Source organism: Promicromonospora umidemergens, assembly GCF_024171995.1.
Lineage (GTDB): Bacteria > Actinomycetota > Actinomycetes > Actinomycetales > Cellulomonadaceae > Promicromonospora > Promicromonospora umidemergens.
Window position 1 is genome coordinate 1 of sequence record NZ_JAMTCT010000021.1, and the last position, 55,234, is coordinate 55,234.

54 protein-coding genes and 1 pseudogene (1 of these 55 cut by a window edge) are annotated in these 55,234 nt (G+C 71.3%); 17 read left to right on the plus strand and 38 right to left on the minus strand.

What is annotated here, in order from left to right:
- Positions 1–114 precede the first annotated feature (114 nt).
- The 8 genes from APR04_RS24195 to APR04_RS24235 form a co-directional block, all read right to left on the minus strand.
- Complete coding sequence (locus APR04_RS24195) at positions 115–1,404, minus strand: resuscitation-promoting factor (RefSeq protein WP_253875336.1); 1,290 nt, start codon at positions 1,402–1,404, stop codon at positions 115–117.
- Positions 1,405–1,842: 438 nt separating this feature from the next.
- On the minus strand, positions 1,843–3,342 hold the full coding sequence (locus APR04_RS30715; RefSeq protein ID WP_308292393.1) for a resuscitation-promoting factor: 1,500 nt from the start codon (positions 3,340–3,342) through the stop codon (positions 1,843–1,845).
- Between the two features lie 213 nt (positions 3,343–3,555).
- Positions 3,556–4,725, minus strand: a complete 1,170-nt coding sequence (locus APR04_RS24210) for a resuscitation-promoting factor (protein WP_253875340.1) — start codon at positions 4,723–4,725, stop codon at positions 3,556–3,558.
- Positions 4,726–4,818: 93 nt separating this feature from the next.
- Entirely contained in the window at positions 4,819–5,811 is a 993-nt protein-coding gene (locus APR04_RS24215; protein WP_253875347.1) for a TatD family hydrolase, read from the minus strand.
- A 7-nt stretch (positions 5,812–5,818) separates the two neighbouring features.
- A complete protein-coding gene (gene metG, locus APR04_RS24220) occupies positions 5,819–7,552 on the minus strand; it encodes a methionine--tRNA ligase (protein ID WP_253875363.1) in 1,734 nt (577 codons plus the stop codon).
- A 45-nt stretch (positions 7,553–7,597) separates the two neighbouring features.
- Positions 7,598–8,329: a nucleotidyl transferase AbiEii/AbiGii toxin family protein gene (locus tag APR04_RS24225; protein WP_253875366.1), complete on the minus strand. Its 732-nt coding sequence runs from the start codon at positions 8,327–8,329 to the stop codon at positions 7,598–7,600.
- Positions 8,329–8,694, minus strand: a complete 366-nt coding sequence (locus APR04_RS24230; RefSeq protein ID WP_253875369.1) for a hypothetical protein — start codon at positions 8,692–8,694, stop codon at positions 8,329–8,331. The genes APR04_RS24225 and APR04_RS24230 overlap by 1 nt, the downstream gene beginning before the upstream one ends.
- Before the next feature lie 122 nt (positions 8,695–8,816).
- Complete coding sequence (locus APR04_RS24235) at positions 8,817–10,034, minus strand: PQQ-dependent sugar dehydrogenase (RefSeq protein WP_253875371.1); 1,218 nt, start codon at positions 10,032–10,034, stop codon at positions 8,817–8,819.
- 136 nt (positions 10,035–10,170) lie between these two features.
- Between APR04_RS24235 and APR04_RS24240 the strand changes: the two genes are divergently transcribed.
- On the plus strand, positions 10,171–10,767 hold the full coding sequence (locus APR04_RS24240) for an isochorismatase family protein (protein ID WP_253875374.1): 597 nt from the start codon (positions 10,171–10,173) through the stop codon (positions 10,765–10,767).
- Positions 10,768–10,777: 10 nt separating this feature from the next.
- On the opposite strand, the gene APR04_RS24245 is transcribed toward APR04_RS24240, so the two are convergent.
- Positions 10,778–12,559, minus strand: coding sequence for a dolichyl-phosphate-mannose--protein mannosyltransferase (locus tag APR04_RS24245; protein WP_253875389.1), 1,782 nt, complete (start codon positions 12,557–12,559; stop codon positions 10,778–10,780).
- A gap of 33 nt (positions 12,560–12,592) precedes the next feature.
- Between APR04_RS24245 and rsmI the strand changes: the two genes are divergently transcribed.
- On the plus strand, positions 12,593–13,468 hold the full coding sequence (rsmI, locus tag APR04_RS24250) for a 16S rRNA (cytidine(1402)-2'-O)-methyltransferase (protein WP_253875391.1): 876 nt from the start codon (positions 12,593–12,595) through the stop codon (positions 13,466–13,468).
- 19 nt (positions 13,469–13,487) lie between these two features.
- Here the strand turns inward: rsmI and APR04_RS24255 are convergent, their stop codons facing one another.
- The 3 genes from APR04_RS24255 to APR04_RS24265 all read right to left on the minus strand — a co-directional run bounded on the left by APR04_RS24255 (position 13,488) and on the right by APR04_RS24265 (position 18,852).
- On the minus strand, positions 13,488–15,191 hold the full coding sequence (locus tag APR04_RS24255) for a beta-N-acetylhexosaminidase (RefSeq protein ID WP_253875393.1): 1,704 nt from the start codon (positions 15,189–15,191) through the stop codon (positions 13,488–13,490).
- Between the two features lie 49 nt (positions 15,192–15,240).
- On the minus strand, positions 15,241–16,758 hold the full coding sequence (locus tag APR04_RS24260) for a hypothetical protein (RefSeq protein ID WP_253875396.1): 1,518 nt from the start codon (positions 16,756–16,758) through the stop codon (positions 15,241–15,243).
- Positions 16,759–16,908: 150 nt separating this feature from the next.
- Complete coding sequence (locus APR04_RS24265; protein WP_253875398.1) at positions 16,909–18,852, minus strand: serine/threonine-protein kinase; 1,944 nt, start codon at positions 18,850–18,852, stop codon at positions 16,909–16,911.
- Positions 18,853–19,028: 176 nt separating this feature from the next.
- On the opposite strand from APR04_RS24265, the gene APR04_RS24270 reads away from it, so the two are divergent.
- Both APR04_RS24270 and APR04_RS24275 read left to right on the plus strand, forming a co-directional pair.
- A complete protein-coding gene (locus APR04_RS24270; RefSeq protein WP_253875401.1) occupies positions 19,029–20,906 on the plus strand; it encodes a serine/threonine-protein kinase in 1,878 nt (625 codons plus the stop codon).
- A gap of 69 nt (positions 20,907–20,975) precedes the next feature.
- The gene (locus APR04_RS24275; RefSeq protein ID WP_253875404.1) at positions 20,976–21,770 is read left to right on the plus strand and encodes an FHA domain-containing protein; all 795 of its coding nucleotides are present in this window, start codon (positions 20,976–20,978) and stop codon (positions 21,768–21,770) included.
- Positions 21,771–21,848: 78 nt separating this feature from the next.
- On the opposite strand, the gene APR04_RS24280 is transcribed toward APR04_RS24275, so the two are convergent.
- Entirely contained in the window at positions 21,849–23,624 is a 1,776-nt protein-coding gene (locus APR04_RS24280; protein ID WP_253875406.1) for a cytochrome c biogenesis protein CcdA, read from the minus strand.
- A gap of 184 nt (positions 23,625–23,808) precedes the next feature.
- Between APR04_RS24280 and APR04_RS24285 the strand changes: the two genes are divergently transcribed.
- On the plus strand, positions 23,809–24,489 hold the full coding sequence (locus APR04_RS24285) for a fasciclin domain-containing protein (RefSeq protein WP_253875408.1): 681 nt from the start codon (positions 23,809–23,811) through the stop codon (positions 24,487–24,489).
- A 198-nt stretch (positions 24,490–24,687) separates the two neighbouring features.
- Here APR04_RS24285 and APR04_RS24290 read toward each other — a convergent pair whose 3' ends face one another.
- From APR04_RS24290 to APR04_RS24330, 9 genes are all read right to left on the minus strand, one after another.
- On the minus strand, positions 24,688–25,539 hold the full coding sequence (locus APR04_RS24290; RefSeq protein ID WP_253875411.1) for an anti-sigma factor domain-containing protein: 852 nt from the start codon (positions 25,537–25,539) through the stop codon (positions 24,688–24,690).
- A complete protein-coding gene (sigK, locus tag APR04_RS24295; protein ID WP_253875412.1) occupies positions 25,532–26,113 on the minus strand; it encodes an ECF RNA polymerase sigma factor SigK in 582 nt (193 codons plus the stop codon). Before sigK ends, APR04_RS24290 begins: the two co-directional genes overlap by 8 nt.
- An 84-nt stretch (positions 26,114–26,197) precedes the next feature.
- Entirely contained in the window at positions 26,198–27,412 is a 1,215-nt protein-coding gene (gene manD / locus APR04_RS24300; RefSeq protein WP_253875415.1) for a D-mannonate dehydratase ManD, read from the minus strand.
- Positions 27,413–27,466: 54 nt separating this feature from the next.
- Positions 27,467–28,357 carry a carbohydrate ABC transporter permease gene (locus APR04_RS24305; protein ID WP_253875418.1) on the minus strand — a complete coding sequence of 297 codons (891 nt, stop codon included), beginning with the start codon at positions 28,355–28,357 and terminating at the stop codon, positions 27,467–27,469.
- Entirely contained in the window at positions 28,354–29,316 is a 963-nt protein-coding gene (locus APR04_RS24310; protein WP_253875420.1) for a carbohydrate ABC transporter permease, read from the minus strand. Before APR04_RS24310 ends, APR04_RS24305 begins: the two co-directional genes overlap by 4 nt.
- Positions 29,316–30,629, minus strand: a complete 1,314-nt coding sequence (locus tag APR04_RS24315) for an ABC transporter substrate-binding protein (RefSeq protein WP_253875423.1) — start codon at positions 30,627–30,629, stop codon at positions 29,316–29,318. The genes APR04_RS24310 and APR04_RS24315 overlap by 1 nt, the downstream gene beginning before the upstream one ends.
- A 121-nt stretch (positions 30,630–30,750) precedes the next feature.
- Positions 30,751–31,527: a FadR/GntR family transcriptional regulator gene (locus APR04_RS24320; protein ID WP_253875426.1), complete on the minus strand. Its 777-nt coding sequence runs from the start codon at positions 31,525–31,527 to the stop codon at positions 30,751–30,753.
- Between the two features lie 69 nt (positions 31,528–31,596).
- The gene (locus tag APR04_RS24325; RefSeq protein ID WP_253875429.1) at positions 31,597–32,466 is read right to left on the minus strand and encodes an endo alpha-1,4 polygalactosaminidase; all 870 of its coding nucleotides are present in this window, start codon (positions 32,464–32,466) and stop codon (positions 31,597–31,599) included.
- An 88-nt stretch (positions 32,467–32,554) separates the two neighbouring features.
- Positions 32,555–33,208 (minus strand): NAD(P)H-binding protein, encoded by a 654-nt coding sequence (locus tag APR04_RS24330; protein ID WP_253875431.1) that lies wholly within the window; start codon positions 33,206–33,208, stop codon positions 32,555–32,557.
- A gap of 600 nt (positions 33,209–33,808) precedes the next feature.
- Here APR04_RS24330 and APR04_RS24335 point away from each other — a divergent pair.
- Positions 33,809–34,894, plus strand: a complete 1,086-nt coding sequence (locus tag APR04_RS24335) for a phosphotransferase family protein (protein ID WP_253875445.1) — start codon at positions 33,809–33,811, stop codon at positions 34,892–34,894.
- 38 nt (positions 34,895–34,932) lie between these two features.
- On the opposite strand, the gene APR04_RS24340 is transcribed toward APR04_RS24335, so the two are convergent.
- The gene (locus APR04_RS24340; RefSeq protein ID WP_253875448.1) at positions 34,933–36,057 is read right to left on the minus strand and encodes a TDT family transporter; all 1,125 of its coding nucleotides are present in this window, start codon (positions 36,055–36,057) and stop codon (positions 34,933–34,935) included.
- A gap of 86 nt (positions 36,058–36,143) precedes the next feature.
- Between APR04_RS24340 and APR04_RS24345 the strand changes: the two genes are divergently transcribed.
- A complete protein-coding gene (locus APR04_RS24345; RefSeq protein ID WP_253875450.1) occupies positions 36,144–37,034 on the plus strand; it encodes a LysR family transcriptional regulator in 891 nt (296 codons plus the stop codon).
- Positions 37,035–37,067: 33 nt separating this feature from the next.
- On the opposite strand, the gene APR04_RS24350 is transcribed toward APR04_RS24345, so the two are convergent.
- Entirely contained in the window at positions 37,068–37,439 is a 372-nt protein-coding gene (locus tag APR04_RS24350; protein WP_253875451.1) for a winged helix-turn-helix transcriptional regulator, read from the minus strand.
- A gap of 82 nt (positions 37,440–37,521) precedes the next feature.
- On the opposite strand from APR04_RS24350, the gene APR04_RS24355 reads away from it, so the two are divergent.
- From APR04_RS24355 to APR04_RS24375, 5 genes are all read left to right on the plus strand, one after another.
- Entirely contained in the window at positions 37,522–37,932 is a 411-nt protein-coding gene (locus APR04_RS24355; protein ID WP_253875463.1) for a RidA family protein, read from the plus strand.
- 123 nt (positions 37,933–38,055) lie between these two features.
- Positions 38,056–38,220 carry a hypothetical protein gene (locus tag APR04_RS24360; protein ID WP_253875466.1) on the plus strand — a complete coding sequence of 55 codons (165 nt, stop codon included), beginning with the start codon at positions 38,056–38,058 and terminating at the stop codon, positions 38,218–38,220.
- A complete protein-coding gene (locus tag APR04_RS24365) occupies positions 38,220–38,942 on the plus strand; it encodes a DsbA family oxidoreductase (RefSeq protein WP_253875469.1) in 723 nt (240 codons plus the stop codon). The genes APR04_RS24360 and APR04_RS24365 overlap by 1 nt, the downstream gene beginning before the upstream one ends.
- Entirely contained in the window at positions 38,939–39,517 is a 579-nt protein-coding gene (locus tag APR04_RS24370; protein WP_253875472.1) for a TetR/AcrR family transcriptional regulator, read from the plus strand. Before APR04_RS24365 ends, APR04_RS24370 begins: the two co-directional genes overlap by 4 nt.
- Before the next feature lie 131 nt (positions 39,518–39,648).
- The gene (locus APR04_RS24375) at positions 39,649–40,350 is read left to right on the plus strand and encodes a haloacid dehalogenase type II (RefSeq protein WP_253875474.1); all 702 of its coding nucleotides are present in this window, start codon (positions 39,649–39,651) and stop codon (positions 40,348–40,350) included.
- On the opposite strand, the gene APR04_RS24380 is transcribed toward APR04_RS24375, so the two are convergent.
- The 4 genes from APR04_RS24380 to APR04_RS24395 form a co-directional block, all read right to left on the minus strand.
- A complete protein-coding gene (locus tag APR04_RS24380) occupies positions 40,343–41,581 on the minus strand; it encodes a Dyp-type peroxidase (protein WP_253875477.1) in 1,239 nt (412 codons plus the stop codon). The genes APR04_RS24375 and APR04_RS24380 overlap by 8 nt on opposite strands.
- On the minus strand, positions 41,581–42,171 hold the full coding sequence (locus tag APR04_RS24385) for a copper chaperone PCu(A)C (protein ID WP_253875480.1): 591 nt from the start codon (positions 42,169–42,171) through the stop codon (positions 41,581–41,583). Before APR04_RS24385 ends, APR04_RS24380 begins: the two co-directional genes overlap by 1 nt.
- A gap of 11 nt (positions 42,172–42,182) precedes the next feature.
- On the minus strand, positions 42,183–42,839 hold the full coding sequence (locus APR04_RS24390; RefSeq protein WP_253875483.1) for a copper resistance CopC family protein: 657 nt from the start codon (positions 42,837–42,839) through the stop codon (positions 42,183–42,185).
- Positions 42,840–42,963: 124 nt separating this feature from the next.
- Complete coding sequence (locus APR04_RS24395) at positions 42,964–43,653, minus strand: hypothetical protein (RefSeq protein WP_253875486.1); 690 nt, start codon at positions 43,651–43,653, stop codon at positions 42,964–42,966.
- 214 nt (positions 43,654–43,867) lie between these two features.
- Between APR04_RS24395 and APR04_RS24400 the strand changes: the two genes are divergently transcribed.
- Both APR04_RS24400 and APR04_RS24405 read left to right on the plus strand, forming a co-directional pair.
- Positions 43,868–44,626, plus strand: coding sequence for a CHRD domain-containing protein (locus APR04_RS24400; protein ID WP_253875488.1), 759 nt, complete (start codon positions 43,868–43,870; stop codon positions 44,624–44,626).
- 5 nt (positions 44,627–44,631) lie between these two features.
- A complete protein-coding gene (locus APR04_RS24405) occupies positions 44,632–45,366 on the plus strand; it encodes a class F sortase (RefSeq protein WP_253875490.1) in 735 nt (244 codons plus the stop codon).
- A gap of 105 nt (positions 45,367–45,471) precedes the next feature.
- On the opposite strand, the gene APR04_RS24410 is transcribed toward APR04_RS24405, so the two are convergent.
- The 5 genes and pseudogenes from APR04_RS24410 to APR04_RS30730 all read right to left on the minus strand — a co-directional run.
- Positions 45,472–46,215 carry a dienelactone hydrolase family protein gene (locus APR04_RS24410; RefSeq protein WP_253875493.1) on the minus strand — a complete coding sequence of 248 codons (744 nt, stop codon included), beginning with the start codon at positions 46,213–46,215 and terminating at the stop codon, positions 45,472–45,474.
- Positions 46,216–46,423: 208 nt separating this feature from the next.
- Complete coding sequence (locus tag APR04_RS30725) at positions 46,424–47,257, minus strand: C40 family peptidase (RefSeq protein WP_301312943.1); 834 nt, start codon at positions 47,255–47,257, stop codon at positions 46,424–46,426.
- A gap of 109 nt (positions 47,258–47,366) precedes the next feature.
- Positions 47,367–47,846 carry a hypothetical protein gene (locus APR04_RS24420; protein WP_253875495.1) on the minus strand — a complete coding sequence of 160 codons (480 nt, stop codon included), beginning with the start codon at positions 47,844–47,846 and terminating at the stop codon, positions 47,367–47,369.
- 68 nt (positions 47,847–47,914) lie between these two features.
- Positions 47,915–48,676 carry a LysR family substrate-binding domain-containing protein gene (locus APR04_RS24425; RefSeq protein ID WP_308292394.1) on the minus strand — a complete coding sequence of 254 codons (762 nt, stop codon included), beginning with the start codon at positions 48,674–48,676 and terminating at the stop codon, positions 47,915–47,917.
- A pseudogene (locus tag APR04_RS30730) lies at positions 48,665–48,796 on the minus strand (LysR family transcriptional regulator); the annotation flags it as partial. The gene APR04_RS24425 and the pseudogene APR04_RS30730, both read right to left, overlap by 12 nt.
- Before the next feature lie 71 nt (positions 48,797–48,867).
- On the opposite strand from APR04_RS30730, the gene APR04_RS24430 reads away from it, so the two are divergent.
- Both APR04_RS24430 and APR04_RS24435 read left to right on the plus strand, forming a co-directional pair.
- Positions 48,868–49,209 (plus strand): GNAT family N-acetyltransferase, encoded by a 342-nt coding sequence (locus tag APR04_RS24430; protein WP_253875500.1) that lies wholly within the window; start codon positions 48,868–48,870, stop codon positions 49,207–49,209.
- Positions 49,210–49,238: 29 nt separating this feature from the next.
- Positions 49,239–50,471: a glutaminase gene (locus APR04_RS24435; RefSeq protein ID WP_253875503.1), complete on the plus strand. Its 1,233-nt coding sequence runs from the start codon at positions 49,239–49,241 to the stop codon at positions 50,469–50,471.
- 143 nt (positions 50,472–50,614) lie between these two features.
- On the opposite strand, the gene APR04_RS24440 is transcribed toward APR04_RS24435, so the two are convergent.
- From APR04_RS24440 to APR04_RS30735, 3 genes are read right to left on the minus strand one after another with little or no spacing between them, the layout of a single operon-like run.
- Positions 50,615–51,070 carry an HAAS signaling domain-containing protein gene (locus tag APR04_RS24440; RefSeq protein WP_253875506.1) on the minus strand — a complete coding sequence of 152 codons (456 nt, stop codon included), beginning with the start codon at positions 51,068–51,070 and terminating at the stop codon, positions 50,615–50,617.
- On the minus strand, positions 51,070–51,405 hold the full coding sequence (locus APR04_RS24445) for a PadR family transcriptional regulator (RefSeq protein ID WP_253875509.1): 336 nt from the start codon (positions 51,403–51,405) through the stop codon (positions 51,070–51,072). Before APR04_RS24445 ends, APR04_RS24440 begins: the two co-directional genes overlap by 1 nt.
- A gap of 53 nt (positions 51,406–51,458) precedes the next feature.
- Positions 51,459–52,313 (minus strand): helix-turn-helix domain-containing GNAT family N-acetyltransferase, encoded by an 855-nt coding sequence (locus APR04_RS30735; RefSeq protein ID WP_301312944.1) that lies wholly within the window; start codon positions 52,311–52,313, stop codon positions 51,459–51,461.
- 96 nt (positions 52,314–52,409) lie between these two features.
- Between APR04_RS30735 and APR04_RS24460 the strand changes: the two genes are divergently transcribed.
- Positions 52,410–53,453, plus strand: a complete 1,044-nt coding sequence (locus tag APR04_RS24460; protein WP_253875512.1) for a flavin-containing monooxygenase — start codon at positions 52,410–52,412, stop codon at positions 53,451–53,453.
- A 36-nt stretch (positions 53,454–53,489) separates the two neighbouring features.
- Here the strand turns inward: APR04_RS24460 and APR04_RS24465 are convergent, their stop codons facing one another.
- A complete protein-coding gene (locus tag APR04_RS24465; RefSeq protein WP_253875527.1) occupies positions 53,490–54,965 on the minus strand; it encodes a copper resistance CopC/CopD family protein in 1,476 nt (491 codons plus the stop codon).
- Positions 54,966–55,026: 61 nt separating this feature from the next.
- Positions 55,027–55,234 carry the 3' portion of a DUF305 domain-containing protein gene (locus APR04_RS24470; RefSeq protein ID WP_253875530.1) on the minus strand. The gene runs 365 nt beyond the window's last position, so only the last 208 of its 573 coding nucleotides appear in the window; the start codon falls outside the window, past its right edge — the gene reads right to left on this strand; it ends in the stop codon at positions 55,027–55,029.

Here is a 55,234-nt window from a genome sequence, read left to right on the forward strand (position 1 = left end):
AGCACGAGAGCGACCTTGAGTCAGGCGATCGCGGCGAGCGCACTCGGAGGTGGGACGCAGCGAAGCAAGTTCCGCCGGAGAGTGCGCTCCGCACGAGAGCGACCTATGGCTGGATCAGTACCAGCCCGCCGACTCCGAGTGGCCCCACGCGGCGCACGGCGTGCCGTAGCGGTCAGCGATGTAGCCGAGACCCCACTCGATCTGGGTAGCGGGGTTGGTGGCCCAGTCAGAACCCGCAGAGCCCATCTTGGAGCCCGGCAGCGCCTGCGGGATGCCGTAGGCGCTCGACGACGGGTTGGCCGCCTGGTGGTCCCAGCCGGACTCGCGCTCCCACAGGAGCTCGAGGCAGGTCCACTCCTGGCCGGTCCAGCCACGGGCGGCAGCCATCTCCTGGCCGATCTCCTTGGCAGAGCCCGACGGCGCCGGGGCGCTCGGCTCGGTGGACTCGGTGGACTCGGTGGTGGCTTCCGCCTCGACCGGGGCCTTCTTGACGACCGGGCGCTCCTTGGTGCCCTCGACGACGACGTGGTCGACCGGCTGCTTCGTGACCTTGTCGGAGAGCTCCTTGCGGAGCACGACCTCGCCGTCGACCGTGCGCAGGAGGATGACGCGGGTGCGCACACCCTTCTCGCCCTCGGTCCGGACCTGGTCGTCCGTGTCCGCGTAGCGGCCGGCGTCCTGCACGGTCTTCGTGTCGAAGTCCAGGCCGGTCTTCTTGGTGACCTTCTTGCTGTCGACGCGCTGCACCTGGACGGCGACGTCGGCACCGGCCTCCTTGGCAGACGTCGCGGCCTTGGTGTCGATCGCCTTGTCCTCGGCCAGGCTGGTCACCGGGACGATGCTCACGAGGTCGTTCTTGTCGACCTCGACCTCGACGTCCTCCAGCACGCTGTCGATGCTCGCGGCGTGGTCCTCGACCACGCGGGTCGAACCGTCCGCCACGACTGCGACAGGGCCGTCGTCGTTCAGGCGGAGCGGGAGCGAGACCCGGTCGCCGGAGCGGGACGCCACCAGGGCGACGTCACCGCCGCGCTCGGCGAGGGTTGTCAGCGCCTCGCCGGCGTCGGTGACGGTGACCCAGACGTCGCGCTCCGCATCGCCGTTGGTCATGGTGACCTGGCGGGCGTAGCGGACCACGATCTGGTCGCCGTCGGAAAGCTCGGTATCGGTTCCGGGGGCTACGACGTCGCGCTCGCCCAGGCGGACGCCTTGCGACTCGAGCATGCCCTCGACGGAACCGGCATAGGTGGTGAGGGTCTTGGAGGTACCGTCGACGTCGAGCGTGACGGTCTTGCGGGCCTCGGCGAAGGCCACCGATCCGGACGCGACGACCGCGACGGCCGTGAGACCGGCGACGAGCGGCCAGCGACGGCGGTGCTTCGCGGGGGCGTCCTGAGGTGTCACGGCCTCGGACTCTGAGTTGATGCTGGGGATGGAGCCAGAACTCTGCTGCTCAAAACGGGGGTTCACTCGTGTCCAGTCGTCGGACGTCCCGGGCACGGGCGACGAGACGGGCCTCCCGTTTGGGGCGGGAGTCCCTGCCACGATTCGGCCTGGGGGCCTGGCGGCTCTTGCGAGCCGTCGCGGTCTCGACCTGCCGATCCGGCGGTCTCGCACTACCCGCGAGGTGCCGCGGCCAGTGCCGCCCCGCCGCCGTTGAGATGCTTGTGGCCTACACCACGTCGCACCCCCGCGCCAGCGAGGACAACCGAACGTAACTGATCTGTTACCGCCCGGCCAAGTATCTTTGGGACGTTCCCCCTGTGGTCTCGGTCACTCGTCCAGGACAAGCGTCCAACTCTGCGGAGGATCCGTGTTCGGTCGGTGGCGGGTCGGCGGCGGTCAGCGGAGGCCGAGCGACGTGGCGCATGTGGGCCACTGGCCCCAGCCGGACTGCTGCTGGAGCGCTCGGGCCCGCATGGTCTGCTCGGCGGCGGAGGCATCGGAGGGAAGGCCGGAACCACCCATCGCCTCCCAGGTGGGCTGCGAGAACTGGTAGAGGCCGTAGTACCCGTTGCCGGTGTTGGCACCGGGGTCACCGCCCGACTCGCACTCGGCGAGCCTCGCCAAGGCATCGCCCGTCGAGGCCGACATGCTCGTCGGCTCGGGTCCCTGCTCCGATTCGTCGGCGGGCTTCTCACCCTGCTCGGGCCTGGACTTCGCGCCGGGCTCGGACTCCGACTCGGGTTGCGGCTTCGGCTCGGGTTCCGGCTCGGGCGCGGGGCGCTCCTTGGTGCCGTACATGATCACCTTGTCGACGGGTGCCTGCTCGACCCAGCTGTTCAGCTTCTCCCTGTCCACGACCTTGCCGTCGATCCTGGTCACGTCCCACGAGCTGACGCGCCTGCCGACGACGCCGTCGGTCGCCAGGTACGGGGCGAGGTCCTCGTAGTGGTCCGGGTCCGTCGCCGTCACCGTGTCGAACGGCAGCTCGCGCGCGGTCTCCTCGATCGAGCTCCGCACCTCCTTGACGACGACGGTGAGCGTGGGTCCGTCCGGGCCGTCCGCCTGCCCTCGTTCGACGACCACCCTGTCGTCCCCGTCGACCGAGACGCCCGCTTCGGCGAGCAGCTCGTGGAGCGCCGCGTCGCCGTCGGCCACCCGCAGCGTCTCCCCGCCGACCACCAGGTTCACCGGGCCGTCCGCGTCGAGCCGCATGGGGAGCGTCACGTTCCCTCCGGCACGGGTCGGGATCAGGACCACGTCACCGGCGTCCTGGGAGAGCTCGGCCAGGGCCTGGTCGGCGTCGAGCGCGGTGACCCAGGCGGTCCGCCGCTCGCCGTCGGCCCGCAGCGTGACCTCGTGGCCGTACCGGACCACCACCGTGCCGCCCTCGCGCAGCTCATCGTCGAGCCCTGGTGTCACGGCGTCCCTGCTGCCGACCTCGACGCCCTCGTCGGCCAGAAGGTCGTCGACGCCGCGATGGAAGGTCTCGACGGTGGTGACCTTGCCGTCCACGTCGAGCGTGACGGTCTTGTGGGCCGCGCCGTATGCCGCGGCGCCACCGGTACCGGCCGCCGCGACCGCCGCGAAGCTCACGAGGAGCGCCAGCCTGCGTCGGCGCCTCGGCGGTTCCGGCTCGGGTGGCGGTGCCGGCATGACGCCGCCGTCGCCGACCGCCACGACCGGCATCGGTCCGGAGGGATGGCCAGGCGGAAGGCTGGCCATCACCTCGGACAGAGTACCGGCGTCCGTGCCGGCGGCGGCGAACATCGCCGCTGGGAAGACCTCGCCCACCGGTGGTGGCGGGCCGAAGAGCTCGGTGATGCCGACGTCGCCGTCGACCTCAGGATTGAGAAGTGAATCACTGGGAATGCCCTGAGCCGGATGCGGAAGTGTCACGCGGGTCCAGTCCTCGAGCGGTCCGGGCACGGGAGCCGGGGCGGCACGAGTCGCACGCGCCTCCCACGCGGGGCGCGGGCCCGACCGGCCGATCCGGCGGTCCCTGAGACCGTAACCCCACCGTTATCAAACGCAAGCGCTGGTCAGCGATTCGACCGCCGCGGAGCCCGGATCGCCGGGCAATATCCCAAATGTCTAGGAGCGAGAGGCGGTTCAGTACCAGCCGATCTCGACCGAGTGCGCCCACGCGCCGCACGGCGTCCCGTAGCGCCCGGAGATGTACCCGAGGCCCCACTCGATCTGGGTGGCCGGGTTGGTCAGCCAGTCGCTGCCGACGGTAGCCATCTTGGAACCGGGGTTCGCCTGCGCGATGCCGTACGCGCTGCTGGAGGGGTTGTCGGCGTTCCAGCTCCAGCCGCTCTCCTTCTCCCAGAGCTGGTCCAGGCAGGAGAACTCGTCGGCGCCCCAGCCGCGCTCCGCGGCCATCGCCTGCCCGAGTGCTCGCGCGGAACCAGGGTCCGCCGGCGCCGTCGCGACGTCCATGGTCCCCACCACGAGGACCTCGTCCACGGGTTCCCGGGTGACCTTGCGCTCCACCTCGGTGCGCTCGACGACGGCGCCACCGACCGTCTTGACCGCGTAGGTCACCTTGACCTCGCCGGGTACGCCCGCCGTGCGGATCGACTCGTGCCCCTCCGGGAGGCTCGCGTCCTCGACCGTCTCGGTCTTGAACGGCAGCACCTCCGTCACCGTGCGCGACGACGACGCGTCGCGGCTGACCATGACGACCATCCCGTCGACGGCCGCCGCGTCGAGCGGCACGGACGTGACGTCACGCTTCGCCAGGGAGATGCCCGCCTCCTTGAACACCCCGCGCACGGTCGACCGGGTGGTGTGGAACTCGAGCACCGAGCCGTCCACGGCGATGCTGACCTGCTTGACCGTGGAGAACCGGACCGGGTCGCGGTCCAGCCGCGTGTTGCGAGACGCGGTAGCGAGCGCACCGTCGCCGCGCGGCCCGAGTGCCGCGAGCAGCTCACCGACCGTGCCGGCGGTGGTGCGGAGCGTGATGATCTGACCGTCGAGCTCCACCGTGACCTCGCGGCTGGTGCGGACCACCACGGTGTCGGCGAACCCGACGTCGGAGCTCGCGGCGGGCTGGACGACGTCGTCCCGCCCCATCTCGATGTTCTGCGACGCGAGGGCGTCGGCCACGGTGTCGCCGTAGACGCCGACCGTGCGGACGTCGCCGTTGTAGTCGATCGTCAGGGTGTTCGCGTTGGCGACGTACAGCCCGCTCACGCCGGCGAGCGTGGCGACGACGACACCACGGACCAACCATCGGGCCGCTCGGCTCGCGAGCCACGGCCGTGCGTACCTCACCACGAGCACCAGACCGTAACGGAACAAACGGTGCAGGAAAAGCCATTCGGACAAGAAATGAAATGCCGCATTCTTCTCGTCAACGGGCTGTTCTCACCAGCTGCCGTAGACGCGCTCCGAGCTCGCGGCGATGTCGGCGCAGAGCGTCTCGAGGTCTTCTTCCAGGTGACCTGCCATGAAGCGGGCTGTATGGGCCGCGGCGAACGGGGCGTTCGGCTGCCCCCGGAACGGGTGCGGTGTGAGGTAGGGAGCATCGGTCTCCAGCAGGATCAGCTCCCGCGGCGCAGCCATCAGAGCCGCGCGCAGGTCCTCGTTGGCCTTGAACGTGACCGGCCCGGCGAACGACAGGTACCAGCCGTTCTCGGCGCAGACGCGCGCCATCTCGGCGTCACCGCTGAAGCAGTGGAACACGGTGCGCTCGGGAGCGCCGTCGGCCAGCAGCACCTCGATGACCTGAGCGTGCGCGTCCCGGTCGTGGATCTGCAGGGCCAGGCCGAGCTCCTTGGCCAGGGCGATGTGCGCACGGAAGCTCTCCCGCTGGGCCAGCTCGCCGCGCGGGCCCGTACGGAACAGGTCCATGCCCGTCTCACCGATCGCGCGGATGCGGTCGTTGCCCTTGGCGAGGTCCGCTATCTCGGCGATCGCGTCGCCCAGCCCCACGGCGTGGTGCGGCTCGACCTGAGGCGCCAGCCCGTCCGGCCCCACCTCGCGGACCCCGGCATGCAGCACAGCTTCGTTGGGATGAACGGCAACGGCCCCCACCACCCGCGCCCCTTGTTGTGGACGTGATCGTTGCGGTGTCGCGCCCGTCATAGGCGCAACGGTCGCGCTCACAAGATTGGCGGTCCAGCGTGCTGAGGGGAGGTCGCAGCCCACCTGGACCATCCGGTCCACGCCGGCACGCGCCGCGCGGTCCAGGTGGTCCGCGACCGACGGCGGCCAGGCCTGCCCGGCCGGCTCGCCGTCCGGCGCCACGGCAGGGAGCACCGGGGCGATGTGGTCGAGGTGGGTGTGGTTGTCCACGACCGGTACGGGCAACGGCTCCGGGTCGGCCGGGAAACCGCGCTCACGCGTGCGCTTTGCCATCGCCCGGTCAGTCCACCGACCCGGCGCCGAAACGCTCGCGGAAGCCTTCCAGGTCCTCGTCGCTGATCTTGGCGAACAGCACGGGCGGCACGGAGAAGCTCGCCCCGGCGGGCACCGCGTCGAGCGACGTCGCCGCCTCGGGCGTGATCCAGGTGGCGGTGTCGGCGTCGAGGGCGAACACCCCGCGCAGGGTCGCCGCGCTCGCCGGGATGAACGGCTCGGACACCACCGCGTACAGGTGGATCAGGTTCATCGCGGTGCGCAGCGTCACGGCGGCGGCGTCCTGGTCCGTCTTGACCTGCTTCCAGGGCTCCTTCTCGACCAGGTAGGCGTTGCCCGCCGACCAGAGCGCCCGCAGGGCGTTCGTCGCCTTGCGGTACTGGAGGGTCTCCATGTGCTCCTCGAGCTCGACCAGGAGACGCGCGACCTCGGCACCCAGCTTCTCCTCCGCCTCACCGGGCTCGCCACCGGCGGGGACGGTCTCCCCGAACCGCTTGGCCGAGAACGTCAGCACCCGGTTCACGAAGTTGCCGAGCGTGTCGGCGAGATCCTTGTTCACCGTGCCGGCGAAGTGCTCCCAGGTGAACGACGAGTCGTCGGACTCCGGCGCGTTCGCGATCAGGAAGTACCGCCAGTAGTCGGCCGGCAGGATCTCCAGCGCGGCGTCGGTGAAGACGCCACGCTGCTGGGACGTCGAGAACTTGCCGCCGTAGTAGGTGAGCCAGCTGAAGCCCTTGACGTAGTCGACCATGGTCCACGGCTCGCGGACGCCGAGCTGCGTGGCCGGGAACATCACCGTGTGGAACGGGACGTTGTCCTTGGCCATGAACTGCGTGTAGCGGACGTCGACGGCCTCGTACCACCAGGACTTCCAGTCCCGCGTCTCGCCGTCGGCGCCCTGTGCGGGTGCGGCGTCCGCCCACTCCTTGGTGGCGCCGATGTACTCGATCGGAGCGTCGAACCAGACGTAGAAGACCTTGCCGGCGGCCGCGAGCTCCGGCCACGTGTCGGCAGGGACCGGGACGCCCCACTCGAGGTCACGCGTGATCGCACGGTCGTGCAGCCCCTCGGCGAGCCACTTGCGCGCGATCGACGTCGACAGCAGCGGCCACTCCTTGCTGTTCTCGTCGATCCACGCCTCGACCTCGCCCTGCAGCTTCGACTGGAGCAGGAACAGGTGCGTCGTCTCGCGCACCTCGATCTCGGTGGAGCCGCTGATCGCCGAGCGCGGGTTGATCAGGTCCGTCGGGTCCAGCACGCGGGTGCAGTTCTCGCACTGGTCGCCGCGCGCCTTGTCGTAGCCGCAGTGGGGGCAGGTGCCCTCGACGTAGCGGTCGGGCAGGAACCGCCCGTCGACCGGCGAGTACACCTGCCGGACGTCGCGCTCCTCGATGAATCCGTTCTCCTGCAGGCGCCGCGCGAAGTGCTGCGTGATCTCCGCGTTCTGCGGCGACGAGCTCCGGCCGAAGTAGTCGAACGTCAGGCCGAACCCGTCGTAGATCTCCTTCTGCGTCTCGTACGCCTGGGCGCAGAACTCCGCGACGGGCTGCCCTGCCTTGGCCGCGGCGAGCTCCGCCGGCGTGCCGTGCTCGTCGGTAGCGCAGATGTACAGCACCTCGTGGCCCCGCTGACGCAGGTACCGGGCATAGACATCGGCCGGGAGCATCGACCCGACCATGTTCCCCAGGTGCTTGATGCCGTTGATGTACGGAAGCGCACTGGTGACAAGGTGGCGAGCCATCGCTGGATGCTCCAATTCGTGAGACGGGAAAACCTTCGTCCAATCCTAGGGGCAGGGCACCCGCGCATTACGCCGGTGGCTGTGGTTGCTGCGCCACGCCGCCGGTCCGGTGTCGCAGGTCTCAGCTGCCGACTGCGGGATCGATCTCGTCGGCCCAGTCGAGGAAGCGGTCGATGATCTCGCGTCGCCAGTCCGCGCCCACCTCGTACGCCTCGAAGGACTCGGTGCTCTTGGCTGGACCGACCGGAACCGGTCGGCCAACATGTCCCGGTCGAACGGCAGTGCTTCCTGCCTGTCCCCGATCGCGAGCACCTCGTCCCGCGAGAAGCGTCCCGAACGCACCACGGCGTCGATGTCGATGAAGTCACGGGTCTCGCCACGCGACCAGAGCGCGCTCATCTTCCCCGCCACGGCATCCCGGACGTCGAGCACAGGGCCGATCTCGAACGTCGCGGGCGCGAACTCGCGGTAGTTCACCCCGATCTGGATCGAGCTCGTCTCCTGGATAGCGTCGTCGGTCACACTGAAGTCCGCGAAGGTCCGGCCGATCCGGTTGTCATGCACGGACATGCCCGCGTCCAGGAACGCCGCACGCAGCTTGGCGACGGAGATCTCGAAGAGGCTGGGCTCGTAGACATTGGTGAACAGATCCACATCGGCAGACGGCCGGTCACCGATGCCGTTGGTCGAGATCGCATAACCACCGGCGAGCACGAAGCCATAACTTTCCAGCGCCTCGAGCCCGATCCGGGCGAGACGCTCATGGAACGGCAGCATCAGGCGGCCCGCGCCGCTCTGGACCGCGCAGCGAGCTCGGGGAACTTCTGCTCCCAGATCGCCCGGCATCTGGTGGGTAGGTTCAGCTGGGGCCACAGTCGCAACAAGAGGCGTCGATCCAGGATCTCCACCTGGTCCACGACGGACCCGTCACGAACGGTCGCGCCGTACAGCTCACGCGCCCGCCTCGGGTCCGAGACCTCGTACACAGGGTTCATGCTCGTGTCGATGTGCGGCCCCACGGTGACCACTCCCGACGTCGGCCCCCGCAGGTCGCTCAACGAGTCCGGGGTGACATACGGGATGTGGTCGGCGTAGACGTAGCCGCGTGGCACCGTCCGGTGCGCACGAGGTTCTGCGGGCATCCTGTTCACCCCTCCCGGGCTCGAGATGACGATGTGTCGAGCCTACGACGAGGCTCGCTCTCGCCGACCAGGTTATGCACAGGCCTAGTCGTCTGCAACTGTGCACGGGGTGGGGCCGGGGGTCACTCCCCCGGCGTCAGCGTGACCCGCAGCAGCCGGTCGTCGACCGGCCGACCGCCCTCCGTCATCGGCTCGCCCCGCCCGTCGGTGTTGTTCGTCAGCACGTAGAGCTCGCCGTCGGGCCCCGCGTGGACCGCGCGCAGCCGCCCGTACTCCCCCTCCAGCAGCGCCTGCGGCTCGCCGAACCCGGAGCTCTCCCCGTCCGCCACGGCCGACGGCTCCCCGAGCAGCGGCACGCGCCACAGCCGCTCCCCGCGGAGCGACGCGAGATACACGGCTTCCTCCGTGACGGCGATGCCCGACGGCGAGGCCTCCGACGTCGGCCACCAGGCGACCGGGTCCGTGAACCCGGCCTGGTCACCGCCCTCGCCGGGGCCCTCGACGTCCGGCCAGCCGTAGTTGCCGCCTGGCTCGATCACGTTGAGCTCGTCGAACTGGTCCTGGCCGAACTCGCTGGCGAACATCCGCCCGCTCGGGTCCCAGCCCAGGCCTTGGACGTTGCGGTGCCCCGTCGACCACACCGGCGAGCCCGCGTCCGGGTTGCCGGGCGCCGGCTCGCCGTCGGGCGTGACCCGCAGGATCTTGCCGCCCAGCGAGTCCGGGTCCTGCGCGTTGGCGGTATCACCGGCGTCGCCGGTGGCGACGTACAGGTACCCGTCCGGCCCGAGCGCGAGCCGGCCGCCGTTGTGGTTCGACGACTTCGGGATGCCGTCAAGGACGGTCGTGAGGTCGCTCAGCGTCATGGTGCCGAGGTCCAGCTCCGCGCGCAGCACGGCGTTGTCCTGCTCCCCCGTGCGGTACAGGAAGACGGTGAACAGCGGCCCGGCGTCCTCCGGGTCCACGGCCACTCCCAGGAGCCCGCCCTCGCCGTCGGCCACCGTCTGCTCGGCGAGCTGTTGCGCTCCTCCGGACCCGGCCACCGGCTCGACCTCGCCGCTCGGGTGCACCACGGCGAGCGTCACGTCGTCGCGCATGGTGACGAGAAACCGCTCGCCCGGCAGCGGTGCCATGCCCCACGGGGCCGGAAGCTCCTCGGCGACCACCTCGACGTCGGCCGTCACCGGACCGTCCAAGGGATCCGCGCCCGACGCCGCAGCGCTCGCCGAGGTAGCAGCGCTCGGCGACACGACGCCGGGTCCGGGCGATCCGGTGCACCCGGCGACCAGCAGCACCACCCCGGCCACAACTCCCGCAACACTCCGCCCATAGATGTCGTCCACGCCCCCATCCAAGCACCGCACGGCCCCGAATGGTCGGTAGATGGTCAGGAGATCGGCATTCCGAGATGCCGATCATGTGACGAACTACCGACCACACACGGCTGCCTCGCGCGCGGCGCGTGGCAGAGTGGGGGGCATGAGTACTCGGGAGGCCGATGGCGGGCGGCGGGCCCTCGTCGTCGTCGACGTGCAGCCGACGTTCTGCGAGGGAGGCGAGCTCGCCACCCTCGGCGCCAACGAGATAGCGCACCGCGTGGCCGCGTACTCGGCGGCCCACCGCGACCGGTACGCGACGGTGCTGACCACCCAGGACTGGCACATCGACCCGGGTGACCACTTCAGCGAGAACCCGGACTTCGTCGACTCCTGGCCGCCGCACGGCATCGCAGGCACGCCCAACGCCGACCTGCACCCCGCGCTCGCCGACCTCGCCCCCGACGCCCGGCTCAAGAAGGGCCAGTACGCACACGGGTACTCCGGCTTCGACGGCGCGGACGAGCACGGCCGCAGCCTCGCGACCATCCTGGCGGACGCCGGGGTCACGGAGGTCGACGTCGTCGGGCTCGTCGAGTCCCACTGCGTGAAGCACACGGCGCTCGACGCCCGCCGCGCCGGCCTGTCCGCCCGCGTGCTGACCGACCTGACGATCCCCGTCTCACCGGAGCAGGGCGTGGCCGCCGAGCAGGAGCTCGCCGCGGCGGGCGTGGAGCTCCGCGACTCCTCCGCCCTCTGAGACGGCGCTGCTAGATCCAGCTCGGGAGCAGCATCAGCCGCTGCCAGTACTCGTACGGCACCGGCATAGCGGTCCAGACCGGGTAGTAGAGCACGCTCACGCCCACGATCAGCAGCACCAGCACGCCCGCCAGCCAGCACACGATGCGCCGGTCCCCGCTCCTGCGCGACGTGCGTTCGATCCCGACCGCCAGCAGGTAGACGAGCGTCAGGATCACGAACGGCGTGAACACGATCGTGTAGAACGTGAAGATGGTCCGGTCCGCCAGAGGCCAGGAGTACTGGAACCAGGGCAGCCAGCCGGCGGCGATCCCCGTCAGGGCGGCGGCGCCCCGCCAGTCGCGGAACCGGATCGCGAGCACCAGCACCACGGGGATCGCCAGCGCACCCAGCCACCACAGCAGCGGGTTGCCGAGCGACGTCACCGCGGTCGCACAGTCACCGGCGGCGTCTGCGGGACACGGCCCCTGACCGGGGGCGTACTTGTCCCAGTAGAACGACGTCGGCCGCCACTGCACGATCCACCCCAGCGGGTGCGACGCGTAGTTGTGGTCCGAGTCCAGACCGGTGTGGAAGTCCCACATCATGCGGTGGTACTCCCACAGCGACCGCCCGGCCTCCCACGCTCCTTGCGCCCAGCCCCAGTCCGGCCACCAGCCCGGGGGCGCGACGCCGTTCACGACCGCCCAGTCCCGCAGGTACGACTTGGGATGCGCGAACCAGGCCGACCACGACGCGACGTACACAGCGGCCACCGTCGGCAGCATGACCAGGGCGGCCGGGACGGCGTCGACCACCAGGGCGTCCTCCCACCAGCGCCCGACGCCGGCGGTGCGGCGCGCCGTCATGTCCCACACGACCGTGAGCAGGCAGAACGCCGCGACGAAGTACAGGCCCGACCACTTGACGCCGCACGCGAGGCCCAGCGAGACCGCCGCCGCGAGCCGCCACCCACGGAAGCCGAGGCGCGGACCGTACTTCCCGATCGCGCCGCCCGCCTCGACGATCTGCGCCACGCGGTCCGCGAGCCGCCGTCGGGCCCACTCGCGGTCCAGCACCAGGCAGCCGAACGCCACGAGCACCCAGAACATGAGGAACTGGTCCAGCAACCCGGTGCGCGAGTGCACGATCGCCTCACCGTCGACCGCGAGCAGCAGTCCCGCGACCAGCCCCAGCAGGGTGGACGAGAACAGCCGGCGCGCGATCCGCACCAGGAGCAGCACCGCGAGAACACCGACCACCGCGCTCGCTATGCGCCACGCCATCGGGTTCTCGGCCCCGCCCATGAGGCGCATCCCTGCGGCGATCATCCACTTGCCGACCGGCGGGTGGACCACGTACTCGGCCTCGTCGGTCTTGTACGAGCTGACGTCGCCGGACTCGAACGCCGCGTTGGGGTCGTCGGGCCAGGCCGCCTCGAAGCCGAGGCTGGCCAGTGACCAGCCCTCCTTGACGTAGTACGTCTCGTCGAAGACCAGCTTGCCCGGGCGACCGAGCTCCCACAGCCGCGCGCCCGCGGCGATCGCCGTCACGAGGAGCGCGCCGAACAGGCCCCAGAACCGGTCCGAGGTCCTCCGCCCGAGCGCGAGACGGCGCTCGCCCAGCAGGTCACGCAGGAGGCGGTCGCGCACGGGAGGCTCAGGCCGCTGAGGCCGTCCGACGGCGGGGAACGACCCGGTGGGCGTCATCTGACCACCCACCGCCTCCCGGCGCATGTGCGCGCCGTACGTCCCGGGTAGAGCCTGCCGCGCTGCGGCGGTATGCGCTCCTGTGGCGTCAGGCTGCTCAGACACCGGGCCAGCATAGAGCGTGGGACCCTGTGGTTCATGACCGATCCGTCCCCGGTTCCCGGGCCAGCGCCCGAGGCCGGCTCCCTCGTCCTGGCCGCCACCCCGATCGGCAACGCGGAGGACGCCTCACCTCGGCTGATCCGCCTGCTGGCCGACGCCGACGTCGTGGCCGCGGAGGACACGCGCCGTCTCCACGGTCTGGCCGGGCGGCTGGGGGTCGAGGTGCGCGGCAAGGTCACCAGCTATCACGAGCACAACGAGACGGCTCGGGCGGACGAGCTGCTCGACGTCGTCGCCGGCGGCGGCACCGTCGTGGTCGTGACCGACGCCGGGATGCCGTCCGTGTCCGACCCGGGGTACCGGATCGTGGAGCGCGCCATCGAACGCGACCTGCGGGTCACCGTCGCACCCGGGCCGAGCGCGGTACTGACCGCGCTGGCACTCTCCGGCCTGCCGACCGACCGGTTCACGTTCGAGGGCTTCGTGCCCCGCAAGGCCGGTGACCGCGCCCGGACCCTCGGGACCCTGGCCGCCGAGCCGCGCACGATGGTGTTCTTCGAGGCACCGCACCGGATCGCGGAGACGCTCGGCGCCATGGCCACCGCGTTCGGGGAGACCCGGCCGGCCGCCGTCGCACGCGAGCTCACCAAGACCTATGAGGAGGTGCTGCGCGGTCCGCTCGCCGACCTCGCGGAGCGGGCGGCCGCGGAGCAGCTCCGCGGCGAGATCTGCGTCGTCGTGAGCGGGGCGCCCGCGGTGCAGGCCAGCGTGGACGACGTCGTAGGCGAGGTCCTGGACCGGGTGGCCCAGGGCGAGCGGCTCAAGACGGCGGTCGCGGACGTGGCGGAGACCGCAGGCGTCCCGAAGCGGGACCTCTACGCGGCGGCCCTGGCGGCCCGCCCTCCGAAGTAGCTTGGTCGAGGGCGTGCGGTCACCAGCTGATCTGGGGGGTGGGGTGGTATCGGGCGCCGTCGCGGCGCCAAGTGGCCGCCTCGATCGCTACCCGGGCTCGGAACGACTCCCAGTCCTTGTCCCCCGGCCGCGACCAGGCGGTCTCCGCCACCGCGGCGAGCCGGGGCAGCAGCATCGAGAAGAGGTCGTCGCGGCTGGCCAGGGTCTCGGTCCAGACCGCTGCCGAGACACCCTCGATCGCTGACTCGGGCAGCCCCTCGATGAGGGTCGCCGGGTCCCAGTCGTAGGAGTCGTGCAGCTCGACGAACGCCGCCCACTGCTGGCCCAGCGGGTGGTCGGGCGTGTACTTCATGTCGAGGTAGGCCCGGGTGGCCGGCGACATCACGAACTTCGCACCCGCCTGTGCGGCACGCAGGAACGGTGCCGGGTCCGGCCGGGTGTCCCAGTACTGCAGGACGGTGCCGGGCCGGACGCGCACGGGCGCCTCACCGTCCACAGCCCCGGCGGCCCCGCCGTGCGGCGACCCGTCCGCCACCCCGTCGGACGCCGCGGCCTCGCCCGCCAGCGCCGCAACCGCCGACTGGTCGCCGTGGGCCGAGCCGGCGGCCTCCTGCCATGCGACAGGGGTCTTGCCTGCACCCGTGACGATCTCCTGGCACAGCGTGATGAACCGGCCGAACTCGTCGGGCCGCATGGTGAGCACCTCGTCGGCGCCGAAGTGCACCCACGGCCCGAGCGTCATGCGCGCGACGTCGGTGAACACGTCCCGCAGGAACGGCTCGGTGCCGGGCAGGTCGATGTGCAGCTTCGAGAAGCCGACCTCGATGCCGTCGTACGTGTCGGTGGCCTCGCCCGACGGCATGAGCTCGCCGTAGGCGTGGGTCGCCGCGTTGACGTGCCCGGGGACGTCGATCTCCGGCACGATCACGATCTCGCGCTCGGCCGCGTACTCCTGCAGCTCGCGGTACTCGTCGGCGGTGAGGAACCCGCCGGTCGCCCCGGACACCGCACCCTGCGACGACTTCTCTGTCAGCGCGGGCCTGGAGGGGATCTCCAGCCGCCACCCCTGGTCGTCCGACAGGTGCAGGTGCAGGCGGTTCATCTTGTACGAGCCGACGAGGTCGACGACGGCCCGCAGGTCCGCCGGCCCGAACCAGTGGCGCACCACGTCCAGCGAGAGCCCTCGCCACGGGTACCGCGGCTCGTCCCGCACGACGACGGCGCCCACCTCGAGCGGTCCGCTCGTCTCCCCGCGGCCCGCCTGCTCGTCGTCCCCGCCCGGCTCGCCCAGGTCCAGCGGGACCGCACCACGGCGGCCCGCGTTGACCAGCTGCCGCAGCGTCCGCACGCCGTGCAGCAGCCCGGCCCGCTCGGGTGCCGCGACGGTCGCTCGGTCAGGCGCCACGGTGAGCGTGTAGCGCTCGAGGCTCTGGGAGCCGGCGGGGCCGGCAGCGGGATCCAGGGTCAGGACGACCGCCACTGCGCGGCCGCCCCCGGAAGCGTGCTCGGTGTGCCGAGCGCCGGCGTCGGGGCCGGGCGACGCAGGCACCACGGCCGCTCCGGCGGTGGCGAGCAGCTCGCCGGCGAGGCGCGCGAGCACACCGTCGGGCGCGTCGACGGTGACGGTTCTGAGGTCCAGCACCCCCTCGGCCCGGTCGAGCTCGACAGGTGCTGGGATGACGGCGTCGGCGACGACGGCCGCGCCGGTGCTCACGGTGCTCACGATTGTTAGGACCCCTTCGCTCGCGATGGATGTCCGCAGTTTGGCAGGTTCAGCCTGCGGAGACCAGGCCGAGGAGCGGATCGGTCGGCATGATGCTCGTGGGGTCGGCGGGAACCTCGCTCGGAGCGGACCAGCCAAGGAACGTGTGCGCAGGGATGTCGCCGGCGACGTCGGCCCAGACGCCGTCCGCCGTGGCCTGGCCCGCACCCGGGCCCGCCGCCGTGAAGATCACCGCCACCTGTGGCGGAACCTGGAGTGCTTCCCTGTCGACGACGGACGCCGACGTGGACTGGTGCACCTCCAGCATGACCTGGGGCAGGCCCCGCTTCGTCGCGATCTCGGCGAGCCGGTCGACCACCGCCTGCAGCTCCGCCACGGGGACGGCGCCCGAGTCCGCGCCGTTGCCGGCGATCCGGAACTCCGGGTGCACCGACAGGCCGACGCCCGGCTGCGAGAGCAGCGGCTCGAGGTCGTCGAGCTGGGCGACCAGCGGCTGGTTGCCTGGAGCGACGTCGAGCAGCACGAGCTGCCCGGCCTCGCGGATCGCCTCGACCGCCGGCGTGATCGTCTCGAGCGGCTGCTCGGCGACGTGGTCGCCGTCCTCGCCTGCCGCCGTGGACCGCAGGCTCGCCGTCACCGTGACCAGCGGCGTGCCGCCCAGCACCTCACCGTTGATCGAGGCGGCGTCGACGGCCCCTGCGGCATCGGCGGCCGGGTCGGCCACGCCGGCAGGCACCGTGTACGACGTCGACACGTACCGGCCGGGGAACAGCCGCAGCGAGCCGTCCGGCAGGGTCGCGCCAGACGTCGCCACCCCCACCTGCCAGCCAAGGGCTTCGGCCGAGCCGAAGCTGTCGCCGATCCCCACCACGCCGAGCGGCTTGAGGGTGCGGATCGTCTCGACGGTCTCCGGGCTGGCGGCGACGCTGCCGCCCGGCACCTCGACCGGGACGGCGCCTGCGGCGAGGGCCGTGCCGATCGCCGCCTCCTGCCCCAGCTTCGGGTCCACCGCGACGAGGACCTCCTGCAGCAGGCTCGGGTCGGCGACGTCGGGGATCTCCGCGCGCAGCCCGTCGACGTCGGCGTCGTCGAGGCGGTCGGCGGCCGGCATCTCGACCTTGACCTCGCCGCGCTTCTTGTCGCCGCCGCGGCCGGTGGAGGCCGCTGCCTCCGCGGCCGCGCTCAGCGCGCCCGGGTCGAAGCCGACCACGGCCGCCTCGCCCGTAGCGGCCCCTGCCTCTGCGACCGTCTCGTCGTCGCCGATGACGACGACGCTGCCCGCGCCGAGGCGGCCGAGCTCTGCGACGATGTTGACGTCCGAGACGCCACCATCGGTGAGCAGCACGGGAGCGGTGACGGCGGCTCCTGTGGCCGCGGCCGTCGAGCGCGCGTCGTCGTCGTCGGCCGAGGCGAGCACGACGACCGGGGAGGCATGGAAGAACGCCTGGCTCGCCGTGAGGGCGAGCTCAGCGGGGTCGGTCGAGTCGAGCACCAGCGCCGGCCCGGACGGTTCACGGACCTGGAACTTCTCACCCGTCTTGCCGTCGACGCCCTCGGCGGTCGGCACGGTGCAACCCGCGAGGACAAGGGCAGCCGCCGCGAGAACAGCCGCGGCGGAAGCAGAACGAAGTTGTGGGACTAATCGGACGTTCCGGATGACCACGAGCGACATTGTCTCCCACTCGGGGACGAAGTGGAAACCCCGGGCCGCCGTCGATCAGCGCGCGGGCAGCGCGGCCGCCACGGAACGCGCCACCTCCTCCGTGGCCTCGCACAGCTCGTCGGTGCTGGACTCGCCGCCCGTGACGTGTACCCGGACGAGCTCCGCGACCTGGCCGTCGCCGTCCGGGCTCTTTCCCTGGTTCCCGACCACGCTGGCCAGGCAACCCTCCTCCCAGCGGTCGCCCTGGAGGAACACCGGGTGCCCGGAGTAGGTCACGCGCTCGCCCTCGTCGGACCCGAGCGGCTCCTCACGCTGGAAGAAGAGGCGCACCTCGCGGCTGTCGTCACCGTCCCATACGCAGTCCCACGCGCCGTACGCCGACCTGCTGGACGGCAGGTCGTCCACGCTGAGCGCCGCGCGGAGCGCGTCCGCCCCCGGCAGGGCGCACGCGTCGAGGCCGAGGAACGTGCCGGCCCGTGCGGCGGCACGGCTGGGGATCTTCTCGGCGCTGATCAGTGCGGCGGCACGCCGCGCGGCTGTCTCCGCCATGCCGCACAGGTCGGACTCGCCGTCCCGCTGCATGGCGTCGATCGCCACCCGGTAGTCGTCGACGACGAGGTCCCTGTCGCACGACTCCGGCAGCTCGTGGTCGTCCCGGTAGACAGGAAGGCCGTTCAGCGTGCCCTGGTCGCCCGAGAGGTCCTCGACGCCGCGGTAGAGGGTGAGCTTGACCGCCGACTCCGTGCCGCTGCCCGTGACGACCGCCTCGCACTGGTTGAAGACGTCGTTGTCGGTGTCGAGGCGGGTGCCGCCGAACGCACCGAGCGCCCGCGTACCGAGCAGCCCACAGGGATCCGCGGACTTCTCCCCGCCCGCGAACGCCCGCTGGGTCAGCGCGGCCCGCGCCTCCGCCTCCGGGGCCGGCTCCGTCTTCTCGGCCGGCTCCTGCTCGGTTGCCCGCGGCTCGGGAGCGGGGGTCGCCTTCGCTTCCGAGGCGTCCTCAGCGGACGGCTTCGGGGACGGCTTCGGCGCTCTGGTCCGGGACCCGGCCTCCGACGGTGACGTGCTGGGCGACGACGCGGCGTCGGGCTGCCCGTCGGCGAGGAGAGGTGCGGTCACGACCCCCGCGACGACCAGCACCAGCGCGATCGCCCCGGCGACCAGGATGCGGAGCCGGTGCTGGGACGCCGGCGCGGGGCTCGGGCCGTGCCCGTCGGCGATCAGGCGCAGCTCGTCCCGCGCGGCGGTCAGCCCCGGCCGATCCTTCGGGTTCCTGCTCAGCATCCGGGCGAGCACGGCGGTCATGTCCCCGGCCCGCCTGGACGACCGCACCTCCTCGGTACTGGTCCGCACGATGAGCTCCGTGACGCTGCCCGCGCCCCACGGCGTGGTGCCCTCGGTGGCGTGGAACAGCGTGGCGCCGAGCGCGAAGACCTCGCTGGCTGCCGTATAGGGCCGGCCCGGGTCCAGCGCCTCCGGTGCGACGAAGCCCGGCGTGCCCGCTATCGCGTCCGCGCTCGTCAGGGTGGTGGCACTGTGCTTGCTGCGGGCAAGGCCGAAGTCGACGAGCTTGGCGACCCCGTCCTCGGTGATCAGCACGTTGGAGGGCTTGACGTCGCGGTGCAGGATCCCCTCGGCGTGCGCCGCCGCGAGCCCGTCGGCCAGCTGCGCGCCGTACCGCGCCGCGTCCAGGGCGGACACCCTGCCGCAGTCGGCCAGGGCGGTCCCGGAGAGCAGCTCCATGACGATCCAGCGGGAGTCGCCGTCGCGCACGACGTCGTGCACCCGCACCACGTTCGGGTGCCTGATCCGGGCCAGCTTCTCCGCCTCTGCCTCCAGGCGCCGGTCACCCTCCACGTCGATCGCATGGGCCCGTTTGAGGGCGACCCGTTGCTCGAAGACGTTGAGGTCGGAGGCTTCCCAGACCTCGCCCTGGCCGCCCGCACCGAGCCGGCGTTCCAGCCGGTAACGCTCCCCGACGACGTCCCCTGCGTTCACGGACCAGCTCCGCTCGTCGTTGCCGGACAGATGTCAGCGACAGGTATACCGGAGATCCTGACCGGGAGGGGTCCCGCGCCGGATGTGCTTCCCCTGTCCTCCCCGATCACGGTGCACTAGCGTCGTCCAAGCACAACGCTTTGACGGGCAAGACGTCGACAGGGAGAGAGCGACAGGTGCACACCGGGCAGATCGTCGGCGGCCGTTACCGCTTGGAAGAACCTCTGGGGTCCGGCGGGCACGGCGAGGTCTGGCGCGCCGCCGACCTGAACCTGCACGACCGCCCGGTGGCGGTCAAGCGCACGCGGTACGACGGCGACGAGGACGGCGCCGAACGGGTCCGCCGCGAAGCCAAGTATCTCGCGCGCATCAACCACCCCCACGTGGTCGCCGTGCACGACGTGGTCGACGACGGCGGTGACGTCTGGGTGGTCATGGAGTACGTTGCCGGCCAGCCGCTCTCCCGGTCCGAGCGGGTGCCGGTCGAGGAGGCCGCCCGCTACGGCGCCCAGCTCGCGGGCGGGCTCGAGGCGGTGCACGCGCACCGGATCCTGCACCGGGACGTCAAGCCGGCCAACGTGCTCGTGACCCACGACGGGTTCGCGAAGATCGCCGACTTCGGCATCTCCCGGCCGGTGCACGACGACGAGACCGTCACGGCCACCGGAGCGCTCACCGGTACACCGGGCTATCTGGCGCCCGAGGTGGCCAAGGGTGGGCGGTTCACCGAGGCCGCCGACATCTGGTCGCTCGGTGCCACCCTCTACTACCTGCTCGAGGGCACCACGCCGTTCGGCGACGACAACCCGCACGCCCTGCTGTGGAAGACCGTCTCCGAGGAGGTCAGACCGCCCACGAGGGCAGGTGGCATGGCGCCGGTCGTGCTGCGCATGCTGGCCAAGAAGCCGGCCGACCGGCCGCGCCTGAAGCAGGTGCGGCAGGAGCTGGCCGCCCTGGCCGGCGACCCGGCGGCCGGCGTCGGACCCGAGCCGACCAGGTCGCTCGGATCCCTGCGGTCGATCGGCCGTCCGGGGCGTGTCCTCACGACGGCCGGTGTCGCCGTCGTGCTGGTGGTCGTCCTCTCCCTGGTCGCCTGGTCCGCCCAGAACCGCGGGCAGGCGCAGGGCGACGAGCTGCCCGTCGCCGGAGCGAGCACGGACGGCGACGGCTCCACCACCCGGCGCGCGGACGACGGCAAGGTCGGCATCATCGGCGACCCAGCAACCGCCGACCCGTGCGCGCTCCTCGACGAGGAGGCGCTCGGCGCCTTCGGCCTGACCCGGCTCGACACCGACAACGGCGAGCTCAACCGCTGCGACATCTACGTGACGCACGACGACGGCGGGGTCGCCGAGGTCAGCGTCAAGATCTGGCAGAACACGGAGGAACCCACCGAGCCGAACCGCCAGGTCGGCAAGGTCACCGTGGTGAACGACGAGAGCGAGCTGCCCGACGAGTGCTCTCGTGAGCTGTTCCTGCCCGGCGGGGACTACAACCTCTCGCTCGACGCCGAGCTGCAGAGCGGCGAGGTCGACGACCTGTGCGCGCTCGCGGACTCGACCCTCAACCACGCCACCGGAGTGCTCAACGACGGCCAGATCCCCCGCCGCGAGCGCACGCCCGACCCGAGCTCGCTCTACACGCAGAGCGCCTGCGACCTGCTGGCGGGGGAACCGCTGGAGCGCCTGCCCGGCGTCGACGCGACCCATCCCCTGGTCGGGTTCGCCGAGTGGGACTGCAGGTGGTACGCGGAGGACGGCAAGGAGCTACGGGCGCTGTTCCAGCACCGGGAGCCGCTCACAGCGGACGACGGCGAGCACTTCCTCTTCAGCGGGCACGAGACGGTCGACGAGGGTGACTCGTGGTCCAGCACGTCGTGCCTGGTCTCCGTCGTCAACCGGGAGGCGCTCAGCGTCCATGGGGACGGTACGACCGTCGCGGAGCTGGTCCGGCTCGAGCTCAGGGCCGGTGGCGACGAGTCGGTCGACGAGCTCTGCGACCTCCTCGTCGACATCGCCGAGCCGGTGGCCGCCGCGCTCCCTGCGGCGTCCTGACCGGACGGCGTCGGGAGGGGTCCCCCAGGTGGCGTGCCACGCTCGCGGTCTGAACTCTTGGAGGTCGCCATGACGGTTGTCCCACAGACGGAGGGCACGGAACCGCTCTCCGCCAACCATGCGAGCCTGGCCTTCGGCGTGCCGACGTCGGAGCCGGGCATGATCTACGCGTTGTCCGTGTCGGGTGGGATCCGGCTCACGGCACGCGAGCAGCGCTCGGTCGTGTTCGGGCGCAACCGGCCGGACGTCCACGTGTGCCTCGGCGAGGACGACCTGCGGATCAGCCGCAACCAGGGGAGCGTCACGTTCCGGGACGGCCAGTGGTGGCTCGCCAACACCGGCCACCGAGCGCTGGAGCTTCCCCGGTCGATGACGCTCTTCCCCGAGGACGAGCCGTTCCCGGTCGAAGAGGGCTACACGCCGGTCTTCGTGAACGGCACGGCACGGCGCAGGCACCTGCTCGAGCTGTATGTCGCGGGCGCGGACGGACAGCTGCCCCGCCCCGCACCCGACGCCGCGACGCTGCGGGACAAGCCGTGGAAGCTCCGGGCCGACGAGCGGCTGGCCCTCATCTCGCTCGCGCAGAAGTACCTGCTGCACGACGTCCACCCCCAGCCGTGCACCTGGCTGCAGACGGCCACCGATCTCAACGCGCTGCAGACCGACGAGTCGTGGGGCGCCAAGCGCGTGGAGCGCCTGATCTCCGGCGTGCGGCGCCGGCTCTCGCGGGCGGGCGTGGCCGGGCTGACCCGCGAGGAGGTGGGTGAGCCCGTTGGCAACGCGCTCAACCACAACCTCATCACGGAGCTGCTGCGGACCCGCACCCTGGTGCCGCCGGACGTGCTGCTGCTCGACGAGCTCTGACCGGCCCGACAGGGCCGGCGAGGTGGACGGGGTGGACGAGGTGGACGGCCGGGCCTGACCGGACGCCGTCCCTCGGTGTCAGCCGAACGTCATGGTGTAGACCTGCACGCCCTCTGGAACCTCGAGCTCCACGAGTCCCTCGGTCGGTTCGTCGCCCTCGAGGAGGGGGTAGAGCCGCGGGTTGCCCGTGACGTCGATGCTCCTGGTGGTCGGCTCTCCGTCGGTGGTCACCGTCGCTTCGACGGTCCCCTCACCACCGAGGACCACGAAGACGTCCGCCGACTGGTACGCGAGGCGCACCCGTGCGTCGTCGGACAGCGCCCGCGCGCCCTGGAAGTCGATCTCCCAGGTCCCGCCGAGCGAGAACGTGTCCTGCTGCTGCTCGTCCTCGAGGACGAAATCCTTGCGGCCGGCCGCGTACTCCGGTTCGCCCCCGTAGTTGATGACGCGCTTGATGGAGAAGTACGTCTCCGGCGTGATCGCGTCGTTCGGCGTCGTGTCCTGCACGGTGGTCGGTTCAGGCAGGTCCACCCCGGGGTCGGCGTCGGTGAGGAGCTCCCGGATGAGCTTCTCGGTCTCCTCGTAGCCACCCTCACCCAGGCGGATGTGCCGGACGGTGCCCTCGGCGTCGATCAGGTACTGCGCGGGCCAGTACCGGTTCCGGTACGCCGTCCACGTGGCGTAGGAGTTGTCCTGCGCGATCGGGTAGGTCACGTCGAGGTTCTCGGCGCCGGCGATGACGTTGCGCGTCTCGCGCTCGAAGGCGAACTCAGGCGTGTGCACGCCGATCACCTCGAACCCCTCGCCGACGTCGCCGTACCGGTCGTACCAGGCGTTGACGTGCGGGATCGCACGCTGGCAGTTGATGCACGAGTAGGTCCAGAAGTCGACGAGGACCACCTCGCCGCGCAGCGCCTCGAGCGTCAGCGCCTCACCCTGTGGTGTGTTGAGCCAGGTCTCGATGCCGCGGATCTCCGGCGCCGTGCCACAGTCCTCGAGCACGGGCGCACCGTTGGAGCAGTTGGACAGCTCACGGTTCTCGTCGGTGACGAGGCCGCCGAGGTCGAGCGCCTCGCGCACCACCTCCGAGGAGTCGACACGCTCCTGGAGCGCACCGGTGTAGTCGGGGAGCTGCCGCTGGATCGCGGCGGGAAGGTTGAACGCGAGGGCGATGGCCAGCAGGATGACGATCACGCCGCCACCGGTGCGGATGGCCTTCGTGTGGCGCTGGAAGGCCTGGACCCGCTCGGCGATGCGCCGTCCGGCCAGGGCGAACAGCAGGAGCGGCAGGGCGGCGCCGACGGCGAACGACACCGTCAGCGCGACCGTCCCCGAACCGATGTTGCCCGTGGCGCCCGCGACCGTGATCGCGGCGAGGACAGGTCCGGCGCACGGCACGTAGAGCACACCGAGGCCAAGACCGAGGACGAAGGCGCCGCGGTCCTGCCGCGCCGCGCCGCGCTTCGCCCCGAAGGCGGCGATGCGCTGGAAGGGCCGTTCAAGGATGGTCTCGAACCGGGGCACGATCATGCCGATGCCCAGCAGCACGAGGAGCGTGATGCCCGCCCAGCGCAGCAGGTCCTGTGGCAGGCCCAGGAGGGTGAGCAGCAGGGAGCCGAGCAGCGTGAAGACGCTGAAGCTGAGAACCAGCCCCACGATGACGATGTAGGGGCGGAGCGAGCGCCGGGTGCGCACCGCGGTCGCCGTACCACCGGTGCCCGAGCCTGCGGAGCCCGGCGTCCGGGCGCCCTGCACACCGCCCGCGAAGAAGATCACCGGCAGCATCGGCAGGATGCACGGCGATATCCCGGTGATGAGGCCTCCCAGGAGGCCGATGACGATGAGGGTTCCCATGTGAAGAGTTCGGCACACGGGCCGTCTCGGATGGGTACGGCGGCCGTCCGTGGCGGGTACGGCAGGCGATCCGGGCGGTCGGAAAACTCGTGCCGTCCGACCCCCATCCGGGCAGCGGTCGGCTCCGAACCACGGTCAAGACGGCCCGTAAGACGCGGGGCGACGACATACCGAGGAGAGACCGATGAACGTTCGAACCCGCAAGTCCTACGCAGCCGCCGGCATCGCCGCCCTGACCGTGTTCGGCCTCGCTGCCTGCAGCTCGGGGGACGAGCCGACTGGTGCGAGCGAGACCGCGGCGACCGAGGAAGCCCCGGCGCCCGAGGAGGAGCCGTCGGATGAGATGTCCGAGGACATGGCTATGGACCCGGCCGCGAACCTGGTCGGCCCCGGCTGCGCGGCCTACGCCGAGCAGGTGCCGGACGGCCCCGGCTCGGTCACCGGAATGTCCACCGACCCGGTGGCGGTCGCGGCGTCCAACAACCCGCTGCTCACGACGCTGGTCTCGGCCGTGAGCGGCGAGGTCAACCCCGACGTCAACCTCGTCGACACGCTGAACGGTGACGAGTTCACCGTGTTCGCCCCGGTGGACGACGCCTTCAAGGCGATCGACGCCGAGACGATGGAGACGCTGTCCACGGACGCCGACATGCTGACCGAGATCCTCACCTACCACGTGGTGCCCGGCCAGCTCACCCCCGACCAGGTCATGGGCGAGCAGACCACGGTCCAGGGCGAGACCCTCGAGGTCACCGGCAGCGGTGACGAGCTCATGGTGAACGACGCGAACATCATCTGTGGTGGCGTGATGACCCAGAACGCGACCGTCTACCTCGTCGACTCGGTCCTCATGCCCAAGATGTGACCGTGCCGCACCCCGGCGTCATCAGCCGGCGCTGGACCTCAACGGCCCGTCCCGACCTCTCCGGTCGGGACGGGCCGTTGGTCATGGGTCCTGCCGGGCACGATGACCGGTCGCGAACCTGACCTGAGGTACCGATCCGGAGTGAATTCAGAGTGGATTCGGTACCTCAGGTCAGGTTCAGCCGGAGCGTGGGCGAGGTCAGGCGCCCAGGACGACTATCGGGTCGGTGGTCGGCTGCTCCGAGCCGGACTCCGGCTCGACCGACACGGCCATGCCGACGCCGTCGACGCCCTGGACCAGCGAGGACGTCTCGCCGTCCCGGAGCGACAGGACGCCGGCAGAGGAGACGCTGCCGTCTGCCGCCACGACCCAGAGCTGGTAGGCCTTGCCGTCGGCGGGCTCGGGCAGGTCATCGGCGCGGAAGAGCATGTCGCCGTCGGCGACCAGCACCGACGCCGCGCCACCGCCCTCGACCGAGCCGCGCAGGATGGACGCGTCGGGGTCGACGAGCATCTCGGACACGATCTCGCTCTGCTCACGCAGCTGGTCGCGCTCGGCCGACACCTGCACGGCTATCGTCGTCGGGACGGCGATAGCGGCTGCTGCCGCCACCGCGGTGGCCGCGACACCCCAGCGGCGCGCTCGACGACGGGCCGAGAGGTCGACGACGTCGGCGTGGCCCGCCGTCGGACCGGGATCCGAGGGCGCCGCCGTGCCTGACCCGTCGTCGCCGGCCGCGGGCACGGTTGTCGGGACGGCTGCCGGCCGTGCGGCAGCCGGGACGCTCGGGGCGGCGACCTGCGGCGTGCGCTGCACGCGGTCAAGGACGCTCGCGCGCAGGTGGGCCGGGGGCGCGGTCTCGACGGCGAACGCCGCGACGACGTCGCGGTACTCGTCGACCGCCCTGCGCGCGTCGGCGTCGGACTCGAGGAGGTGGTCGACAGCGCGTCGATCCGCGTCGTCGAGAGCGTCCAGCGCGTACCCGGGCAGCAGGTCCCACACGTCGGCGCGCCCGTCGCGCTGTTCACTGTCGTTCGTGGTGTCAGCCATGACGCACCCCCAGGCACTCGCGAAGCCGGTTGAGCCCGTCGCGGATCCTACTCTTGACGGTCGGGAGCGCGGCGCCGAGCTGCTCGGCGACCTCGCGGTAGGTCAGGCCGCCGTAGTACGCGATGACCACCGACTCACGCTGGGTCGGGGTGAGCCCTTCGATGCAGCGCCGCACGGCTGAGCCCTCGAGGCTCCGCTCGACGTCCTCGACGACGACGTCGCGTGTCGCCTCGCCCGTGCGCAGGTCGGTGTCCCGCTGGTCACGGTCCCGACGAGACTGTTCGGAGCGCACGCGGTCGACCGCACGCCGGCGCGCGAGCGTCGCGACCCAGGTTCGGGCGGAACCGCGCGTCGCGTCGAATCGTGCTGCTGTCTGCCACACCTCCACCATCACCTCCTGAGTCACTTCTGCCGCATGGTCGGGGTCGCGCAGCACACCGAGGGCAGCGCCGTAAGCCACCGGCCCCAGCGCGTCGTAGACAGGCGTGAACGACGACGGGTCGGCCCCCGCGCACGCCGTGAGGAGTGCGTCGACAGCGTCGCGCGACGAGGTTCGGACGGGTGGTGAGGCCACCGCCCCAGTCTGCCCCACGAAAACCTCCGATCATGTCTGCACACGTGGTTCGGCGCCGGAGCGATCCCGGATGGGTGACAGTTGTCACCAGTCGTGGACGGAGCCGTCCTGGAGGCGGTTGACCGGCAGGTAGCCCGGCTCGTACGGGTGCGCGGCAGCGAGCTCGTCGTCCAGCTCGACGCCGATGCCCGGCGCCTCGCCCGGGTGCAGGTAGCCGTCGTCGAACGTGTATGCGTGGCGGAAGACCTCGTTGGTGAGGTCGGTGTGCCCCGAGTACTCCTGGATGCCGAAGTTGTGGACCGCCAGGTCGAGGTGCAGCGCCGCGGCCATACCGACCGGCGAGATGTCCTCCGGCCCGTGGATGGCGCTCTTGATACCGCGCTGGCCCGCGTAGTCGAACAGCTTCTTCATGGGGCTGACGCCGCCGAAATGGGTGACGGCGGACCGCACGTAGTCGATGAGCCGGTCGTCGATCAGTGTCTGGTAGTCGAACACGGTGTTGAACACCTCACCGATCGCCAGCGGCGTCGTCGTGTGCTGTCGCACCAGGCGCAGCGCCTCCTGGTCCTCGGCGGGCGTGCAGTCCTCCAGCCAGAACAGGTCGTACGGCTCCAGGTCCTTGCCGAGCCGGGCCGCCTCGATCGGGGACAGCCGGTGGTGCGCGTCGTGGAGCAGCGGCAGGTCCGGACCGAACTCGTTGCGCACCGCCTCGAACACCCGCGGGATGTACCGCAGGTAGGCGGCGGTGTCCCAGTCCTCCACGACGGGCCGGGCGAGCACGTCGGGCGCGGACCCGTCGACCGACGTCGTCGTGTGGACGCCGTAGACCGACTTGAGGCCCGGGACCCCGCTCTGGATGCGGATGGCCTGGTAGCCGCGCTCCTGCAGCGCCCGCACGGAGTCGAAGATCTCGGGCAGGCTGGAGCCGTTGGCGTGGCCGTAGGCCCGGATCCGGTCCCGGCTGGCGCCGCCGAGCAGCTGGTACAGCGGCAGGCCCGCGACCTTCGCCTTGATGTCCCACAGGGCGACGTCGACCGCCGCGATGGCCGCCATGGTCACCGGGCCGCGCCGCCAGTAGGCGCCCCGGTACAGGTACTGCCAGGCGTCCTCGATCCGGTGCGGGTCGCGCCCGATCAGCAGCGGGGCCACGTGGTCCCGCAGGTAGCTGACGACGGCGAGCTCGCGGCCGTTGAGGGTGGCGTCGCCGAGCCCGGTCACACCGTCGTCGGTGGTGACCTGGAGCGTGACGAAGTTACGGCCGGGCGAGGTGACGACGACCTTCGCGTCGACGATCTTCATGCGGAGACCTTCTGTCGGTGGTGCGGGAAAGGAGGAGGTGGGCGAAGACCCGGGTCAGCCCTTGGTGGCGCCGGCGGTGAGGCCCGCCACGAGGTAGCGCTGCCCGAAGACGGCGGCGAGGAGCACCGGCACGGTCATGAGGGTCGCGGCTGCCATCAGCCCGCCCCAGTCCGTGCTCGCGTAGGACATGAAGTTGAACAGCAGCACCGGCATGGTCATGGTCCGCTCGTCCGCGAGGATCAGGGCGAAGATGAAGTTGTTCCAGCTGAAGATGAACGCCAGCACCGCGGCGGACGCCGTGCCCGGCGCCGCGAGCGGCAGGGCGATCCGCAGGAACGCCCCGAAGGCGGAGAGCCCGTCGGTCCGTGCGGCGTCCTCGAGCTCGACCGGCAGGCCCTCGAAGAACCCGATCATGATCCACAGGATCAGCGGTACGGAGACGAACATGTGGCTCAGGATCAGCACCAGGTGGCTGCCGACCAGGCCGAGCTGCGCGAACATGTAGTACCAGGGCACCAGCAGCGAGATGGCCGGGACGATACGGGCCACGAGCACGACGGAGCCGGTGCGGCGCATCCGGAACCGGCCGACCGCCCAGGCGGCGGGCACGGCGATGACCACGCTCAGCGCCGTCGAGACGACGCCGATGATCAGCGAGTTGGCCAGCGACTGCACGAGCACGCCGTCGGCGAGGACGTTGCGGAAGTTGTCCCAGGTGGGAGTGAAGGCTAGGCCCACGGTGGGGTCGGTGACCTGGACGTTCGTCTTGAGGGCGGCCGCGATCATCCAGATGATCGGCAGTGAGATGACCGCGCACACGATGACGATCAGGACGGCGCGCAGGGCGCCGAACACCCGCTGGGGGCCGGACCTCCGTCGGGCGACGATGCGCTGCGGGACACGCGCTGGGGTGCCGCTCGGGGCGGGGGTGGTCACGGCGCTCACGAGGCGCTCCTCTCGGTCCGGCGCCGCAGCACCACCACTATCGCGACGATGAACAGCGTGAACAGGACCAGGACGGCCGAGGCGAGGCCGTACTCCTGGTAGTCGAAGGTGAGGCCGTAGGCGTAGACGTTCAGTGTCTCGGCCTCGAAGTCCGAGCCGCCGCCCGGCCCCTTGGTCGCGTAGATCAGGTCGAACGTCTTGAGCGCGTCGACGCCGCGGAGCACCAGGGCGGTGAGGATCGTGGTGCGCAGCATCGGCAGGATGATGTGGACGAACCGCTGCCACACGTTGGCGCCGTCGACCCGGGCCGCCTCCTCCGGTTCCTCGGGGAGCGTGGTGAGGCCGGCCAGCAGCAGCACCGTCATCATCGGCGTCCACTGCCAGACGTCGATCAGCATCAGGGTCGGCAGCGACTGCGAGACCGACCCGAGGAACTCCTGCGGCGGGATACCGACGAACCCGAGCAGGTGGTTCGCGATGCCGTTGGTGGGGTCGAGGATGAGCATCCAGAGGATGCCGATGGCGACCGGCGTAGCCAGCAGCGGGACCATGAGGATGGTGCGGACGATCTCCATGCCCCGGAACGCCTTGCGCAGGAGCATCGCGAGCGCCAGCCCGAGCACCGTCTCCAGGACGACGGCGCCGAGCGTGAAGGTGACGGTCCGTCCCACCGCGGGCCAGAACCGGCGGGTGTCCGTGAGCGCGTCGGCGAAGTTCTGCAGGCCCACGTAGGCGTTGCCTGCGTTCACGGCGCCGAACGCGTCGGTGAGGCTGAGGTTGATGGTGAACGCCAGGGGGAACACGATCATCAGCCCGACGAACCCGAGAGCCGGGGCCAGCAGGGCCCACTTGAGGCGGCGGTTCGCCTGCTCGAAGGTGACCAGGGGCTTCTCGCCCGCCGGAGGACGGCTTCTGGGTGCGGCGCCGACGGCGGCGCGTGGGGTGGTCGTCGTCGTCATCAGAACTCCCGCTGTCGGTTGTCACGGACGAGGAAGTCGTTGAACTCGGCGTCCGCGTCGGCAGCGACGGCCGGCACGTCCTCGCCGAGGATGCCCGACACGAGCGGGCGGCCGACGATGTCGCGGGCGCGGCCCACCTGCATGACGTCGGGGCGGTCGTGCCCGATGCCGTTGGCGGCGTTGACACGCATGGTCTCCGCGAGCTCCGCAGGGAAGGACGCCAGCGTCTCCGGGTCGTCCCAGACGGACTGCCTTGCGCCGGGGATGCCCTCGGACTGCAGCCGGGCGACCATCTGCGGGCTGGAGGCCCAGCGCAGGAACTCCCAGGAGTCGTCGCGCAGCAGCGAGAACTCGTTGATGGCCAGGCTCCAGGACGGGATGTTGTGCGGGACGGAGCCGGCCGGGCCGGCCGGGAACGGCGCGAACCCCACGGTGTCGGTCACGGTGGAGATCTTCTCGTCGAGGAAGTTGCTGTAGATCGCGTCCGCGTCGATGTACATCGCGGCCTTGCCCTGCGCGAAGATCGGCATGGCCTGCTCGAGGCTCATGTTCGTGACCCCGGGCGGGCCCGCCTCGTGCAGCAGACGGCCGTAGTACTGGTAGGCGGCGATCGCCTCGGGGGTGCCGATGCCCGACCTGCCGTCGTGCGTGAAGTCGCCGCCGAAGGAGTAGAGGAAGCTGGACCACTGCGAGACGGCGCCGTTGCGCTGTCCCCGGCCGACGTACCCGAAGAAGCCTTCGTCGCGCCGCTCGAGCTCGAGGGCGACGTCGAGCATGTCGTCGAGGGTCTGTGGCGCGCCACCGAAGTCCTCGAGCAGGTCCTTGCGGTAGTAGAGCGCCGGACGCTCGGTCACCACGGGCACGCTGACGGCCGCGCCGCCGACGGTCGACCGCTCCCGCGGGGCCTCCTGGAAGTCGGTCCAGCGGAAGCCGGTGTCACCCTCGACCCGGTCGGTGAGGTCGGCGATCCACCCGTTGCGGGCGAACATCAGCTGGTCCTGGAGCGGCCGGATCGTCATGACGTCGATGTCGGTGGCCGACGCGTTGAGCTTGACGTTGAAGCTCGACGTGAGCTGGTCGGCGGTGAGCATCCGCATGACGACCCTGCGGCCGATCCGCTCCTCGAACTCCGGGAGATAGCGTCCGATCGCCTGGGTCCAGACGTGGTTGATCGCGAGGACCCGTAGCGGAGCGCCGGGGTCGGCTGTCTGCGGCCCGCGCGAGCAGGCCGCCAGCACGGACGCGGCGGCGAGCACGCCGAACGACCGTCGGCTCAGCTCGCCGGCGCGCCGAGGGCTGATGGGCAGTGTCATGCGTACGTCACACCTCCGTGTGTGGCCAGGTTCGCAACTGGTCCAACTGGTAGGACCAGTTGGACGCTAACACGGTGGCGGGGGCGGGTCCAAAGTCATCCCTCGGCAGCCCAGTGGTGCGCTACCGCTCCAGCAGGGTCTCGATGTGCCGGGACGCCATCAGGTCGAGGCCGACGTCGAGGTCCGCGCCATAGGTGCGCAGGCCGAGCGCGAGGTGCTCGCGCATGCGCTCCCTGGCGAGCTCGACGTCGCGCGCCTGGATGGCCTCGACGATCTCGGGGTGGTGCGGCACCCCCGGCTCCCCGATCCGCGGGTCCGAGTTCGAGCGCAGCATCATCTCGAACATCATGCCGCCGATCGACGACAGCATGGTCCGCAGCACCGGGTTGCCGCAGGCGGCCGCGATGGTGTCGTGGAACCGGAGGTCCTCACGCGCCTTGTCGACCACGTCGCCCGCCGACTCGACCCGGTCGAGCGCCCGGACTATCGCCTCGACCTGTTCGTCGGAGGCCCGTTCCGTGGCCAGACCGGCGATCTCCACCTCCAGCGGGATGCGCGCCTCGATGAGCTGCCGGACGGTCGGCCGCTCGGTGCGGTAGAGCGCGTCGTACCCCCTGGCGTGCGCGGAGGACTGCTCGGTCACGAACGATCCACGTCCCGGCGCCACCTCGATGAGGTCGGTCGCCTCCAGCCGGCGCAGCACCTCCCGGATCACGTTCCGGCTCGCGCCGAACTGCACGGCAAGCTCACGCTCCGAGGGCAGCTTGGTGCCCACCGCCCACTCGCCCGTGCGGATCTGCTGCTCCAGCTGCCGCGCGATGTGCTCGGTGAGCAGGCCCCTTCGCCCGGTCGTGCCCGTGTCACGTGGGTCCGACGGCGGCGCGAGGGGGGAAGTCATGCGTCGAGGATAAGCACCGACGAGGCCCACACCGCCCTGGCGCCTCCCGGCGAGGTCACCCCACCGACGCTACGCGCACTGCTCGTAGGCGTGCTCCGCGTCGTCAGGTCCCACCAGGTCCCGGTCACGCAGGATCGTCAGCGGCGCGCGGTCCGGGTCCGCGCAGACGACGTCGAAGCTCTCCGGCAGGTTGTCGGTGTACTCGATCTGGAGCACGTGCTCCCCGTAGACCCCCGTGTAGGCGGCGCACTCGCCGTAGGCCGCGCACTCCTCGGTGACCGCGAAGTCGAACCCGAGCCCCCGCGCCGTCGACGTGACCTCGGCCGCGTTCTTCTGCCCGATGGCGAGACCCGACGCGTGCGCGAGGTCGATGTAGGCGCTCGCGAGCGCCAGCGCGTCGTCCTGCTCGATCAGGCCGGTGCCCGGGGCGGTGAACCGGGTCCAGGTGTCGAGGTTGTCGATCTCGACCGCGTCGAAGCCCGCGCCCGCGCACCCGGTGACGACCGGACCCAGCACGTCGAGGATGCGGTCGCGCTTCGCCTGGGTGGACGGGTCCGCCACGTACTCGTCCGGCCACTCCGGGTCGATGACGAGGTTCCCCGCCGCGTCGTGCAGCAGCAGGTCCTCGTTGTCGCCGAGCCAGAGGTCCGCCTCGCCCGGCTGGGTCTGGAACCCGTTGACGTAGCAGATGTTGTAGGCCCCGGCGGCCGGGGCTGCGGTCGCGTCCCGTACCACGACGTCGAGCCCGCCGGCGAGCTCGTAGGCGGCGCCGAGCTGGCAGTCGAGCTGCCCGCTGACAGGCGGGAGCGTCACGTCGGCGACGTCCACCGACGCCGCGTCCTGGTCTGCGCCATGCTCCGCCTCCGACCCGGCGCTCGGGCCGCCCTGGCAGGCGGTCAGCATGAGAGCGACGAGTGCGGTGACGATCAGCTGAGGCATCTGCCGATCGTAGGTGGAACATCGTGGAGGCGACGCGCGTCGCCGACAGCCGCTCGGTCGGAGTGAGCGCTCCCGCCCGGCCGACTGATCAGGCCTGCGTGACGGCGACTGCCTGCGCGATCGGCGTCCGGCCGTTGCCGAACGGGATGGTGCGCCCCACGGTGCTGTCGTCGGCAAGGACAGCGGCGGCCACCGCCGCGACGTCGGCCCGCGAGACCCGGCCGTCGCCGGGGTTGACGACCTCGATCAGTCCGGTCGGGTCGTCCATCGTGAGCGGTCCGGGCTGCAGGATCGTGTAGTCGAGGGCCGAGGCACGCAGGTGCTCGTCGGCAGCGGCCTTCGCCTCCGCGTAGGCGAAGAACGAGTTGTCCTCCGGCACCCCGTGGTCGGGCTGGGCGCCGAGGTACGACACCATGACGTAGCGCGCCACGCCCGCTGTCCGCGCGGCCTCCATCGAGCGGATCGCGGCGTCGCGGTCGACGGCGTAGGTCCGCTCCGGGCTCCCGCCTCCGGCGCCGGCCGACCAGACCACCGCGTCCTGGCCCTCCACGACCGTGGCGAGCCCGTCGGTGTCGAGGTGCTCGACGTCGGCGATCAGCGGGATCGCCCCCGTGGCCGCTACCTCGTCCTGGTGGTCCGGATTGCGGATGACGCTCGTGACGACGTCACCTCGCTCGACGAGCAGAGGGGCGAGCCGGAGCGCGATCTTGCCGTGGCCACCGATGATCAGAACACGGGACATGGTGCTTCCTTCCGTCGGGTTCGGCTCCAGGCTATGCCGGGTTGGCGTGTCGGTCGGCTCGGGTCGGGTCGGGTCGACTCGGGTCGGTGTCGAGCCGCACGTTGCGAGTCCGCCGGTGCTCAGGACCGGCGCCGAACCGCAAGTTAGTCACTGTGGGGCCGCCGAACCGCAAGATCAACGTCGCGGCAGACGCCGAACCGCAAGATGAACGTCGCGGCAGACGCCGAGCCGCAAGATGAACGTCGCGGGAGGCGCCGAGCCGCAACCTTCGTGTCAATGCGGAGGCCGGTGGACGTGTTCGCTTCGGTTCGGCACGCCGGACCACGTTCAACCTGCGGCTCGGCACCGAAGATCGGTCCGATCAACTCGGAACTTGCGGCTCGGCACGCCGGGCTGTCGTCGAGCGCTCGGAGCCAGGCGTACCGCGCCATGTCGATCCCGAGAGGTCGCAGCACCTCGTCCGTGTGCTGGCGCAGCACGGGCCGGAGCGGGGGCCAGGCTCTCGACATCCGCATCAAGAACGGAATTTCATTGTTCTCGCGGTCGTGGTCGGATGTCCTTCGTCCGAGACTCCACAGCACCGTTGCCGTGAGGAACCTGATGACCGAGCGTGTCCTGCCCGACGCCGACACGGTCGAGGCCGCACTGGCCTCGTACGACGGCCCCTGGGGCGCCGGCGCGCGGGTGCTCTCCGTGCGGGACCTGTCGACCGGTCTCGGCCAGGCGGCGGTCCTCCGGGCGAGCGTAGCGCCGCCGCACGCCTCCGCCTCCCCGTGGATCGTCAAGATCCTCGGCTGGGGTCGCCAGACGCTGCTGGACTCGTGCGACCGCCTGCTGGACCGCCGTGAGGCGCACTTCTACGCCAGTGGCATCTCCGACCTGCTCCCAAGCGGGCTGACGACGCCACCGGCCGCGACGGTGTTCAGGCACCACGACCTCACCTGGCTCGTCATGCGCGACATCGGCGCCGTCCTGCAGCAGAGCTGGACGCCCGGCTCCGCAACGACCGCCGCCCGGCGCACCGCGCTGCTGTACGTCCCGGGATCCGTGCGGCCCGGCCTGCTCGACGCTCCCTGGCTGGAGCTGGCGGGCTACGCCGCCTATGCCCATCACGTTCCGGCAGGCCACGGCAACCTCGATGCGCTGGCCGACGACGCGCGGCTCCGGGCGCTGTTCAGCCCCGAGCAGGTGCACAGCCTGCACGCCTGCCTGGACGCGGCCGAGGACCTGGGCGCACGTGCCGCGGAGCTGCCCATGACGCTGGTGCACGGTGACCTCACGCCCCGCAACGCCGGCCTGGACCCGTACGGTGCCCTCGCCCTCATCGACTGGGAGCACGTCGGCGTCGGCCCGGTGGGCTTCGACCTGGGCACCTTCGTGTCGCTCTACCGCGCCTTCGGCGGCAACGGTGAGCTGGACGAGCCCGCCCTGCTGGAGGCCTACGGCCGGGCGGTCAGGGACCTTGCCGGTACCGACCTCGGCCCCGCCGCGGCCCTCGGGTTCGCCACCGCGCACCTGACCTGGGGCCTGCACCTCCGCCTGGGCCCCGGCCTGACGGCGGTGCGCCAGGGCCTCAACCGTGATGCCCCGGCGAAGCTCGCCGCGCACCTCGACGACATCCGGTCGGGCTGCCTCCGTGCCCTGTCCTGGGCTCCCGCGGCCGGGGTCGACGCCCTGCACCGCTGACCGCGGCCACCCGGCCGAGCAGCGGTCCGCACGGACCCTCAACCCACGGTGGTCATGGCGCGCGCTGCGCCGAGCGCCTCGGCCGGCTCCGGCACCGCCGTCAGCACGGCCCGCCGACCCCCGAGGCTGTCCCAGGCGGTCCGGACGGCGACGGTCACCCACGCCGCCACCAGACCCACGAAGAGCAGCACGGACAGCACCACCAGCGCCGTCAGCCCAGTGTGGACGGCCAGCCCTGCGGTCGCGGTGACACAGGTGCCGACGGGGAAGGTGAACGACCACCAGGTCAACGAGAACGGCAGTCCCCGGACGGCGGCGCGTACCGTGATCGCGGTGGCGATGGCGGCCCACATCAGGGCGAAGCCCAGCACCGAGACCCCGAAGACGATGGCGAAGTACATCAGCCCGCGTTCGAAGCTCGCCCCGAACGTACCGGCGGCGTTGGCCGCCAGCAGGTTCGCGGCGGTGACCGACTGGCCGAGCGGGCCGAGCGTTATCCACAGGGTGGGGACCATCCTGCTCGCGCCCACCTGATGGTGCATCAGGCGGCTCCAGAGCTGGGGAATGATCACCAGCGACGCGATCAGGCTCAGCCCGAACATCGCGTAGCACGCCAGGAGCATCGTCTCGCGTGCCTCCCCCGGTGGGAGGTACGGCAGCAGGAGCGCCCCCGTGGCGGCGGACACCATGGGCGGCACGACCGGCATGAGCCATCCGGAGAACGCGGCGTCGGCCGGGTTCTGGTGGCGTGTGAACGCGAGGTACGGCACCGCGACCGCGCTGACCAGCCCGCCGATGGTCCCGGCGGACCAGAGCACCGTGTCGATCACGACGGCGGCCTCGAGCCCCACCACGTCGCGCCCGACGAGGAGCGTCCCGGCGCCCACCGTGAGCAGCGCCATCGGCGGCGCGCCGTAGAAGTGCGCCATCACCGGGTCGGAGTGATGTGCGCGCGCGGCCACGGGGTGCCGCACCCAGTGCAGCAGCGTGGCGACAAGGAAGAAGACGAGCATCGCCGACGCGAGCAGCCAGACTCCGAGCGCGCCCTGGCGCAGGCCCGGGAACTGCACCGGCAGCGTCACGGCGGAGGTGGCGACGATCCCCGTACCCATCACGGAGGCGAACCAGTTCGGGGTCACGTGGGCGATGCTGAAGCGGGCCATACGCCTCAGTCTCCCCACGGTCCTGCTCGCCCGGTATCCTCAATCTCATTGTGGAACCACAACCTCACGTTGTAGCTGGGAGCGGGGTGGACCTACCGTCGCTCCGGCTCCTCTCGGCGATCGCGGAGGTCGGGTCGATCACCGCAGCCAGCCGGACGCTCGGGATCACCCAGCAGGCGGCCTCGACCCGGATGCGCCGGCTCGAGCGGCAGCTGGGGGTCACACTCCTGGTCCGCGGGCCACGCGGCAGCTCGCTCACGCTCGACGGCACCATGGCGGCGCAGTGGGCCGCCGAGACCGTGGAGGCCGCCGACCGGTTCGACGCCGGCGTCGCCGCACTGCGCGTGGCAGAGCACGCCAAGCCCCTGGCCATCGCCGCGAGCCTCACGGTCGCCGAGTACCTGCTCCCCCGCTGGCTCATGACGCTCCGAGGACGGGACCACGCCGAGCACGCCGTCTCCGTGACCGCCACGAACAGCACGCACGCCATCGAGCTGGTCACCGACCGCAGCCACCAGCTCGGCTTCGTCGAGACGCCGACGGAGATTCCCGGCCTCCTCACCACCACGGTCGCCAAGGACGAGCTGGTCGTCGTCGTCGCACCACAGCACCCCTGGGCCCGACGCCGCGGCGTGAGCGCCGCCGAGCTCGCGCGCACGCCGCTCGTCACACGCGAGAAGGGCTCCGGCACCCGGCTCAGCGCGGAGCAGATCCTGGCCGACGCCGGGCACGAGATCCCGGACCCGCTGGCCGAGCTGCCGACGACCGCCGCCGTCCGCACGGCCGTCGCCTCCGGTGCGGCACCGGCCGTGCTCAGCATCCTGGCGGTCCGGGACGACCTGACGGCAGGGCGGCTGGTCCGCGTCCCCGTCAAGGGGCTGCGCTTCGTCCGCGAGCTGCGCGCCATCCGCTCGCCGGGTGGGGCACCGCTGCCACAGCTGGAATCGCTGCTGTCCATCGCGGCCCGGAACGGCTGAGCCGACGGCGCCGAGCCGACGGCGCCGGGCCGCTCAGCCCTCGTCGTCGAACCGCGCGCGTGCGCGCTCGACGTCGGACATGTGCTCGGTGCTCCAGTGGAACAGCGCGTCGATGAGTTCCTGGATCGACCGGCCGAGCGAGGCGATGCGGTACTCGACGGCGACCGGACGTGAGCTCACCACGACGCGGTCGACCATCCCGTTGCGCTCGAGGCGCCGCAGTGTCGCCGTCAGCGACTTCTGCGTCACCACGGGGATCGACCGGCGCAGCTCGTTGAACCGCAGGGGCTGCTCGCACAGCTCGTCGAGCACCTGCAGCGACCACTTGTCGAGGACCTGGTCGAGCAGCTCTCGATGGTGGACGGAGATCTGGATGCGCTCGGCAGGTTCGGTGGTATCCGGCATGAAACCTAGTCTCGTTGAAGTTCCCTTCGGACACCAGGTACACATGGGATACCTGCTTGACCCGCCAGCGAAGGGACCTCCCATGACCGTGCAGCTGCTCACCCCCGAAGGCATGTTCCAGCCAGTTCCCTACCACCACGTCTCGATCGGCACCGGCAGCCGCCATGTGCACGTGGCGGGCCAGATCGCCCGCGACGCCGAGGCGAACCACATCGCGACGGACGACCTCGCCGGCCAGGTGGCGCAGGTGCTGCGCAACACGGCCCGCGGGCTCGCGGCAGCCGGAGCGACCTTCTCCGACGTCGTGCGCCTCCGGTTCTTCGTCACCCGCTGGAGCCCCGAGAAGATCGACGACTTCATGGCGGGCATCGCGAGCGTGACCGAGGAGCTGGCGCTCCCACAGCCGTTGCCGCCACTCTCCGCCATCGGCGTCGACTACCTGTTCGAGCCCGACGTGCTGGTCGAGGTCGAGGCCTACGCGATCCTCGACTGACCCTCTTGGCCGTGGGCGTGATCGTCGCGGCTCGAGGCGCGACGAGCACGCCCACCCGAGGTGGCGCACCAGAGCGGACGGGATCTTGACGTCGCGGTCAAGTTCGACCTAGGGTTCTTGACCATGACGTCAAGTAATGCGATCGCAGAGTCGGCCCCGGTGGCCGACGTCCCCGTGGAGAAGGCACCTGAGGCCGTCGACGGCGGCCCGACCACCCCGTCACCGTTCGAGCTGCTGCCCACGGGCGAGTCGTTCGGCGTCTGCGACGTGGACGGAGTGTGCTCCTGATGGCCGGCGAGGCCTTCGGCCAGGCGGCGGACCGGCTGGTGGTCGACGTGTGGAGCGACGTGATGTGCCCGTTCTGCTACATGGGCGACACGCTCCTGGCGCAGGCGCTGGAGAAGTTCCCGCACGCCTCCGGCGTCGAGGTCCGGTACCACAGCTTCCTCCTGATGCCGGAGCTGTCCGACGACGACGCCCCGGTCAGCCCGACCGAGCTGCTGTCGGCCAAGCACGGCCTCCCGCGCGAGCAGGCGCAGGCGATGAACGACCAGGTCGCCGAGCGTGCCCGGCAGATCGGGCTGGACTACCGCCTCGAGCAGGCCCAGGCCGTCGGCACGCGCACCGCGCACCAGCTCAGCCACTTCGCGGCGACGCAGGGCAAGCAGCACGAGCTGGTCCAGCGGCTGTTCCAGGCCTACTTCACCGAAGGGCTCAACGTGGCGGACCACCAGGTCCTTGGCGACCTGGCCGCCGACGTCGGCCTGGACCGCGACGCCGCGCTCGCCGCCCTGACGAGCGGGCAGTTCGCCGACGCCGTCGAGGCGGACATCGAGCAGGCCCGGCAGTACGGCATCCAGGGCGTGCCCTTCTTCGTGTTCGCCGGCAAGTACGCCGTCTCGGGCGCACAGCCGGTCGAGGCGTTCCTGCAGGCCCTCGACACGAGCTGGACCGAGACCGTCGGCTCGCCCGCCGCCGCCGGCACCACATCGGCCGGCGCGGGCCGATGACGGCGGACCCCCCGCGCCTGCGCGCCGACGCGCGGCGCAACGTCGAGGGCATCCGCCTGGCTGCCCTCGACGTGTTCCGCGCGAACGGGCTGAACAGCCCGCTCGACGAGGTCGCGCGCGCGGCGGGCGTCAGCAAGGGCACCATCTATCACCGGTTCGGTGGCCGGCAAGGGCTGATCGACGCGGTGGTCGAGGAGCTGGTCGCCGAACGCATCAAGGGCATCATCACGGCGGTGAGCGCCATCGAGGACCCCGTCGAACGGTTCGAGAGCTACCTGCGGCAGATCTGGCTGCTCCAGTACGACGAGCCCGCCGCCAACGACGTCCTGCTGCGCTCTCTGCCCGGCTCCGAGCCGGTGGCCGCGCTGTGCGAGCACGCGAACGAGGTCGCGGGAAACCTGCTCGGCGACGCCCAGGCGACCGGCGTGATCCGGGACGACGTCACCGCCGAGGACGTCTACCTCCTCATCTGGGAGCGCGGGATCATCGCCCGCTCCTGCGCCCAGCAGCCCCGCGACGGCTACCGCCGGCGCCTCGAGTACACGCTCCGCGGCCTGCGCAGCACTGCCTGCTGACCCGGGTTCAGCAGGCTCGAGGCGGCCGTTATCCGGGGGTATACGGCTCGCTCGCGCCTGCTGAACGAAAGTCAGCCCGGAGCCTGCCGCACCACAGCCCGACCGTCACCGCACTCGTCTACGGTGGAGACATGGAACCTGCGACCACGGGGACGGTCCGGCCGACCGTCGTCTTCGACGTCCTGGGCACGCTGGTCGACCAGACCGGGAGCATGGAGCGGCGCGTGTCCGCACGGACCGGAGCCGACAGCGGCGCGGCGGCGGAGGTCGCCCGCCGCTGGCTGGGGCACGTCGCCGAGCAGGAGCGCGCGATCGTCGAGGGGCGGCGCGCGTTCGAGCCCAGCCATGAGCTGGATCGGGAGGCCTTGAGCCTGCTGGTCAGCGAGCGCCTCCTGTCCGCCGACGACGCCGATCGTCTCGCCGACGCGTCGGAGTGGTTGGAACCCTGGCCGGACACCGTCGCGGGGCTGGAGCTGCTCGCGGCCGACTGCACGGTGCTCGGCCTGTCGAACGCGAGCCGCCGGGTTCTTGCGGGGCTCAGCACCCACGCGGGGCTGCGTTGGCACCAGGTGCTGTCGGCGCAGGACGCTGGTACCTACAAGCCAGGTCCTGAGGTGTACGAGGTGGCGATGGCCAGCACACCAGCCGACTCGGGCGTGCCCTTCATGGTCGCCGCACACGGGTGGGACCTGCGAGCGGCCGCCGCGGCGGGGATGCGGACGGCGTACGTCCCCCGCGCCGACGGCGATCCGCCCGGTCCTGGCGACACGTTCGACCTGCGGGCGACGAACCTCCTGGACCTGCATGCGCAGCTGCTCGACCTGTTCAGGTGAGCAGCGCGTCACCGACGAACCCGCCCTCGGAACATCCCGGCGGGATGGCGAAGACCGCCGAGCCGACCGGAACCGTCCACTCGTTGAGGAGATCGAGCTGGTCCAGGCGCCGCTGGATGGGGACGAACTGGCGCTCCACGTCGGCCTGGAACGACACGAAGATCAGCCCGGACCTGGAGACACCCTCCCCCGTGGGCCGCTCGTCGTAGTTGTAGGCACGCCGGAAGATCCGCTCCGCCTCGTTCTCGCTGCGCGCCCTGCGCAGGTGCGAGAACTCCGGGATCACCGGGAACCCGATCGGTGTCGTGGCCGCGAAGTCGGGTTCGTCGAGCTCGTCCGTGCCGGTCAGGGGCGCGCCGTCGGACAGATACCGGCCCACGGACTGCTCGCGGCCGCCACGGTCGAGCCGGTCCCACTTGTCCAGGTCCATGCCGATGCGACGCACGACTGCGCTCGTGCCACCGGCCAGCCACCCCTCGGCGTTCCAGACGACCCGGTCGAAGTCCGTGGTGCCAGGGCTCGGGTTGGACGTGCCGTCCACCTGACCGAACAGGTTGCGCATGGTGGTGCCCGGCTTGACCGTGCCGTGCGCGCGCCGGAAGCCCTGCTGGCTCCAGCGCACCGACGCGAAGCTGCGGGCGTCCTTGAGCAGCATGCGTGCTGCGTGCGCGACGGTCAGCGGGTCGTCCGCCGCGATCTGGAGCAGCAGGTCGCCGTCGCAGAACTCGGGCAACAGCCGGTCGACCGTGAACGACGGCAACGCCTTCAGCCAGGCCGGTGCCTGACCCTGGGCGCGGGCGACGAACCCGGGCCCGAACCCGAACGTGACGGTCAGCCTGGCCGGGGACAGTGCCAGCTCCGGTTCGGAGTCCGCCAGGGCTGGGACCCCCTGGGTGAGGCGAGCGGCGTCGTCGGTGAGGATGCGCATCATCCGCACCAGGTCGCCGCGGTCGGTCCCGTCGAGCAGGTCGAGCGCGACGAACAGCCCGTTGGCCTGGGCAGCGGTGTCGATGCCCGCCTGGTGCGTGCCGTGGAACGGCACCGTCTCCTGGCCGTTCAGGGGTACGGACGGCTCGCCTGCCGACGAGGTCGTGGAGCTCAGGGCGTGGTCGGTGCCGATGGCGGCCGCCGCGCCGACGCCGGCGACAGCCCCTCCGAGGAGGAGCTGTCGCCGGGTCGGCCCGGACATCCCGTTACGGCCGGACCGCGCGCCCTTGTCGGGCGCGGGCATCAGCCGTCCGTGCCCGTGCTGTCGGAGCCCATGCTGTCGGAGCCCATGTCCATCTCGGGCTCCCCGCCCTCGTAGCTCTCGTTCGCCCCGGAGTAGTCCTTGACGGGTGCCGCGAACTCGTAGGTCGAGTCGTCGGCGAACGTGAGCGTGAAGGTGACCTCCTCGCCTGCCTCCAGCGGGTCGCTGAGGTCCATCAGCATGATGTGGTTGCCACCGGGCTCCAGGCTGAGCGTGTCGCCGGCGGGGATGACGAACCCGCCCTCGATCTCCCGCATGATCATCTCGCCGGACTCGTTCGCCACGGTCTCGTGGAGCTCGAGCATCGACGACGCCTCGGTGGTGGCGGAGACGACGGTGACGTCGTCGGAGCCGGCGTTCGTGAGCGCACCGAACGCCGCGGACATCCCGGAATCGGCGGCCTTGACCCAGCCGTCGGAGAAGGCCACGCTCTGGTCGGGGCCTTCGCCGGGGGCGGCGTCGACCGTTGGGCTCTCGGAGGCGCAGCCCGCCAGGGTCAGCGCCGCCGCGGCAAGCAGCAGGCCGAGCCCGGTCGTGGTCGTGCGGCGAGAGGTGGTCAGCCAAGCAGACATAGGAGTGCCTTTCACTGTTCGTCCGGCTCGTGCGGGTCGGTCCCGCTCGAACCGGCACCGCTCGCGGATCCGCGGCGGCGAAGAAGCTGGACGAGCACGAGCAGCGCCACCGCGACGGCGGCGCCACACGCACCGACGAGGACGGCCCGGAGTGGCCCCTCGTCCTCCTGTGCGGTCTGAGGCTGTGTACTGCTCCGTGTGTCGGCGCCGGTGTCCGGCGTGCTTGCCGCACCGGGTGCCGTGGCATCGCCGACGACGCCGGCAGGACCGGCGTCGGGCGCCCTGTCCTCGGGCTCGCCGTCACCGACGGTGAACGGCACGACCCCCGAGATGGGATGTCCGTCGGACGAGACGACCCGCCAGCGGATCTCGTAGCCGGCGTCCGGCATCCCCTGATCGAGGGCCGCCGTCACCGTCGGCCCGTCGATCATCGGCGGCTCGGACACCCAGTCGGTGCCGTCGGCGTCCGCCACCACGATGGCGGCACCCATGTCCAGGACATCGGCGGAGAACGTCAGCTCCACCGTGGACGGCGCCTCCTGCAGCGCCTGGTCGGGCGCTGGATCGCTGGACAACAGCTTGTCGTGGGCGGACGCGGGAGCTGCTGTCGCGAGCACCGCGACGACAGCCACCGCCAGCCCGGCCAGGAACGGACGGGATCGGGGCATGGCAAACCTCTCCTCCGACGCCAGGAACGGCGTCAGCGCGCACAGGGGACCCGCGGGTCCCGCTCGCCCCGTGGGGCGAGCACGGAACAGCACACCGGCACGTGGCGTGCCGGTGATGCAGAGCTCAGACCGCGTGCGGCGCGGGAGGTCCTCTCCGGGACACGGGGGTGAGCCGCGTGCTCGGGTGCAGCGGGCGGAAGGTCTCGGCGAGCACCCGCGGGAGCCGGGGAGCGACGAAAGGGCGGGCGCCCTCCAGGACGGCCCACCCACGCAGCAGCCAGGCGGCCATCCGCTCGGCGAGCTCGCGCAGGCGCAGCAGCATCAGCTCGCCGCGGTACAGGACGGTGATGGTGACCACCGCCGCCACGGCATGCCAGATCCACATCGTGGCACCGGCGTGCGCCAGGCCGGAAGCGTGCCCGGCCTCCTGGACGACCGGCGTGGTCGCCAGGTGCATCGCCTCGTGCCCAGCGTGGGCCTGCCGGCCGGCCGGCGGCGCGACGGCGTTCGTGGGCGTACCCAGCATGAACAGCACGTGGAAGAACAGCTGGCTCGCCACGACCGAGGCGGACAGCCTGGGCAACGACAGCTGCCGCCCGGCCCAGGCCATGCAGACCGGTAGCGACAGCGCCAACGGGACGACGATCCCCAGCGGGCCGGGCAGCTGCCCACCGGCGGCGAGGTGCGATGCCAGGGCGACGAGCGTCGCCGACACTCCCGCGAGACCACCACGCAGGACACGCGCACGCGTCGCGTGATCGTCGCGGGTGTCCATCCGGCTGCTCTCCAGGTCGTGATCATCCGACGCCGTCATCTCGGGACGAGACGGTGTCGCGGACTCGAGTCGGAAGCAGCCTAGCCCCGCGCGCGACGCCAGAGCCACATCGGATTAAAGCGCCCTGACCAGGCCTAAGGCAGGTTCGTCACATTTTTCTTGTCCTGGACCCATCCGGACCGGCCCACCGCTCCGAACCCCCGATGCCCAACAACAGGCGGCACCTCGTCGCCGGTACACAGGAGGATTCCTCATGCGTAAGACACGACTCGCGGCCATCGCGGCCAGCGTCGCCCTCGTCGGCCTGCCCCTGGCAGCCGGGCCTGCCAGCGCCGACGACCACGGCGGTGAGCTCACCGCCGAGCTCAGCCAGCTCAACGACTCGGGTGCCTCCGGCACCGCGTGGGCCAAGGTCGACGGCACCAACGTCGAGATCAGCCTCGAGACGCAGGGCCTGCTCGACGGTGCACCGCACGCCCAGCACATCCACATCGGTGGGCAGAACGTCTGCCCGGCGAACGACCAGGAGGGCAACGGCTTCGAGGGCGCCCTGCAGGTCAGCGACGCGGCCGACCAGTACGGCGCCGTCGCGGTGTCGCTGACGAAGGAGCCGGGCATGACCGGCGCCGAGCACGGGCTCGACGTCGCGGACTTCCCCGCCGAGGGCAGCTACTCCTACTCGCGGACCATCGAGGTCTCCGAGGAGATGGCGCAGCAGATCGCCGCCGGCGACGGCGTGGTCGTCGTCCACGGTGTCGACCACGACGGCTCCGGCAAGTACGACGGCGACACGAAGTCGGACCTCGACCCGGAGCTTCCGTCCGAGGCGACCGACCCGGCCGCCTGCGGTGAGCTCAACGCCGCTCAGATGAGCATGCCGCACGGTGGCGTCGAGACCGGTGGCGCCAACACGGCGGGCATCGAGTACCCGACCGCGCTCGCCTTCGGCACCCTGGCCCTGGGCCTCGGCGGTCTCGGCCTCTTCGCCGCCCGTCGCCGCGCCACCAACTGACGCACATGGGATTCGGGCAGCACAGCGCACGCCGCCGCCGCCACACAGTGGTGGTGGCGGCGTGCGCCGCCCTGATCGTCGTCGGTGGCGGAGCCGTCACGTGGGCCGCGACCCAGCAGGTGGAGGCACCACCAGCACCCCCAGCGGCGAGCAGCACGACGCAGGAGGAGCCGCCCGCGTCGAGCACGGCTCCGAAGGACGGGGCCACCCAGCCGTCGGCGTCATCGACGCCGGAGCCGGACGCTGAGGGCTCGTCCCCTGCGTCCGCGGTGCAGCCCCTGTCGGCCTCACCGCCCGTGGCGGTACGCATCCCGGGCATCGACGTCGAGTCACCGGTCCACGGGCTCGGCCTCGACGCAGAGGGCAAGCTCCAGGTCCCCACCGGGGAGCGTTACAACGAGGTCGCGTGGTACGACGGGTCGCCGACGCCCGGAGAGGTCGGCCCCGCCGTCCTCGAGGGGCACGTCACCGGGACCGGCTACGCTCCCTCGGTCTTCTTCGAGCTGGGCGACACCCGCAAGGGCGACCTCATCGAGGTCGACCGGGCCGACGGCACCACCGCGACCTTCGAGGTGACCGAGGTCAAGAGCAGTCCGAAGGACGACTTCCCTCGCATCGACGTCTACGGCGCGACCGATGGCCCGGAGCTACGGGTCATCACCTGCGGTGGCACCTTCGACAAGGACGCGGGGCGCCACCTGGACAACGTGATCGTCTTCGCGAAGCTCGTGCAGGACTGACCGGCGAGAACGGCGACGCCGGCTCCGACCGCGGTGCCGGGTGTCATGGCCTGGGGGCCATGGCGCCCGGCATCGCCTGCGCCGGGCCGAGCACCCCGGCGGTGCTCAGCCCTGCTGAGTCAGATGCCGGGCGAAGAACCGGGTAGTGCTGTCCAGCTCGTGGAGCGGCAGCCGGTCCGCGTGCTTGCCCGGGTTGGCGTGCAGGGTCTTCTCCGCCGATCCCAGCGCGTCGAACAGGGCAAGGGACCGGTCGCGCGGGACGCGTTCGTCGTCCCACTGCACGAGGAACTCCACCGGCACGGTGATCCTCCGCGCGAGGTCGGCCGCTGCCCCGAAGGCACCGCCGAGGCCGAGCACGGCTGCCGTCACCCGCGGTTCCGCGGCGACGAACGGCACCCCGAGCCCGCAGCCCAGCGAGACACCCCAGTAGCCCACCGGGCCGGTGCCCACGTGGTCGAGCTCCTGGACGGCGTCGAGGACCGCGCGCCACTCGGGCACGGTCTGACGCGCGGCCAGCTCCTGGAAGCCGGCGATCACGGACGAGGGATCCTCGCCCGCCGCCACGCGCGCCCGGTTCTCGTCGACGACGCGGTCGTACTGCTCGTCGGTCCGGTCGCCGTGGTTGGGCACGTCGACGGCGACGGCGGCGAAGCCGAGCTCGGTGACGAACCGATGGGCCCGGAACACGACACCCGGTGCTTTCTTGTGCTGGCCACCACCGTGCCCCAGCAGGATCAGGGGACGTGGGCCGATCGCGTCCTGCGGCGTCCACAGCACGCCGGGGACGTCACCGAGCTGGAAGATCTGTTCGCGGACGCCGTCGGACGACGTCGGAGAGTTGAAGCGCATAGCGATCGAGCCTTTCGAGAGCCTTCTGCGGGCGCTCCCTAGGCCATGCGAGGGAGGGAGCTCCGACCTGTCTGTGTGTTGATCGGTCTCACCTCCTCGGTACGCGGTGCTGCACGGCGGACCCTGAAACTAGCACGAGACGGCCCACTACGCGGTCGGCCGTCTGGCGTGAGGGGCGGGCGCGGGCCCGCCCCTCACGCCAGAGGCGTCAGCCGACCCGCAGGACGATCGGGTTGGACTGCCAGACCTCGGTGTACCGGACGGACTGGCCCGGGACAGGTGCCTCGATCTGCATGCCGTCACCGGCGTAGATCGAGATGTGGCCGGGCGACCAGATCAGGTCGCCGGCCTGCGCCTCGGACCAGGGCACCTCGGTCCCCGCGTACCGCTGCTCCGAAGAGGTGCGGGGCAGGTCGATCCCGACCTGCGCGAACACGTACGAGGTGAACCCGGAGCAGTCGAATCCCGACGGGGTCGACCCACCCCACAGGTACGGCACACCCAGGTACCGCATCCCGATCGACACGACGGCCGAACCTGCTGCCGAGGCGGGGATGTCCACGGCAGCGGCCTCGGCGGCGGCAGCGGCCTCCGCTGCAGCCTCCGCCTCGGCCTCTGCCTCGGCCTCTGCGGCGAGCTCCGCCTGGTACTCCTCGTTCTCCTCGGCCGAGACGACCGAGACGGCAGCCGTCTCGACCTTCAGCTCGGCGTCGGGCGCGACGGTGACCACGGTGGCCGCTGCTACCGCCTGGCGGGCCTGGTCGGTGAGGGCGTTGAGCTCGCTCGCGTCGAGCACGCCGTTGACAGGGCTGCCGGCCAGCGAGGCACTGACCGACGAGGTTGCCGGCGCTGCGTGGGCCGGTGCGGCGACCAGAGACAGCAGCACGCCGGAACCGGCCGCTGCGACCACCGCCGTGCGGCCCGCGAAGGCGGTGGCCTGCTCGGTGGCGGCCCGGGCGACGCCGGTCAGGACGGGGCGGTGTGCCGCCCGATGACGACCACGGCCGCGCACGGTCGGGGTCGGGTTGAAGCTGGGCTCCATGAAAGCTGGGACCTTTCGGATCGGAGTAGAACCACACGCGCACCTCGGTTCGGGGCGCGCTGAACCGGGTCGACACCCTGATGGGATGGTGTCGACGGGAGGTGGTGGTCTACGTCCGGGAGATCCCCAGGGCGTGCAGTGACGGCGCGTCCGCTACGGCCACGCCCGACGGAACCCGAGGGGCGTCGTGCGTGATGCCGGGGACGAGCCACTGCTGGGCGAGATCCGGGGCTCCGGTGAGGTCAGGGAAGGGCGACAGTGTCCGTTCGTACCGAGCGGTCGCCGTGCGGTCTTCCGAGCAGTGGCTCCCGCCATCACCGTGGTGGCCGCCGTGGTGTCCGGGGTCCGCCCCCGTGACCCGGTCCGGGGTGCCTACAGCGGCTGCGGTCGCCTGCTGCCCGACCGCTGCGTCCACGTGCCCGCCATGGTGGCCGGGCTCGCCCGGCCCGTGGTGTGCGGCGTCCAGATGGATGCCGCACAGGACCTGCAAGCCCAGGACGGCGAGCACGACGAAAATGACCGCCAGGATGCTCGCCGGCTCTCGCCGAGGATCGGCGAGCTGCGAGCGAACGGCACGTGTCAGGGTCATAGCGTGCCCAACAGTAACGGAATGGACACGGTGCTGGGGAACACACCGCCGTGACCCTCTGCGTCCTGCTACATGGTGGGGCTGCGCAGCCATCCATGGCGTTCGGCGCACCGTCGGGCGGTGGCCAGGACGCTCGCGATGGCGGGCGACATGTCGTTCGTCGGCCACAGCACCGAGAGGTCGGCGGCGATCTGCGGATCGACGACGTCGCGAGCGGTGACGCTGGTGCCGGCCATCGCGGCGTGCTCGGCGAACGACGCGGGAGCCAGCCCGACCTCGCGCCCGCCGGAGAGCCGGGCGAGCATGGCGTTCACCGGTGGGTCCTCGAACGCGCAGATCTCGGGTGCGAAGCCCGCCTCGTGGCACGCGGCGACGATGCGGTCGTAGTACGCAGGGGCCAGACGGCGGGGAAAGAGCAGCAGCGTCTCGTCGCGCAGGTCCGCCAGCGGGATCTTCGGCGCCACGGCGAGACGGTGACGCGTGCTCAGGAGTGCGGAGACAGCCTCCCGGCGCAGGATCTCACCGCCTACCCCGTCGAGGGGCTGCGGTGAGAGGGCGAGACCGATATCGAGGTCGCCGGCGCAGAGCCGTTCGGGGATCTCGGCGCTGAAGGTCTCTCGAGCATCGAACATGAGGTCGGGGTGCTCTTCCTGGAGCGCGTCCAGGAGCACGGTGAACGTGCCGAAGTTCGCGACCGGGGTGTAACCCAGTCGGATCGTCGTCGCGATGCCTGACCCCGCAAGCCGGGTGCGCTGCACTGCCTGCTCCAGAGCGGCCAACGCCTTCGGCGCCTCGTGAACCAGTGTCCGGCCCGCTGCGGTGAGCTGCACCCGACGGCTCGAGCGGACGAAGAGCGGCGTCTCCAAGGTCTCCTCGAGCTTGCGGATCTGATGGCTCAGGGACGGCTGGGCGATGTAGAGCCGCATGGCTGCACGGCCGAAGTGAAGTTCTTCGGCAACCGTTCAGCTGTCCCTACCGCGCGAAGTAGCGGTCGCGCGCTTCTGAGCAGAGGATCACAGCCATGAATGATCAGGACCAGCAAGAGATCACCGTGCGCGACAACCCGGACAAGAGCCGCTTCGACGTCCTCGTCGACGGCAGGCCCGCCGGGTTCTCGGTGTACCAGGACTTCGGAGAGGCTCCGACGCAGCAGCGCATCTTCTATCACACCGTGGTGTTCGATGCGTACGAAGGTCGCGGTCTCGCCGGCATCCTGACTCGCACCGCCCTGGACACCAGCATCCAGGCGGGTCGTCGCATCGTGCCCGTCTGCCCGTACGTCACGAGGTGGCTCTCCACGCACCACGACTTCGACGACGCCACCGACGCCGCGGGTCCGGAGCATCTCCGGTCCCTCGGCTGAACCGTGCCTGCGACAGAGGGACCCGCCTCATGAAGACTCCCGTGCCCGACTACCTGGACGAAGTGCTCGACAGCCTGCGCAATGACACCAGCGGCGCCAACGCCGACTACATCCCCGAGCTCGCCGAGGCTGATCCTGAACGCTTCGGCATGGCGCTGACCACGACGCTGGGTCGCACCTACGCCGCCGGCGACGCCGACACGGAGTTCTCCATCCAGTCGATCTCCAAGCCGTTCGCCTATGCGGCCGCCATCATCGACCGCGGACTCGACCACGTCCTGGAGCTCGTCGGGGTCGAGCCGTCCGGCGAGGCCTTCAACGAGCTCTCCCTCGAAGGAGATACCCACCGGCCCAAGAACCCCATGATCAACGCGGGAGCCATCACCACGCACTCGCTCCTGGTCGGCGCCGAGGCGAGCCAGGGCGATCGGGTCGACCGTGCCCTGACGTTCTTCTCCCGCCTCGCGGGCCGGGACCTGCGGGTCGACGAGCGGGTGTGCGCGTCTGAGCTCGGCTCCGCGCACCGCAACCTGGCCATCGCGTACATGCTGCGTACCTACGGCATCATCGACGGGGACGTGCCCTCCGTCGTCGAGGGGTACACGCGCCAGTGCTCGATCCTGGTCAGCGTCCGGGACCTCTCCGTGATGGCCGCGACGCTCGCTACCGGAGGTATTCAGCCCGTCACCGGCGAACGACTGATGGACCCGGGCGTCGCGCGGCACGTCATGGCGGTGATGGCCGCGGCAGGGATGTACGACGCGGCGGGCGACTGGCTCACCCGCGTGGGCATCCCTGCCAAGAGCGGCGTCGCCGGGGGAATCGTCGGGGTGCTCCCCGACCGGGCGGGTGTCGGCACCTTCTCCCCGCGCCTGGACTCGCACGGCAACAGCCGGAGGGGACGTCTCGTCTTCGAGCGACTCTCCCGGGACATGGGCCTGCACCTGTTCGCCTCGGATCAGGGCAGGATCGATGCCGTCGACGTCAGCGAGTCACGAGGCACGCTCACCTTCGCGCTGCGGGGCAGCGTCCAGCTCACCGCCGCCTCGGAGCTCCTGGACCTGATGGCCGACTCGGGCGGCGAGGCCGACGTCGTTCTCGACGTCACCAGGGTGCACTCCTTCACCGACCTGGGCCGTCGCATGTCCCTCGAAGGGCTGCGCCGGCTGCGACTCGACGGGCACAAGGTCGCCGTACGCGACCCGTCGGGCGTGCTGCCGGACCCCGACCTCGGGGACGGCAGCTACCCGGACACCATCTGACCGGCCCTCGTACCGGACCCCGGAAGCACAGGGTGCGCGGTCCCGTCGACGACGTCGGCCGACGCACCTGGAGGTGCGCCGGGCCAGCATGGTGCCGGTCGCTGTGGGCGACTCGGGTCAGGTCGGCAACGTGCTGGTCCGGTCTACCCAAGAAGGTTCACGGCATGCATCACGAGGAGCGCGATGCCACCGAAGGTGATGATGCCGCTGAGCGCGATGGTGAACCACTGCAGGACGCGGTTGCCCACGCCAGAGCGCAGCCGCACGATCGTCCACACGAGGGCGACCGGGGCCAGCGGCCAGAGCACGACGGTGAGCACGGCCAGCACCACGTCCCTGGCCTCGATCGTTCCCGCCGGGGCGGCGGGCGCCGGGGCGGGGGTCACCTCTGCGGCGATGGTCTCCACGGGGCCCAGCTCGTCGAGCACGCGGCGCGCCGACTCGTTGTCGGTGCCGTGCCGTGCGAGCGACTCGGCGGCGTGCTCGCGCACCGCCGCCACGGTCTCGGCACGTTCGCGCGGGTCGGCGGAAGCCAGGGCGCGGTCCAGGTCGGCGAGGTAGGCATCGACCAGGGGCGGGAAGGCGGGCGTTGCGGTCATCAGGACTCCAGGGTCGTGCGGACGTCTGTCGTGAAACGGGACCAGGTGGCGGTGAAGGTCTCCAGCGCCACCTGGCCCTCGTCGGTGATCTCGTAGTACCGGCGCGGGGGGCCTGCCGCGGAGGGGACCTGGGTCGTGGTGACCCAGGCCTGCTGACGCAGACGCGACAGCAGGGGGTAGAGCGTGCCCTCGCTGGTCAGCAGGGAGCTGTTGGTGCCGAGACGTTCGACGAGCTCGAGCCCATAGGCGGGCGCCGAGCGCAGGCAAGCCAGGACGCAGTACTCCACGACCCCCTTGCGGACCTGCGTCAGGACCATGTCCGATGTCGGTATCATGCGTCACACGATAGCAGGTCCCTTGCGAAACAAGGTAGCGAACCTCGTGGTGCTCAGTTCACGGTGCTGCGCCGTTCCATGAAGACGGTGTCACGCCAGACACCGTCGCGCTGGGCGATGCGTTCGCGGATGCCGAGCGTGCGGAACCCGGCGGCGTGGTGCAGGCCGACACTGGCGCGGTTCTCGGTGAAGATCGAGGTCTGCAGGGTCCAGAGCCCGCTCACGTCGGCGGCCGTGACCTGCTGACGGATCAACGCCTTGCCGATACCGCGGCCCCGGTACCCGTCGGCGACATAGACCGAGGTCTCGGCGACGCCGGAGTAGACCTCGCGCGCTGACGTCGGGGTCGCCGCAGCCCAGCCGACGACCTCCCCGTCGATCTCGGCGACCCAGCGATGATCCGGCAGCCACTTCGCGTCCAGCGAGGCGCGGCTGGGCACGGCGGTCTCGAAGGTCGCCAGGCCCGTGGCGATGCCTTCGCCGTAGATGCGGCGCACCGCGGCCCAGTCCTCGTCACGCAGCGCCCGCACGCCCACATCGGTGGCGACGTCGTCAGGGCAGCACGGTCGCGGTGCGAGCAGGCCCATCACGGCGTCGGCAGCATGCGGCAGCTCGGCGCAGCAGGCCGGGTTGATCGTCACCAGCGTCGCCGTGCCTTCCTTCTGCACGTGGACGAACCCGACACCGACCAGCTTGCGCACGTGGTGGGAGCAGGTGGACTGGCTGATGCCGAGGATCTCGGTGAGCGCGCCGACGGTCATCCCGTGCGGCGCGGCGGCCACGGCGTGCAGCAGCCGCACCCGGGTCGGCTCGGCCAGGCAGGCGAACCAGGCCGCGTAGGTGGCGGCCTCGGCGTCAGGCAGAACCTGGACCGGGGCCCGGTCCTGGCCGGTCGCGATCGTCGTCATGGGTAGAGCATCGACCAGGATCGATGGTTGCGTCAATCGGCTGCGGTCGATAAGGTCCGGCGAGATTGATCGACGCAGATCGATAGAGAGGTAGTCATGAGTGACGCAATCGTCATCGGTGGCGGGCAGGCCGGCCTGGCCGCCACCCACGCCCTCCTCGCCCGTGGCCTGAACCCTGTCCTGCTCGAAGCAGGCGAGGAACCGGTGGGTTCATGGCCGCGCTACTACGACAGCCTCCACCTGTTCTCCCCCGCCCGGTACAGCACCCTGCCCGGCCTCGCCTTTCCCGGCGACCCCGACCGCTACCCGCACCGCGACGAGGTCGTGGACTACCTGCGCGCGTTCGCCGAGTCCCTCGACGCGGACATCCGCACCGGCCACCGCGTCACGGACGTCACCAACGACGGCGAGGTCTTCACCGTGCAGGCGCCCGGCGAACAGCCGCTGTCCGCGCCGATCGTGATCGCCGCGACCGGCGCTTTCAGCTCGCCCCACCGGCCCGAGCTCCCTGGCCTGGAACACTTCAGCGGCCGCGTGCTGCACTCGAGCGATTACCACGACCCAGCGCCGCTCGCCGGGCAACGGGTCGTGGTGGTCGGGGCGGCGAACTCCGCGATCCAGATCGCGGTCGACCTCGCCCCGCACGCCCGGACCACCCTCGCTACCCGGGCACCGATCCGCTACACGGCCCAGAGGCCTCTGGGCAGGGACGCGCACTTCTGGTCGGTCATCAGCGGTCTCGACGCCCTCCCGATCGGACCGTGGCTGCGCACGCCCCCGAGCCTGCCGGTGCTGGACACCGGCACGTACCAGGCCGCGATCGACGCCGGCCGGCCCGACCAGCGGCGCATGTTCACCGCGATCGAGGGCAGCACCGTCACCTGGTCCGACGGCAGCGCCGACGAGGTGGACACCATCGTGCTGGCCACCGGCTTCCGCCCCGGCCTGCCCTACCTGGCCGGCCTCGGCGCGTCGGACCGAGCCGGCGCACCACGGCAGCGTCGTGGACTGTCGACCACGCATCCAGGTCTGGGCTACGTCGGCCTGGAGTGGCAGCGCAGCTTCTCCTCGGCGACGATCCGTGGCGTGGGCCGCGATGCCGCGTACGTGGCCCGCCGGCTGGCGAGGGCTCGAGGGTGATACCGGTAGCCGCGTGCGGCGAGCGCTCGCCGAGGCTCAGTGCCCTACCGATGCGGCGACGAGCCAGGCCGTCAGTAGCACGATCACGACCATCAGCGTGGTCTCACGGCCGGCGCTGCGCCGCAGCATGCCGCCCGCCGTGTGGGAGCGTCCGGCATGGCGCACCACCGCGCGGCGTCGGGCCGTGAGCCTCGGGACGACCTGGAAGTGGTTGTACGCGCCGATCGCGCCGACCACCCCGACGACGCCGACCTTGACCAGCAGGAGCAGCCCCCAGCTGCTCTCCCACAGCTGTTCCGGGCGGTCGAGGATGCCGACCGCCAGCACCACCCCGGCCACGCCGACCACGGTGACGGAGAGGGCCGCGACGACGGAGAAGCGGGCCCCCATCAGTGCGGCGTCGAGATCACGCCCGTCGCGGCGCCGGGCTCGCAGCAGGAGCCCCATCGCGACGACGCCGCCCAACCAGGTGGCCGCTGCCGCGAGGTGCGCGACGTCGGCAGCCACGACGAGCCATCGCGGCTCGACGGTGTTGCTGTGGCCGCCGAGAACCTGTCCGGCGCCCACCAGGACGACGCCGAGGACCGCGAGCCACGAGCCGTGCAAGGTCCGCCGAGCGCCCGCTGCGAGCCCGACCGCGCCGGCGGCCTGGAGGCCGACGTCCCAGAGCGTGGTGCCGGTGAGCGAGCCGGCGATCGCCGAGGGCGAGACTGCCGCCGCGAGGTCGCCGTGGGCGACGAGCACCGATCCGGCCAGCACGCGGACGACGAGCCCACCCAGGATGACGACCCCCGCCCAGCGGGCGAGCCGCAGCACGACCGGCGCGTCCACCTCGTCGCGCCCGCGCAGCACGAAGGCCACGAACGCCAGACCACCGGCGGCGACCAGACCGCCCCAGAGCGCGGCCGCGCCGCCCAGCCGGGCAACCGCCCCTGCGACACTGGTCGCTGGGCCCTCCATCGCGGACGGGTCGTGGCCCATGTCGTGGTCCATGCCGCTCATGTCATGCTCCGTGCCGGAGTCCGACCCGGTGTCGCTGTCGGTCTTTCCGGGAGTCGTCGTCGCCCCGGCCGACGGTGTGCCGGTGCCTCCGCTGGGCTCGCCAGGGTTCGTACCGGTGACGGTGAAGCCGAAGGTGCCCTCCAGCGGATGGCCGTCCTGGGCCGCGACGGTCCAGGTCACGGTGTAGTCGCCGGCGGTCAGCGTGTCGGACGGCGTCGCCACCAGGACGAGGCCGTCCTCGGCCGCTGCGACGTCGGCCGCGACGGTGCCTCCCGGGCCGTCGACCACGATCCCGTCGCCGAGCAGGCTCACCGGCAGCGTGAACCGCAGCGTGACCTCGGCGACCGGGCTGTCCGACGTCGACCCGGCGGCGGGTGCCGACGACTCCAGCTTGGTGTGTGCGGTGGCGGACGGTGCGCACCACAGTGCGAGCACGAGCGCCGCACATATCGCGACGGCTGCTCGGCTCACCACGGCGCCGGACCGCACACCAGCAAGGGCTCGGCGCATGTGCAGACTCCTTCACAGCAGGGGTGGTGCGCCGGGCTCTCGCCGGCGCACCACCCGTCGGTCACATCGAGGCGAGGAGGGCTTCCATCGTCTCGATCTCGGTCTGCTGCGTGTCGACGATCGTCTGCGCCATCTCGATGGCGTCCGCGTCCTGGCCCGACTCGATCTCGGTCTCGGCCATCTCGACCGCGCCCTGGTGGTGCGCGATCATCTGGTCGAGGAACAGGCGGTTCGCCTCGGGGCCGGCGGCGTCGCTCAGCATCTGCATG

What these genes read in the sequence shown, in the direction of transcription:
- APR04_RS24290 (WP_253875411.1), bottom strand. Translation starts at nt 25,539, where the DNA reads ATGGCTGACACCACGAACGACAGTGAACAGCGCGACGGGCGCGCCGAC.
- APR04_RS24335 (WP_253875445.1), top strand. Translation starts at nt 33,809, where the DNA reads ATGACCGAGCGTGTCCTGCCCGACGCCGACACGGTCGAGGCCGCACTG.
- APR04_RS30735 (WP_301312944.1), bottom strand. Translation starts at nt 52,313, where the DNA reads ATGACGACGATCGCGACCGGCCAGGACCGGGCCCCGGTCCAGGTTCTG.
- APR04_RS24435 (WP_253875503.1), top strand. Translation starts at nt 49,239, where the DNA reads ATGAAGACTCCCGTGCCCGACTACCTGGACGAAGTGCTCGACAGCCTG.
- APR04_RS24355 (WP_253875463.1), top strand. Translation starts at nt 37,522, where the DNA reads ATGACCGTGCAGCTGCTCACCCCCGAAGGCATGTTCCAGCCAGTTCCC.
- metG (WP_253875363.1), bottom strand. Translation starts at nt 7,552, where the DNA reads ATGGCTCGCCACCTTGTCACCAGTGCGCTTCCGTACATCAACGGCATC.
- APR04_RS24405 (WP_253875490.1), top strand. Translation starts at nt 44,632, where the DNA reads ATGGGATTCGGGCAGCACAGCGCACGCCGCCGCCGCCACACAGTGGTG.
- APR04_RS24330 (WP_253875431.1), bottom strand. Translation starts at nt 33,208, where the DNA reads ATGTCCCGTGTTCTGATCATCGGTGGCCACGGCAAGATCGCGCTCCGG.
- APR04_RS24430 (WP_253875500.1), top strand. Translation starts at nt 48,868, where the DNA reads ATGAATGATCAGGACCAGCAAGAGATCACCGTGCGCGACAACCCGGAC.
- APR04_RS24315 (WP_253875423.1), bottom strand. Translation starts at nt 30,629, where the DNA reads ATGACACTGCCCATCAGCCCTCGGCGCGCCGGCGAGCTGAGCCGACGG.
- APR04_RS24390 (WP_253875483.1), bottom strand. Translation starts at nt 42,839, where the DNA reads ATGCCCCGATCCCGTCCGTTCCTGGCCGGGCTGGCGGTGGCTGTCGTC.
- APR04_RS24350 (WP_253875451.1), bottom strand. Translation starts at nt 37,439, where the DNA reads ATGCCGGATACCACCGAACCTGCCGAGCGCATCCAGATCTCCGTCCAC.
- APR04_RS24380 (WP_253875477.1), bottom strand. Translation starts at nt 41,581, where the DNA reads ATGCCCGCGCCCGACAAGGGCGCGCGGTCCGGCCGTAACGGGATGTCC.
- APR04_RS24395 (WP_253875486.1), bottom strand. Translation starts at nt 43,653, where the DNA reads ATGACGGCGTCGGATGATCACGACCTGGAGAGCAGCCGGATGGACACC.
- APR04_RS24275 (WP_253875404.1), top strand. Translation starts at nt 20,976, where the DNA reads ATGACGGTTGTCCCACAGACGGAGGGCACGGAACCGCTCTCCGCCAAC.
- APR04_RS24365 (WP_253875469.1), top strand. Translation starts at nt 38,220, where the DNA reads ATGGCCGGCGAGGCCTTCGGCCAGGCGGCGGACCGGCTGGTGGTCGAC.
- APR04_RS24465 (WP_253875527.1), bottom strand. Translation starts at nt 54,965, where the DNA reads ATGCGCCGAGCCCTTGCTGGTGTGCGGTCCGGCGCCGTGGTGAGCCGA.
- APR04_RS24360 (WP_253875466.1), top strand. Translation starts at nt 38,056, where the DNA reads ATGACGTCAAGTAATGCGATCGCAGAGTCGGCCCCGGTGGCCGACGTC.
- APR04_RS30725 (WP_301312943.1), bottom strand. Translation starts at nt 47,257, where the DNA reads ATGGAGCCCAGCTTCAACCCGACCCCGACCGTGCGCGGCCGTGGTCGT.
- APR04_RS24420 (WP_253875495.1), bottom strand. Translation starts at nt 47,846, where the DNA reads ATGACCCTGACACGTGCCGTTCGCTCGCAGCTCGCCGATCCTCGGCGA.
- APR04_RS24445 (WP_253875509.1), bottom strand. Translation starts at nt 51,405, where the DNA reads ATGATACCGACATCGGACATGGTCCTGACGCAGGTCCGCAAGGGGGTC.
- APR04_RS24370 (WP_253875472.1), top strand. Translation starts at nt 38,939, where the DNA reads ATGACGGCGGACCCCCCGCGCCTGCGCGCCGACGCGCGGCGCAACGTC.
- APR04_RS24230 (WP_253875369.1), bottom strand. Translation starts at nt 8,694, where the DNA reads ATGCCCGCAGAACCTCGTGCGCACCGGACGGTGCCACGCGGCTACGTC.
- APR04_RS24310 (WP_253875420.1), bottom strand. Translation starts at nt 29,316, where the DNA reads ATGACGACGACGACCACCCCACGCGCCGCCGTCGGCGCCGCACCCAGA.
- APR04_RS24400 (WP_253875488.1), top strand. Translation starts at nt 43,868, where the DNA reads ATGCGTAAGACACGACTCGCGGCCATCGCGGCCAGCGTCGCCCTCGTC.
- APR04_RS24215 (WP_253875347.1), bottom strand. Translation starts at nt 5,811, where the DNA reads ATGGCAAAGCGCACGCGTGAGCGCGGTTTCCCGGCCGACCCGGAGCCG.
- APR04_RS24440 (WP_253875506.1), bottom strand. Translation starts at nt 51,070, where the DNA reads ATGACCGCAACGCCCGCCTTCCCGCCCCTGGTCGATGCCTACCTCGCC.
- APR04_RS24320 (WP_253875426.1), bottom strand. Translation starts at nt 31,527, where the DNA reads ATGACTTCCCCCCTCGCGCCGCCGTCGGACCCACGTGACACGGGCACG.
- APR04_RS24325 (WP_253875429.1), bottom strand. Translation starts at nt 32,466, where the DNA reads ATGCCTCAGCTGATCGTCACCGCACTCGTCGCTCTCATGCTGACCGCC.
- APR04_RS24460 (WP_253875512.1), top strand. Translation starts at nt 52,410, where the DNA reads ATGAGTGACGCAATCGTCATCGGTGGCGGGCAGGCCGGCCTGGCCGCC.
- APR04_RS24280 (WP_253875406.1), bottom strand. Translation starts at nt 23,624, where the DNA reads ATGGGAACCCTCATCGTCATCGGCCTCCTGGGAGGCCTCATCACCGGG.
- APR04_RS24385 (WP_253875480.1), bottom strand. Translation starts at nt 42,171, where the DNA reads ATGTCTGCTTGGCTGACCACCTCTCGCCGCACGACCACGACCGGGCTC.
- APR04_RS24225 (WP_253875366.1), bottom strand. Translation starts at nt 8,329, where the DNA reads ATGCTGCCGTTCCATGAGCGTCTCGCCCGGATCGGGCTCGAGGCGCTG.
- APR04_RS24285 (WP_253875408.1), top strand. Translation starts at nt 23,809, where the DNA reads ATGAACGTTCGAACCCGCAAGTCCTACGCAGCCGCCGGCATCGCCGCC.
- manD (WP_253875415.1), bottom strand. Translation starts at nt 27,412, where the DNA reads ATGAAGATCGTCGACGCGAAGGTCGTCGTCACCTCGCCCGGCCGTAAC.
- rsmI (WP_253875391.1), top strand. Translation starts at nt 12,593, where the DNA reads ATGACCGATCCGTCCCCGGTTCCCGGGCCAGCGCCCGAGGCCGGCTCC.
- APR04_RS24240 (WP_253875374.1), top strand. Translation starts at nt 10,171, where the DNA reads ATGAGTACTCGGGAGGCCGATGGCGGGCGGCGGGCCCTCGTCGTCGTC.
- APR04_RS24340 (WP_253875448.1), bottom strand. Translation starts at nt 36,057, where the DNA reads ATGGCCCGCTTCAGCATCGCCCACGTGACCCCGAACTGGTTCGCCTCC.
- APR04_RS24410 (WP_253875493.1), bottom strand. Translation starts at nt 46,215, where the DNA reads ATGCGCTTCAACTCTCCGACGTCGTCCGACGGCGTCCGCGAACAGATC.
- APR04_RS24375 (WP_253875474.1), top strand. Translation starts at nt 39,649, where the DNA reads ATGGAACCTGCGACCACGGGGACGGTCCGGCCGACCGTCGTCTTCGAC.